Source organism: Bradyrhizobium sp. UFLA05-108 (genome assembly GCF_059803455.1).
Window position 1 is genome coordinate 114,791 of record NZ_JBANAZ010000004.1, and the last position, 57,671, is coordinate 172,461.

At 63.9% G+C, this 57,671-nt stretch carries 51 protein-coding genes (2 of these 51 running past the window's edge); 13 read left to right on the top strand and 38 right to left on the bottom strand.

Annotation, left to right across the window (positions count from 1 at the left end):
• The 11 genes from SO140_RS04410 to SO140_RS04460 form a co-directional block, all read right to left on the bottom strand.
• Window positions 1-337 carry the start of a DMT family transporter gene (locus tag SO140_RS04410; RefSeq protein ID WP_449379542.1) on the bottom strand. It extends 605 nt beyond the left edge of the window, so 337 of the gene's 942 nt are visible here — the first part of the coding sequence; the start codon lies at window positions 335-337; its stop codon lies beyond the left edge, outside the window.
• Window positions 338-524: 187 nt separating this feature from the next.
• Window positions 525-1,364, bottom strand: a complete 840-nt coding sequence (locus SO140_RS04415; RefSeq protein ID WP_449379491.1) for an aldo/keto reductase — start codon at window positions 1,362-1,364, stop codon at window positions 525-527.
• Between the two features lie 109 nt (window positions 1,365-1,473).
• Window positions 1,474-3,306, bottom strand: coding sequence for a heavy metal translocating P-type ATPase (locus tag SO140_RS04420; protein WP_449379492.1), 1,833 nt, complete (start codon window positions 3,304-3,306; stop codon window positions 1,474-1,476).
• A 263-nt stretch (window positions 3,307-3,569) separates the two neighbouring features.
• Entirely contained in the window at window positions 3,570-6,275 is a 2,706-nt protein-coding gene (locus SO140_RS04425; protein WP_449379493.1) for a molybdopterin-dependent oxidoreductase, read from the bottom strand.
• A gap of 14 nt (window positions 6,276-6,289) precedes the next feature.
• Entirely contained in the window at window positions 6,290-7,507 is a 1,218-nt protein-coding gene (locus tag SO140_RS04430; RefSeq protein WP_449379494.1) for an NAD(P)/FAD-dependent oxidoreductase, read from the bottom strand.
• Window positions 7,508-7,516: 9 nt separating this feature from the next.
• Window positions 7,517-7,945 (bottom strand): globin family protein, encoded by a 429-nt coding sequence (locus SO140_RS04435; protein ID WP_449379495.1) that lies wholly within the window; start codon window positions 7,943-7,945, stop codon window positions 7,517-7,519.
• A gap of 204 nt (window positions 7,946-8,149) precedes the next feature.
• The gene (locus SO140_RS04440) at window positions 8,150-9,553 is read right to left on the bottom strand and encodes an MFS transporter (RefSeq protein ID WP_449379496.1); all 1,404 of its coding nucleotides are present in this window, start codon (window positions 9,551-9,553) and stop codon (window positions 8,150-8,152) included.
• Between the two features lie 339 nt (window positions 9,554-9,892).
• On the bottom strand, window positions 9,893-10,687 hold the full coding sequence (locus SO140_RS04445) for an ABC transporter ATP-binding protein (RefSeq protein ID WP_449379497.1): 795 nt from the start codon (window positions 10,685-10,687) through the stop codon (window positions 9,893-9,895).
• A 13-nt stretch (window positions 10,688-10,700) separates the two neighbouring features.
• The gene (ntrB, locus tag SO140_RS04450; protein WP_449379498.1) at window positions 10,701-11,600 is read right to left on the bottom strand and encodes a nitrate ABC transporter permease; all 900 of its coding nucleotides are present in this window, start codon (window positions 11,598-11,600) and stop codon (window positions 10,701-10,703) included.
• Window positions 11,601-11,659: 59 nt separating this feature from the next.
• Window positions 11,660-12,976, bottom strand: coding sequence for a CmpA/NrtA family ABC transporter substrate-binding protein (locus tag SO140_RS04455; RefSeq protein WP_449379499.1), 1,317 nt, complete (start codon window positions 12,974-12,976; stop codon window positions 11,660-11,662).
• A gap of 345 nt (window positions 12,977-13,321) precedes the next feature.
• Entirely contained in the window at window positions 13,322-14,239 is a 918-nt protein-coding gene (locus SO140_RS04460) for an intradiol ring-cleavage dioxygenase (RefSeq protein WP_449379500.1), read from the bottom strand.
• Window positions 14,240-14,401: 162 nt separating this feature from the next.
• On the opposite strand from SO140_RS04460, the gene SO140_RS04465 reads away from it, so the two are divergent.
• Complete coding sequence (locus SO140_RS04465) at window positions 14,402-15,676, top strand: serine hydrolase domain-containing protein (RefSeq protein WP_449379501.1); 1,275 nt, start codon at window positions 14,402-14,404, stop codon at window positions 15,674-15,676.
• A gap of 27 nt (window positions 15,677-15,703) precedes the next feature.
• On the opposite strand, the gene SO140_RS04470 is transcribed toward SO140_RS04465, so the two are convergent.
• Together SO140_RS04470 and SO140_RS04475 are read right to left on the bottom strand one after the other, a co-directional pair.
• The gene (locus tag SO140_RS04470; protein ID WP_474798154.1) at window positions 15,704-17,446 is read right to left on the bottom strand and encodes a SulP family inorganic anion transporter; all 1,743 of its coding nucleotides are present in this window, start codon (window positions 17,444-17,446) and stop codon (window positions 15,704-15,706) included.
• Window positions 17,447-17,802: 356 nt separating this feature from the next.
• On the bottom strand, window positions 17,803-18,036 hold the full coding sequence (locus SO140_RS04475; RefSeq protein ID WP_449379503.1) for a hypothetical protein: 234 nt from the start codon (window positions 18,034-18,036) through the stop codon (window positions 17,803-17,805).
• A gap of 327 nt (window positions 18,037-18,363) precedes the next feature.
• Between SO140_RS04475 and SO140_RS04480 the strand changes: the two genes are divergently transcribed.
• Complete coding sequence (locus SO140_RS04480; RefSeq protein WP_449379543.1) at window positions 18,364-19,821, top strand: sensor histidine kinase; 1,458 nt, start codon at window positions 18,364-18,366, stop codon at window positions 19,819-19,821.
• Window positions 19,822-19,880: 59 nt separating this feature from the next.
• On the opposite strand, the gene SO140_RS04485 is transcribed toward SO140_RS04480, so the two are convergent.
• Together SO140_RS04485 and SO140_RS04490 are read right to left on the bottom strand one after the other, a co-directional pair.
• A complete protein-coding gene (locus tag SO140_RS04485; RefSeq protein ID WP_449379504.1) occupies window positions 19,881-20,612 on the bottom strand; it encodes a cytochrome c biogenesis CcdA family protein in 732 nt (243 codons plus the stop codon).
• A 206-nt stretch (window positions 20,613-20,818) separates the two neighbouring features.
• Window positions 20,819-21,055 carry a hypothetical protein gene (locus SO140_RS04490; RefSeq protein ID WP_449379544.1) on the bottom strand — a complete coding sequence of 79 codons (237 nt, stop codon included), beginning with the start codon at window positions 21,053-21,055 and terminating at the stop codon, window positions 20,819-20,821.
• 522 nt (window positions 21,056-21,577) lie between these two features.
• Here SO140_RS04490 and SO140_RS04495 point away from each other — a divergent pair.
• The 5 genes from SO140_RS04495 to SO140_RS04515 all read left to right on the top strand — a co-directional run bounded on the left by SO140_RS04495 (window position 21,578) and on the right by SO140_RS04515 (window position 26,542).
• Window positions 21,578-22,621, top strand: coding sequence for a LysR family transcriptional regulator (locus SO140_RS04495; RefSeq protein WP_449379505.1), 1,044 nt, complete (start codon window positions 21,578-21,580; stop codon window positions 22,619-22,621).
• 29 nt (window positions 22,622-22,650) lie between these two features.
• Window positions 22,651-23,022, top strand: coding sequence for a helix-turn-helix domain-containing protein (locus tag SO140_RS04500; RefSeq protein WP_020608151.1), 372 nt, complete (start codon window positions 22,651-22,653; stop codon window positions 23,020-23,022).
• A gap of 374 nt (window positions 23,023-23,396) precedes the next feature.
• Window positions 23,397-24,752: a L,D-transpeptidase family protein gene (locus tag SO140_RS04505; protein WP_449379506.1), complete on the top strand. Its 1,356-nt coding sequence runs from the start codon at window positions 23,397-23,399 to the stop codon at window positions 24,750-24,752.
• 241 nt (window positions 24,753-24,993) lie between these two features.
• Entirely contained in the window at window positions 24,994-25,812 is an 819-nt protein-coding gene (locus SO140_RS04510) for an enoyl-CoA hydratase (protein ID WP_449379507.1), read from the top strand.
• Between the two features lie 454 nt (window positions 25,813-26,266).
• Complete coding sequence (locus tag SO140_RS04515) at window positions 26,267-26,542, top strand: hypothetical protein (protein ID WP_449379508.1); 276 nt, start codon at window positions 26,267-26,269, stop codon at window positions 26,540-26,542.
• A gap of 126 nt (window positions 26,543-26,668) precedes the next feature.
• On the opposite strand, the gene SO140_RS04520 is transcribed toward SO140_RS04515, so the two are convergent.
• Complete coding sequence (locus SO140_RS04520) at window positions 26,669-26,803, bottom strand: hypothetical protein (RefSeq protein ID WP_449379509.1); 135 nt, start codon at window positions 26,801-26,803, stop codon at window positions 26,669-26,671.
• Between the two features lie 325 nt (window positions 26,804-27,128).
• On the opposite strand from SO140_RS04520, the gene SO140_RS04525 reads away from it, so the two are divergent.
• Window positions 27,129-28,322: an aspartate kinase gene (locus SO140_RS04525; RefSeq protein WP_449379510.1), complete on the top strand. Its 1,194-nt coding sequence runs from the start codon at window positions 27,129-27,131 to the stop codon at window positions 28,320-28,322.
• Window positions 28,323-28,855: 533 nt separating this feature from the next.
• Here SO140_RS04525 and SO140_RS04530 read toward each other — a convergent pair.
• From SO140_RS04530 to SO140_RS04565, 8 genes are all read right to left on the bottom strand, one after another.
• Window positions 28,856-29,935 carry an isocitrate/isopropylmalate dehydrogenase family protein gene (locus tag SO140_RS04530; RefSeq protein WP_449379511.1) on the bottom strand — a complete coding sequence of 360 codons (1,080 nt, stop codon included), beginning with the start codon at window positions 29,933-29,935 and terminating at the stop codon, window positions 28,856-28,858.
• A 128-nt stretch (window positions 29,936-30,063) separates the two neighbouring features.
• Window positions 30,064-31,131 carry an alcohol dehydrogenase gene (locus tag SO140_RS04535; protein ID WP_449379512.1) on the bottom strand — a complete coding sequence of 356 codons (1,068 nt, stop codon included), beginning with the start codon at window positions 31,129-31,131 and terminating at the stop codon, window positions 30,064-30,066.
• 81 nt (window positions 31,132-31,212) lie between these two features.
• Window positions 31,213-32,193 (bottom strand): ABC transporter ATP-binding protein, encoded by a 981-nt coding sequence (locus SO140_RS04540; protein WP_449379513.1) that lies wholly within the window; start codon window positions 32,191-32,193, stop codon window positions 31,213-31,215.
• Window positions 32,190-33,182, bottom strand: a complete 993-nt coding sequence (locus SO140_RS04545) for an ABC transporter ATP-binding protein (RefSeq protein WP_449379514.1) — start codon at window positions 33,180-33,182, stop codon at window positions 32,190-32,192. Before SO140_RS04545 ends, SO140_RS04540 begins: the two co-directional genes overlap by 4 nt.
• Window positions 33,179-34,051 carry an ABC transporter permease gene (locus SO140_RS04550; RefSeq protein ID WP_449379515.1) on the bottom strand — a complete coding sequence of 291 codons (873 nt, stop codon included), beginning with the start codon at window positions 34,049-34,051 and terminating at the stop codon, window positions 33,179-33,181. Before SO140_RS04550 ends, SO140_RS04545 begins: the two co-directional genes overlap by 4 nt.
• Window positions 34,038-34,988 (bottom strand): ABC transporter permease, encoded by a 951-nt coding sequence (locus SO140_RS04555; RefSeq protein WP_449379516.1) that lies wholly within the window; start codon window positions 34,986-34,988, stop codon window positions 34,038-34,040. The genes SO140_RS04550 and SO140_RS04555 overlap by 14 nt, the downstream gene beginning before the upstream one ends.
• 6 nt (window positions 34,989-34,994) lie before the next feature.
• Complete coding sequence (locus SO140_RS04560; RefSeq protein WP_449379517.1) at window positions 34,995-36,539, bottom strand: ABC transporter substrate-binding protein; 1,545 nt, start codon at window positions 36,537-36,539, stop codon at window positions 34,995-34,997.
• 169 nt (window positions 36,540-36,708) lie between these two features.
• A complete protein-coding gene (locus SO140_RS04565; RefSeq protein WP_449379518.1) occupies window positions 36,709-37,854 on the bottom strand; it encodes a CaiB/BaiF CoA transferase family protein in 1,146 nt (381 codons plus the stop codon).
• 185 nt (window positions 37,855-38,039) lie between these two features.
• Between SO140_RS04565 and glgA the strand changes: the two genes are divergently transcribed.
• Complete coding sequence (gene glgA / locus SO140_RS04570; RefSeq protein ID WP_474798162.1) at window positions 38,040-39,455, top strand: glycogen synthase GlgA; 1,416 nt, start codon at window positions 38,040-38,042, stop codon at window positions 39,453-39,455.
• 7 nt (window positions 39,456-39,462) lie between these two features.
• On the opposite strand, the gene SO140_RS04575 is transcribed toward glgA, so the two are convergent.
• The 11 genes from SO140_RS04575 to SO140_RS04625 all read right to left on the bottom strand — a co-directional run bounded on the left by SO140_RS04575 (window position 39,463) and on the right by SO140_RS04625 (window position 50,013).
• Window positions 39,463-40,401, bottom strand: a complete 939-nt coding sequence (locus tag SO140_RS04575; RefSeq protein WP_449379520.1) for an oxygenase MpaB family protein — start codon at window positions 40,399-40,401, stop codon at window positions 39,463-39,465.
• Window positions 40,402-40,571: 170 nt separating this feature from the next.
• Window positions 40,572-40,754: a cbb3-type cytochrome oxidase assembly protein CcoS gene (gene ccoS, locus SO140_RS04580; protein ID WP_449379521.1), complete on the bottom strand. Its 183-nt coding sequence runs from the start codon at window positions 40,752-40,754 to the stop codon at window positions 40,572-40,574.
• Window positions 40,742-42,946: a cation-translocating P-type ATPase gene (locus SO140_RS04585; RefSeq protein ID WP_449379522.1), complete on the bottom strand. Its 2,205-nt coding sequence runs from the start codon at window positions 42,944-42,946 to the stop codon at window positions 40,742-40,744. The genes ccoS and SO140_RS04585 overlap by 13 nt, the downstream gene beginning before the upstream one ends.
• A gap of 11 nt (window positions 42,947-42,957) precedes the next feature.
• Entirely contained in the window at window positions 42,958-43,452 is a 495-nt protein-coding gene (locus SO140_RS04590; protein WP_449379523.1) for a FixH family protein, read from the bottom strand.
• 21 nt (window positions 43,453-43,473) lie between these two features.
• Complete coding sequence (ccoG, locus tag SO140_RS04595) at window positions 43,474-44,940, bottom strand: cytochrome c oxidase accessory protein CcoG (protein WP_449379524.1); 1,467 nt, start codon at window positions 44,938-44,940, stop codon at window positions 43,474-43,476.
• 112 nt (window positions 44,941-45,052) lie between these two features.
• The gene (gene ccoP, locus SO140_RS04600) at window positions 45,053-45,925 is read right to left on the bottom strand and encodes a cytochrome-c oxidase, cbb3-type subunit III (protein ID WP_449379525.1); all 873 of its coding nucleotides are present in this window, start codon (window positions 45,923-45,925) and stop codon (window positions 45,053-45,055) included.
• A 6-nt stretch (window positions 45,926-45,931) separates the two neighbouring features.
• A complete protein-coding gene (locus SO140_RS04605; RefSeq protein ID WP_449379526.1) occupies window positions 45,932-46,096 on the bottom strand; it encodes a cbb3-type cytochrome oxidase subunit 3 in 165 nt (54 codons plus the stop codon).
• Between the two features lie 13 nt (window positions 46,097-46,109).
• Window positions 46,110-46,844 carry a cytochrome-c oxidase, cbb3-type subunit II gene (gene ccoO, locus SO140_RS04610; RefSeq protein ID WP_449379527.1) on the bottom strand — a complete coding sequence of 245 codons (735 nt, stop codon included), beginning with the start codon at window positions 46,842-46,844 and terminating at the stop codon, window positions 46,110-46,112.
• A gap of 11 nt (window positions 46,845-46,855) precedes the next feature.
• Window positions 46,856-48,505 (bottom strand): cytochrome-c oxidase, cbb3-type subunit I, encoded by a 1,650-nt coding sequence (ccoN, locus tag SO140_RS04615; RefSeq protein WP_449379528.1) that lies wholly within the window; start codon window positions 48,503-48,505, stop codon window positions 46,856-46,858.
• Window positions 48,506-48,720: 215 nt separating this feature from the next.
• Window positions 48,721-49,146 (bottom strand): CBS domain-containing protein, encoded by a 426-nt coding sequence (locus SO140_RS04620; RefSeq protein WP_449379529.1) that lies wholly within the window; start codon window positions 49,144-49,146, stop codon window positions 48,721-48,723.
• 33 nt (window positions 49,147-49,179) lie between these two features.
• On the bottom strand, window positions 49,180-50,013 hold the full coding sequence (locus tag SO140_RS04625) for a universal stress protein (protein WP_449379530.1): 834 nt from the start codon (window positions 50,011-50,013) through the stop codon (window positions 49,180-49,182).
• Between the two features lie 215 nt (window positions 50,014-50,228).
• Between SO140_RS04625 and fixL the strand changes: the two genes are divergently transcribed.
• The 4 genes from fixL to SO140_RS04645 all read left to right on the top strand — a co-directional run bounded on the left by fixL (window position 50,229) and on the right by SO140_RS04645 (window position 53,653).
• Entirely contained in the window at window positions 50,229-51,743 is a 1,515-nt protein-coding gene (gene fixL / locus SO140_RS04630) for a sensor protein FixL (protein WP_498542373.1), read from the top strand.
• A 3-nt stretch (window positions 51,744-51,746) separates the two neighbouring features.
• Window positions 51,747-52,364: a response regulator FixJ gene (gene fixJ / locus SO140_RS04635; RefSeq protein ID WP_449379532.1), complete on the top strand. Its 618-nt coding sequence runs from the start codon at window positions 51,747-51,749 to the stop codon at window positions 52,362-52,364.
• Between the two features lie 59 nt (window positions 52,365-52,423).
• Window positions 52,424-52,846: a response regulator gene (locus tag SO140_RS04640; RefSeq protein WP_449379533.1), complete on the top strand. Its 423-nt coding sequence runs from the start codon at window positions 52,424-52,426 to the stop codon at window positions 52,844-52,846.
• 117 nt (window positions 52,847-52,963) lie between these two features.
• Window positions 52,964-53,653, top strand: coding sequence for a helix-turn-helix domain-containing protein (locus SO140_RS04645; RefSeq protein ID WP_449379545.1), 690 nt, complete (start codon window positions 52,964-52,966; stop codon window positions 53,651-53,653).
• A gap of 67 nt (window positions 53,654-53,720) precedes the next feature.
• On the opposite strand, the gene SO140_RS04650 is transcribed toward SO140_RS04645, so the two are convergent.
• From SO140_RS04650 to SO140_RS04660, 3 genes are all read right to left on the bottom strand, one after another.
• Entirely contained in the window at window positions 53,721-55,010 is a 1,290-nt protein-coding gene (locus SO140_RS04650; protein WP_449379534.1) for an MFS transporter, read from the bottom strand.
• A 23-nt stretch (window positions 55,011-55,033) separates the two neighbouring features.
• Window positions 55,034-55,546, bottom strand: coding sequence for a PRC-barrel domain-containing protein (locus SO140_RS04655; protein WP_449379535.1), 513 nt, complete (start codon window positions 55,544-55,546; stop codon window positions 55,034-55,036).
• Between the two features lie 125 nt (window positions 55,547-55,671).
• A protein-coding gene (locus SO140_RS04660; RefSeq protein ID WP_498539489.1) for an amylo-alpha-1,6-glucosidase crosses the window boundary here: on the bottom strand, window positions 55,672-57,671 show its 3' portion. It continues 205 nt past the right edge of the window; only the last 2,000 of its 2,205 coding nucleotides appear in the window; its start codon lies off the right edge, out of view; the stop codon is at window positions 55,672-55,674.

Sequence of the window (57,671 nt, forward strand, 5' to 3'; positions counted from 1 at the left end):
AGGCCTCCGCGATCGGGAGGAAACGCAGGCCGGTAATGAAGAACAGTGACGAGCCGAGCAGCGCCGCACCGCGCATCAACTGAAGGCCGAGCCGCTCGGTACGCATCGCATAGAGCGGCGAGGCCGGCAGCATCACCGGCGTGAACATCAGTGCGAAGGTCAGGAAGCGGATCCAGGTGATCTCGATCGACGGCAGGCTCGTCGAAAGATATTTCGCGGTGACGTCTGAGCAGCCGAGAAATACGGTCGACAACAGGACCAGCGCAATGCCCTTGAAGGGATGGTCGACGCGCGCGGGTGCGCGGCGTGCGGCCTGCTTCCTTTCTGGCACAGGCACGGAAATACTGTCGAGCCTTGCGGCTGCGGCTGGCGGCGGGGTCACGGCTGGAACTCGGGAAATGCGAATCGTATGAACCTATAAAAACGCCAATTGCGCGTGGTTCACAACGCCCGAAAACAGGATGCCGATATGCACTGGTGGGCACGTGCGTAAACGCTCCATTAACAAGGGGCGCTTTCTTGCATTACAGCATCGGCAGGCTGCGTGGCTTGCTGCCGCGCGGAAACGCCGCATCCAGCGCGGTAACATCGTCCATGGTCAACACGAGATCGCCGCTCGCCGCATTTTCGCCAGCATGCTCGGCGGATGACGCCTTCGGGATCGCGAACACCGTAGTTGCACGGGTGAGAAAGCTGAGCGCCACCTGACGCGGCGTCGCGCTGTGCGCCTCTGCGATGCGCGCGAGCACCGCACCTCCCTTGCTCGTCGCTGCGGGAAAATCGTCATGGCCGAATGGCGAATAGGCCACCACCGCAACACCGTGCCGCTCGCACCACGGGATCACCGCGTGCTCGATTGCACGCTCCTTGAGATGGTACAGCACCTGATTGCAGGCGATCTTGCCTTCGCCGGCAACGTCGAGGATGTCGTCGAGATCGTCGGCGTCGAAGTTGGACACGCCCCAGGATTTGATCTTGCCAGCCTTCACCAGCTCCTCGAAGGCAGCAACAGTGTCCTCCAGCGCATAGGAGCCACGCCAGTGCAGCAAATAGCAGTCGAGCCGATCCGTCTTCAGCCGCTTGAGCGAGCGCTCGCAAGCGGTGATGGTGCCGCGGCGCGAGGCGTTGCTCGGCAACACCTTCGAGACCAGGAAAACCTCGTCCCTGCGGCCAGCGATCGCATCGGCAATCACGAGTTCCGCCTCGCCGTACATCTCGGCGGTGTCGATATGCGTCATCCCTAGATCAAGCCCGCGCTGAAGCGCGGCAATCGCGCGCTTGCGGTCGCCATGATCGAGATACCAGGTGCCCTGTCCGATGACGGAGACGCTGGCGCCGGTGTGGCCGAAGGGTTTTGTGTTCATGTATTTCTCCACGGGCGAGATCTGAGTGCTTTCTCTCGCCGCGTGACAGCATAGGCGACAATGTTCGAAGCGTCGATTGGCCCGCGCCTCCGTCGGAGACGAGCATAGCTCACCGGTCGCGCAGCACGCGCAGCGCATTCAGGATCACGGCGACGTCGATCACCTCCTGCAGGATCGCGCCCTCGACTGGCGTCAGGTAGCCGAAGGCAGCCGCGATCATGCCGAGCGTCGACAGGCCGATGCCGGCAATAACGCTCTGAAGCGCGATGAAACGTGCGCGGCGCGCGATCTCGATCGCGGGCACGATGCGGTCGAGCGTGTCGACCAGCAGCACGGCGTCGGCTGCTTCCGCCGACGCGGCGGCACCCGTCGCACCCATGGCGACGCCGACATCGGCGGCCGCGAGTGCCGGGGCGTCGTTGACGCCATCGCCCACCATCATCACCGGACCGGCTTTGCGCTCTGACAGCACCACCATGACTTTTTGGTCCGGCGTCAGCTCGGCGCGAACCGCATCGAGGCCGAGACCGGCCGTGATGGCCTCGGCTACGTCGCGGCGGTCGCCGGTCGCGAGCACGATGCGTTCAACGCCGAGGCGCCGCACCTTGGCAAGGAGCTCGTCGATGCCGGCGCGCAGCTCGTCGGCGAGCACGATCCGTCCGGCAAGCCGGCCGTCAAGCGCCAGCCACACGGCGACCGCTCCCGGCGCTGTCAACGCGGGCTCAGTCGTGCCCTGGATCGGATCCGGCAGTTGCGATCGCACATAGCGACGACCGCCGACGGCGACGAAGCTGCCCTGCACGCGTCCCTTGACGCCTTCGCCGGGCGTCTCCGCGACATCGGCCGGAATCGACAGTGGAAGCCCGCGGCGCTGCGCCTCGGCCACCAGCGCCTGCGCGATGACATGCTTGGAGGCCTGATCGAGCGATGCGGCGATCCGCAGCACGTCATCCTCACGAAATGCTTCCGCGGCATGGACTGCAACCACCCTCGCCTTGCCATCGGTGAGCGTGCCGGTCTTGTCGACCACGAGGACGCGGATGCGAGCCATCGTCTCGAGCGCCTTGCCGCCCTTGATCAAGATGCCGTAATGGGCCGCGCGCGACAGGCCAGCGACGATGGCAACCGGCACCGCGAGGATCAGCGGGCAGGGCGTCGCCACCACCAGCACCGCCACCATGCGGATCGGATCCTGCGTCCAGGCCCAGGCCGCACCCGCGATCGTGAGCGTTGCGACCAAAAACACGATCGCATAGCGATCGGCGAGCCTCGCCATCGGCGCCCTGGCGCGCTGCGCCGCCTCGACCAGGCGGACGATACCCGGATAGGTGCTTTGCGCCGCCGGACGGGTGGCGATGATGTCGAAGGCTTCGCCGGCATTGGTGGCTCCGCTCATCACCGCTTCGCCGTCCCTGCACTGGACCGGCAGCGATTCCCCCGTCAGCGCAGACTGGTCGAGCACGGCGAGCGGGCTTGCGAGCGTGCCGTCGACCGGCACGATCTCGCCCTGGCGGATCAGCAGACGGTCGCCTGTCGCGACGAGCTCGACGTCGATCTCCTCGAGCCGATGGTCGCGATGACGCATCGCCTTGCGCGGGGCGCGCGCGAGCAGCGCCGTCATCTCGCGCCGCGCTTGGCCCTCGGCAAAGTCCTCGAGGTGTTGCCCGCCGGCATACATCAGCGCGACCACGGCGGCCGCAAGCTCCTCACCGACCACCAGCGCCGACGTCATCGAAAGTGCAGCCACGATATCGAGCCCGACATCGCCGCGCCACAGGCTCCGCACGATCTCGACCAGGAGCGCAAGCAATACCGGCAGCGTCGCAATCGCCCAGACCAGATCAACCCACGCCGAAGCGCCGGATGCGCGCAGCACAAAGCCGAGCACGAGTCCCGCGGCGGGAAAGCCGATCAGGAAGGGCCGAATGGGAACGTCGGACACGGAAAAAACGCCGGGCGAGTTGCGCGGCAGTGATGATGACAGCGAGTGCGCGAAGAGGCGATGATTTAGATCAACCCCACACTGTCATGCCCCGCGCAGGCGGGGCATCAACTATGCCGCGGCCTATCGATTTGTCTCGGACGTCTCGGAGTGCTGGATCGCCCGATCCCGTCTCCGCCAAGGCTTCGACGAGGCTCGCGGACTCGGCTCGCCGAAGCTTCAGCGAAGGCGGCAAGCCGGGCGATGATGCAGGAAGTGTGGCGCTAGCCCGCCGCGCCGGCGAACTTTGCCTCCTTCGCAGCCCCGCCCGTCTCCGCAATCAGCCGCTTGAGCTCGGGAATGCAGGAGCCGCAATTGGTGCCGGCCTTGAGTTTTGCGCCGATCTCGGCCGCGCTGCGCGCGCCGGCGGCGATGGTGTCACAGATGGTGGCGCGGCCGACGCCGAAGCAGGCGCAGACCACGGGACCGGTCGAGGCGACACCTTCGGTCGATTTGCCCGAGAGCAACATGCGGCGCTGTTCGTCACTGACACTGCCTGCCGCGAACAGGCTCTTCACCACCTCCCAATCGCCGGCATCATGGGCAGGGCCAATGAACAGGCAGGCCTCGATGCGATCGCCGACGAAAGACGCCGCGCGGTAGACGCCGCCGCCGAAATCGCGGTACTCGGCAATATCCTCGCCTCCAATATCGTGCAGCCAGATCGGCCAGCGGGACAGATCCGCATTGTCGGCGAAGAGATAGCCGTAGCCACCGCCGATCGCGACACGCGCCCACCACAGATGCGGCGGCAGCGCGAGTGCTTTTCGCGACAGAACAAAGCCGCGGAAGACGTATTCGTACGGCGCTATCGCGGCCGGGGTTGCCTTGGCTTCCGGCTGCCCCGAGAACGGATCGTTGAACGACTGCACCAGCGCGCCGATGCGGCCATGCGAGGCGTTCATCGCGCTCCAGTGGATCGGCGCGAACAGCGTGCCGCGCTGCTGGCGCTCGCTGACCACGACTTTGAGGATGCACTGCCCGTAATCGGTGGTGACGCGGGCAAAGCTGTCGTCGGTGACGCCGTATTTGCCGGCATCATCAGGATGAATCTCGACGAACGGCTCTGGCAGATGCGCCCCGAGCCGCTGGCTGAGGCCGGTACGGGTCATGGTGTGCCACTGGTCGCGGATGCGACCCGTGTTCAGCCGCAGTGGTCGCGCCGCATTGGTCTCGCTGCGCAGCGCCGGTACCTCCGGCGCAACGAAACGGCCCTTGCCGTCATTGGTGAAGAAGCCGCCGCCCGCAAAGAAGCGCGCGCCAGGTCCCTCCTGCCCCTCGCGCGCCGGCCATTGCAGCGGCACCAGCGCATCATAGGCCTCGTCGGATACCGATTGCAGCGCGCCGATGTCGAAATCCCGGCTGCCATTGTTCTCGAACGCCGAGAGCGCGGCATGCTCGCGGAAGATCTCGGCGGCCGATTTGTAGTTGAAGCCCGCACTGAAGCCGAGGCGCTTTGCGACCTCGCTCAGAATCCACCAGTCCGGCCGCGCCTCGCCCGGCGCCGGCAGGAACGAACGCTGCCGCGAGATACGGCGCTCGGAATTTGTCACCGTGCCCGACTTCTCGCCCCATGCGAGCGCGGGCAACAGCACATGCGGCCCCGCCTCCACCGTGTCGTTGGAAAGCACGTTCTCCGAGACCACGAACAGCTCGAGCTTCTTCAGCGCATCGCGCACGAGATCGGCATCCGGCAGCGACACCGCCGGATTGGTGCCCATCACCCACAGCGCCTTGACCTCGCCGCGGTTGATCGCCTCGAACAACTGCACCGCCTTGAGCCCCTCGTGGGTGGCGATGCGCGGCGCCTTCCAGAACCGCCGCACGCGGTCGATCTCGGGCGGAGTGAACATCATGTGCGCGGCGAGCTGGTTGGCGAGCCCACCGACCTCGCGGCCACCCATCGCATTGGGTTGTCCCGTGAGCGAGAACGGCGAAGCCCCTGGCTTGCCGATGCGGCCCGTGGCGAGATGGCAATTGAGGATGGCGTTGACCTTGTCGGTGCCCTGCGCCGACTGGTTGACGCCCTGCGAGTACAGCGTGACGACACGCTCGGTCTCGCGGAACATCGCATAGAACGCCGCGACGTCCTGCTCCGACAGTCCGGTCGCGAGCGCCGTCGCGGTCACGCTGCCGGCGATGCTGCGCGCACGGGCGAGCGCATCGTCGAAGCCCGACGTGTTGTTCGCGATGTAGTCCTTGTCGAGAGCGCCGTTGTCTGCGAGATGGACGAACAGGCCGGAGAACAGCGCGGTGTCGGTGCCTGGCTTCACGCCCAGGAACAGGTCTATGTCGCTTGCAGTATCGGTGCGGCGCGGATCGATCACGATGATGCGAGCGCCGCGCTCCTCCTTGTTCCTGCGCATGCGCTGGAACAGGATCGGATGGCACCAGGCCGCGTTGGAGCCGACCAGCACGAGCAAGTCAGCCTGGTCGAGATCCTCGTAGCAGCCGGGCACGGTGTCGGCGCCGAAGGCACGGCGATGGCCGGCGACCGAGGACGACATGCAGAGCCGCGAATTGGTGTCGACATTCGCCGTGCCGACGAACCCCTTCATCAGCTTGTTGGCGACGTAGTAGTCCTCCGTCAGCAACTGGCCCGAGAGATAGAAAGCGACAGCATCCGCGCCGTCACGCGCCACGATATGCTGCATGCGATGGGCGACATGGTCGAGCGCGTCGCTCCAGGCGACACGCTCCATCACGCCTTTGCAGCGGATCATCGGATAGAGCAGACGTCCCTCGAGTCCGACGGTCTCGCCGAGCGCCGAGCCCTTGGAGCAGAGCCGGCCGAAATTGGCGGGATGCTCGGGGTCGCCGGCGATCGCAGCGCCACCATTGCCGTCGGGCGTCGCCAGCACGCCGCAGCCGACGCCGCAATAGGGACAGGTCGTTCTGGTGGCGCGGAGCGTCGGATCGATCGCAGTCATTCAGGCGACATCCATCAAGCGGCTTTGGGCGGAAGCGCGAGTGCGCGGCCGAACATCATGTCGGTACGGATCGCGGCGACCTTCTCGCGATTGCGGATCAGTTCGAGATACCAGAGCGCGTCCACGGTATCGCCGATCAGCACGGCGCCGGTGAGTCTGCCGTCGGCGATGACCAGCTTCTTGTAGGTGCCGCGCCTGCGATCGGAGAGCACGAGGCTCTCGCTGCCCTCGCCGCCGACGAAATCGCCGGCCGAGAACACGCTGACGCCTGATACTTTCAGATTGGTCGAGACCACGCTGCCCTGATAGGTGGCACTCTTGCCGGCAAGATGCCGCGCCAGCACGCGTGCCTGCTCATAGGCCGGCTCGACCAGCCCGTAAGCCGTGCCGCGATGCTCGGCGCATTCACCGAGCGCGAAGATGTCGGACTCGCTGGTCTGGAGGCAATCGTTCACGACGATGCCGCGGTTGACGGCAAGCCCTGCCTCCTTCGCGATCGCGACGTTCGGCCGGATGCCCGCCGCAACGATCGCGGCATCGGCTTCGATGCGGCTGCCGTCGGCAAGCTCGACGGCCTCGACGTGGCCGTCGCCATGAATGCATTTGGTGCTCGCATTCAGAACGACATTGATGCCCTTGCGCTCGACCAGCGTCTTGAGCAACTCGGCCGCAGGCAGATCGAGCTGGCGCTCCATCAGGCGATCCATGAGATGCAGCAGCGTCACCGGTGCGCCGGCTTTCGCAAGACCATAGGCAGCTTCCAGTCCGAGCAAGCCGCCACCGACCACGACGACGCGCTTCTTGGCTGCTGCGAGCGTCAAGAGCAGATCGACGTCGCGGCTGTCGCGAAAAGTGTGGACGCCCGTGAGGTCGGCGCCCGGCACGTTCAACCGCAGCGGCGTCGAGCCGGTGGCGAGGACGAGCTTGGAATATTCCATGCTCTCCTCGCCCGCGATCTTCAGCTCGCGACGACCGACATCGATCTCGGTGACGCGATAGCCGTAGCGGACGGTCACGCCGCGCTGGCGCCACCAGTCGGCGGGCCTGAGCTCGATCTCGTGGGAGCCGGTCTCGCCCGCAAGCACGGACGAGAGCAGCACGCGGTTGTAGGCGAGCCGCGGCTCTTCGCCGATCACAGCGACTGCGTAACGGCCGAGCGCGGTCTTGGCGAGTTCATCGACCAGACGCGCGGCGGCCATACCGTTACCGACGATGACGAGTGGCTCACTCACTTTGCTCTCCTATTCTGCGGCCTGCGGCCGCGCGCCATAGGCCTCGGAAATCATGAAGTTCGACAGCACGCCGTAGGCCGCGGTCCAGGCGGCGGCGACATCTGGCGTCCAGGCGTCGCCCAGCCCCTTCGCCAGCGTCCACAACAGGGTCGAGCCCACGACCGGGTAATGTTCGGGCTTCGCGCCGTAAGCGACGTGACGTTGCGCCAGCGCGGATGCGGCCGGCAGGATCGAGTCGAGATTGGTCAGACCGTTCACGACGACGGCAAGCGTCGCCATCAGCTTCTTGCGCTGTTCGGTCATGTCAGCAGGAAACATCGCCTTCACCGATGGCGCGACCTCGAACAGGCGGTCGTAGAACAACATCGCAGCCGCGTCCGAAATCGGAGCGACCTTGGCGAAGCTCTGCTGGACGAGGTTGATCTGTTCGGGCGTCATCGTTGGTCTCCTTGCTGGTTTGAAGTCTGCCTTTGTCCGCGCCCTTGCGGATAAGGTTCATGGGTCAAACTCTCCGGCAAAGCTTCTCCCCGCGTACGGGGAGAAGCGAGATTCGTACCAAGTCTCTATCTCTTGAGCATGATCTTCGCGGAAAAACCGCTGCACACTTTGCGCTAACGCGGCCCTCCGGGTCCGGATCATGCTCTACACGCGCGCTTCGGCGAGGCTCGCCGCGCCTTCGGCCTGCGGGCCGCGACGCAGGTAGAACCACCAGGTCAGCCCGAGGCAGGAGGCGTAGAAGACAAGGTAGATCGCCAGCGCGAGCTGCGGCCCGCCAGTCAGCGCGATCGACTTGCCAAAACCGGTCGGGATCAGATAGCCGCCGACAGCGCCGATCGCGCCGATGAAGCCAACCGCCGCGCCGCTCTCGATGCTTGCCGTCTTCAGCGCCAGCGCGCGCGCTGCATCGCCCTTGCCGCGCACCTTGAACAGATTTTCCTCACGGAAGATCGAGGGGATCATCCGGTAGGTCGAGCCGTTGCCGATGCCCGTCGTGACGAACAGGATCAGGAACATCGCCAGGAAACCGATGAAGTCCTTCTGGCCAACGAAATAGAGGACGCCGATCGTGGCGGCCGCCATCGCGATGAAGTTCCAGAAGGTGATGATGGAGCCGCCGACCTTGTCGGCAAGCCACCCGCCGAGAGGCCGCGACAGCGAGCCGACCAACGGACCCAGGAAGGCGATCGCGATCGTGATTTGCGGGAACTGGGTCTTGATCAGCAGCGGAAACGCTGCCGAGTAGCCGATGAAGGAGCCGAAGGTCCCGATATAGAGGTAGGCCATGATCCAGGTGTGCTTGCGCTTGACGATCGCGAGCTGGTTCTTCACCGACGACTTGGCCGAGGCCAGGTTGTTCATGAAGAACACAGCGCCGAATACGGCGATCGCGATCGGCAGCACCCACATCAACCCGGCGTTCTGCAGGAAGATGCCGTCGACGGGCGTCGCCTGGAACAGGTTGATGACACCGAGCGTCATCAGGATGGGCGTCAGGAGCTGCACGCTGGAGACGCCGATATTGCCGCCGGCAGCGTTGAGACCGAGCGCGGATCCCTTCATCCGGTCTGGGAAGAAGAAAGAGATGTTGGTCATGCTGGAGGCGAAATTGCCGCCGCCGAGGCCTGCGGTCGACGCGACGAGCAGCATCAGCCAGAACGGCGTGTCGGGCTGGCTCACGAAATAAGCGAGCGACAGCGTCGGGATGAATAGGATCGCCGCGCTGAAGATGGTCCAGTTGCGGCCGCCAAAGGTCGTGACCGCAAAGGTGTAGGGGAAGCGCATCAAGGCGCCGATCAGGCCCGGCACGGCGACAAGCTGGAAGAGCTGGTCGGTCGTGAAGTGGAAGCCTGCCTGCGGCAGCTTGGTGGTGACGATGCTCCAGATCAGCCAGACCGAGAAGCCGATATGCTCGGCCACGATCGACCAGATCAGGTTGCGTCGCGCGATAGTCTTGCCAGTCGCATTCCAGAACGCCTCGTCCTCGGGGCGCCAGTCTGAAATCCAGGTCGGACTTGAAGCCGGATTTCCATTCGGATTCGTCGTCATTGATAATCCCTTCTAGGCTCACCGCTGCGTCGTTGCAGGCTTAGCCTCCAGGCATGGAGGCACGCTCCGAGGCTTCTCCCCGGTGGCGAGTTCACGATGCTGATTGATGATGTTGAGGGACGTCGTCGTTGGCGTCGCAAAATGACATTTCAAATTCCATGCCAACTGCGCGCGACCGGGAAATACAGGGATTTCAGTGACTTATTTGAACGGTCCGAAATTTTCGTAGGACTTTTTCGCACGCATATTTTGCGATTCGCTCAATCCTTGTGCGGCGCACAAGGATTGAGCGGGGTGTCGATTATTTAGGCGCGGCACATCCTCGCGTTAACCACCCGTCTACGCGGCTTCGACGAAGCGATGACGCTCGTAGAGGAATTCGAGCACGCGCTGGCGGCACTTCAAGTAAGCGGCATTCGACGCAAGCTCGAGCCGCTTGCGGGGACGGGAGAGCGGCACATCCAGCACTTCGCCGATGCGCGCACTCGGCCCGTTGGTCATCATCACGATGCGGTCGGACAACAGCACGGCCTCGTCGACGTCGTGGGTGATCATCAGAATGGTGTTGCCGAGCTTCTGGTGCAGCGCCATCACCGAGTCCTGCAAATGGGCCCGGGTCAGCGCGTCGAGCGCGCCGAAGGGTTCGTCGAGCAGAAGTACCTTCGGCTCCATCGCGAGCGCGCGGGCAATGCCGACGCGCTGCTTCATGCCACCTGAGATTTCCGACGGACGCTTGTCCTTGGCATGGGCCATCTGCACGAGGTTGAGATTGTGCATCACCCAGGCCTCGCGCTCGGCCCGCGTCTTGGTTCTGGCAAATACCTTGTCGACGCCAAGCTTGACGTTCTCGAACACGGTCAGCCAGGGCAGCAGACTGTGGTTCTGGAACACTACGGCGCGATCGGGGCCGGGCGAGTTGACCTCGCGGTTCTCAAGCAGCACGCCGCCCGTCGAGGCGCCCGTCAGACCTGCTACGATATTGAGCAGGGTCGACTTGCCGCAGCCGGAGTGGCCGATGATCGAGACGTATTCGCCCTTCTCGATGGTGAGGTTGATGTCCTTCAGCACCTCGGTCGTGGCCGCACCGCGGGTAAAGATCTTGTCGATGTGATCGAGCTTCAGATAGGCGGTCATGTGCCCCTCTCCTTCAGTTCTGCGCGGTGCCGTGGGTGACGAACCTGCCGAGGCCCGCGATCAGGCGATCGAGCACGAAGCCGATGATGCCGACATAGAACAGCGCCAGGATGATCTCGCTGATATGCGAGGAGTTCCAGGCGTCCCAGATGAAGAAGCCGACGCCGACGCCGCCGATCAGCATCTCGGCCGCGACGATGGCGAGCCAGGAGAGACCGATGCCGATGCGCAGGCCGGTGAAGATGTAGGGCGCGGCCGCCGGGATCATGATCTTGCCGAAGAACTCCAGCGGATTGAGCTGCACGACGGCCGCGACGTTGCGGTAGTCCTGCGGAATGTTGCGGATGCCGACAGCGGTGTTGATGATGATCGGCCATACCGAGGTGATGAAGATGACGAAGATCGCCGAAGGCTGGCCGTCGCGGAAGGCAGCGAGCGAAAGCGGCAGCCAAGCCAGCGGCGGGATGGTGCGAAGGACCTGGAACAGTGGGTCGAGCCCGCGCATCGCCCAGACCGATTGCCCGACGAGCGTGCCGAGCGCGATTCCGACGATGGCCGCGATCGAATAGCCATAGGCGACGCGCTGGAGACTGGCGGAGAGATGCCAGAACAGGCCCTTGTCGATGCCGCCATGATCGAAGAACGGATCGAGGATCAGCTCCTTCGTATCCTTGAACACTCTTGACGGTGGTGGCAGCGTCGAGCCGGCGCGGCGGCAGATGAGCTCCCAGACAAGCATCAACAGCGCCAGCACGACGAGCGGCGGGATAACGCGGACCGCAGTCTCCTTTGCCATCCGCGCATACGTCTCGGCCAGCGGCGGTCGCTTCGGTGTCATCGCGACGACCGGCGCGGTGGCGCCAGCGGAAGGCGCAACACCTTCAGCGCCGATCTTCTTCACAGGCATGTTCATCGAAATTCTTCTCCGGCTGCAATGACAATGCGGCCGCCCATGGGCGGCCGCGGGACCTATCAGACTTCGACGCGCTTGATCGCGAGCGACTTCAGATAGGCAGCCGGGTTTTCGGGATCGAACACCTTGCCGTCGAAGAAGGTCTCCTTACCGCGCGAGGCGGAAGCCGGGATGTCGGAACTGGCCACGCCGAGCGTCTTGGCCGCGTCTTTCCAGAGGTCCTCGCGGTTGACCTTGGCGATCAGCGCCTTGGTGTCGAAGCCAGGCTCGTACTTGCCCCAGCGGATATCCTCGGTAAGGAACCACAGATCGTGGCTCTGGAACGGATAGGAGGCATTGTCCTTCCAGAAGCGCATCTGCTGCGGCGAGTTCTCGACGATGCGGCCGGTGCCGTAGTCGAACTTGCCCTTCATGCGGTCGGTGACGTCCTCGACCGGGCAATTGATCCATTGGCGCTTGGCGCAGATCGTCGCTGCTTCCTCGCGGTTCTCGGCCTTTTCCGCCCATTGCTGGGCTTCCATCACCGCCATCAGCAGCGCTTTCGTCGCTCTCGGATATTTGTCGACGAAGGCCGCGCGCATGCCGAACGACTTTTCGGGATGCTTGTCCCAGAGTTCGCCGGTGGTGATCGCGGTGTAGCCGATCTCCTGATGGATGAGCTGGAGATTCCAGGGCTCGCAAACGCAGAAGCTATCCATGGTACCGACTTTCATGTTGGCGACCATCTGCGGGGGCGGCACGACGATGGTTTCGATGTCCTTGTCGGGATCGATGCCGCCGGCGGCGAGCCAATAGCGGATCCAGAGGTCATGCGTGCCGCCGGGGAAGGTCATCGCGGCCTTCACGGCCTTGCCCGAGGCCTTCTTCTTATCCAGCGCGACCTTGAACGGCGCAGTGTCGATTCCAACCTTGATGTCGGCATATTCCTTGGCGACCGAGATGCACTGACCATTCAGATTGAGCCGTGCCAGGATGTACATCGGCGTCGGCTGATTGTTCTGCGTCACCTTGCCGGCGGAGATCAGATACGGCATCGGAGTGAGAATGTGCGCGCCGTCGATGCCGTTGCCTTCGGAGCCGAGCACCAGGTTGTCACGCGTCGTGCCCCAGGAGGCCTGCTTCTGCACCTCGACGTCGGGCATGCCGTATTTGGCGAAGATGCCTTTCTCCTTGGCAACGAACAGCGGGGTCGCATCAGTCAGCGCGATGAAGCCGAGCTTGGCGCCTTTGACCTCGGGACCTGCATCTTGCGCGAACGCACCGGCAGGGAAATTCAGCTTGGCGGCGGCGAGAAGTGCGGCGGTGCTGCCGGTCGCCTTCAACAATTGACGGCGGCTGAGGCCGCTGTCGGAGGGGCGGCGGATGCGCTTGGTCATAGGTCGTGTCGTCCTTTGCGTCGTTGCAGAAGTGGTGCGTCAGTGCACACGAGCCCGTCGTCCGGTGGCGCCGCCATTGACGCATGCGAACGCATGGCGGGAGGGACCCCCGTCTGGTGGCGTCGGCAAATTCGGATGAATAGTCTCGCGGGACGGCATCAATGGCGTCGGCACTAACTATTCAAGCTTTATGCCAAGCCAGATGCGGCGAATCTTATTTATAAATCAGCATGTTAAAGGGCCGGAACAGATTGTCGCAGCCCGCTGTTCCGCACGCGGAATTTGCGACCTGCCCGGTTTTTGCGCGCCGCATATAAACTAGGCAGGCTCTGGATGAGGCCGTTCTCAAGCGTGCTCCGCGGCCTTCACCCCGAGCGGCTTGGGAGCCAGACCGTCGCCCGGCTTGAGGTGGAATTCATAAGTCATCAGGTGCCAGGGCCCGGCCGCCTTACCGCCATCGGGCATGGCCGGATCGGTGCGCTTCTCGACCTTGGCGATCAACTCGTCCTTGACCCCAAACACCACGTCGGAGTCGAGATATTTGTCGCCACCAATGAAGACGTGAGTGATCAGGGGCTCATAGCCCTTCGCATTAACGAGGAAGTGGACGTGCGCGGGACGCATCGGGTGGCGGTTGGTCTGAACGATCATCTCGCCCACAGGGCCGTCGGTCGGGATCGGATAGCTGCAGGGCAGAATGGTGCGGAAGAAGAAGCGGCCCTCGGAATCGGTGATGAAGCGCGCCCGCGCCGAGGCGCCGATCTCATCGTAGTTCGGCTTCTGGGAATCGTAGAAGCCGTCGTCGTCGGCGTGCCAGACGTCGACCGGAACGTTTGCAAGCGGCTTGCCGCTGAGATCCGTGACACGGCTCCGCACGAACATCTTCTCGCCGGTCAGGTTATGCGGCGAGATGTCGGTGCCGTGCGCGGCCACCTTGTGTTCGCCGACATAGAAGGGACCGAGCACGGTCGTCTCTGTGGCGCCGTCGCGGTCGCGGTGGTTCACCGCATCGACCAGCATGGAGACACCGAGCACGTCGGAAAGCAGGATGAACTCCTGGCGGGTATCTGTGCACTTCTGGCCGGTGCGGGTCAGGAAGTCGATCGCATAGTCCCATTCCTCGAAGGTGAGGCCGGTCTTGCTCACGTAATCGTGCAGCGACTTCACCAATTCCTGGAGCAGGAACCTTGCACGCGGATTGGGCGTGTTGTCGAAGCTCTTGATGACGGCCTCGGTAAGCTCGGTCTCGTTGAACTGGGTCATTTCTCTTTCCCGCTGTCCGATTTTCTCGTTGTTTGGCCTGACGGCGTTCCGCTGCGAAGCCTACACCAGCCGGGCATGCGGCGTTAAGCGCGACCGGCTTGGAATGGGGTCCTCATTTCGGCTATCACCTCCTCACAAGAACACTCCGGAGGAACATTCCCGATGCTCGCCCCTACCCCTGCCTCGCCCGAATCCGTCGGCATGTCCCAGGCCGCGCTCGACCGCGTCGATGCGCATCTGAAGAACCGGTATATCGATGCCGGCCGCTTCCCGGGAACGCAGCTCCTGGTCTATCGCCGCGGCAAGATCGCCCACCGCTCGGTGCTGGGCCTCGCCGACATCGAGCGCGAAGTGCCGGTCAAGGACGACACCATCTACCGCATCTATTCCATGACCAAGCCGCTCACCAGCGTCGCCTTCATGATGCTGGTCGAGGAAGGCCTCGTCGCGATCGACGAACCCGTCGCCAAATTCATTCCGGAGTGGAAGGACCTCGGCGTGTTCGTCGCCGGCACGAACCCTGCGTTCCTGACCCGGCCGCCGTCACGACCAATGCAGATCGTCGACCTCCTGCGGCACACCTCGGGCCTGACCTACGGCTTCCAGCAGCGCTCCAATGTCGATGCGGCCTATCGCGAGCAGAAGATCGGCGAGGTCGAGAAGGCCGGCACGCTGCAGACCATGATCGAGGGGCTGACCAAGATCCCGCTGGAGTTCTCGCCTGGAGACGCCTGGAACTACTCCGTCTCCACCGACGTGATCGGCTATCTCATTGGCAAGATCTCTGGTGTTCCCTTCGAGCAATTCCTGAAACAGCGCATCCTCGACCCGCTCGGCATGACCGACACCGATTTCCACGTGCCCGCCTCCAAAGCGCATCGCTTCGCAGCCTGCTATTCCGCCGATCCGCAGGGCGGCATGACCTTCCATGCCGGCCAGCGCCGCCAGGGCCTGACCCTCCAGGACGACCCGATGACGAGCTCGTTCCTGGCGCCGCCAGATTTCATCTCCGGCGGCGGCGGTCTGTGCTCAACCGTTGCCGACTATCTCACGTTCTGCCGCGCGCTGCTCAATGGCGGCGAACTCGGCGGTGTCAGATTGATCGGGCCGAAGACGCTGGCGCTCATGACGACCAACCACATTCCGGGCGGCCGCACTCTACCCGACGTTTCCCGCTCGCTGTTCTCTGAGGCGACCTACAATGGCATCGGCTTCGGCCTCGGCTTCGCCGTGACCATGCGGCCGGCAGAGACGCTGATCGCCGGCAGTTCCGGCGAGTACAATTGGGGCGGCGCTGCGACGACCTCGTTCTGGATCGATCCGGCCGAGGAGCTGATCACGATCTTCATGACGCAGGTGCTGCCGTCGAGCGCCTACCCGATCCGGCGTGAGCTGCGTAGCATGGTCTATGCCGCGATCACCGAGAGCAATCTATAAGCCCACCACGGGACGGGCCTCGACGCTTCAACGCGGAGGCCCGTTCGTGCCAACCTCGGCCTGGTCCTCCCAGTCGTCCCACGCCACATCATTGATCTCGAGATAACGAGAAACGGCAACTCCGATCGTTGGAAAGAAGTATTTCTCGCCTAGCTGCGCGAACAAGCCAAATCGCTTCAGCTTGTCCTTCACGGGGTCCTTGAGCTCGGCAAAGCACAGCTCAATCCCCTGCGCGTGCAGCGCTTCATCGAGTTCAGCGACCACATCGCAGGCCGTGACGTCGACGCTCGTGACCGGCTCTGCCGCAACCACCAGCCAGCGCACGGGCGTCGGCGATGTTGCTACGGCATCCCGAATGCGTTCCTTGAAGAATTCGGCGTTGGCAAAGAACAGAGGCGCGTCCCACCGAAACAGGACCAGCCCTGGGATTCGGCGTGCATCCGGATATCTTGTGATGTCGTGATAGCCTTTGACGCCGTGGGCGCGACCCAATACGGCGGAATGCGGGCGCCAACCGTCCCAGAGGAACTCGGCGATGGCGATGGCGATTGCCAGCCCTATTCCTGGAATCACTCCGAGCACTGCAACACCGACAAAGCAGACGATCGCCAACCAGAACTCCCACCGCTGAATGCGATAGATTCGTTTCAGGTCGGCGACCTCGATCAAGCCGATCGCCGAGGTGATGACCACGGCAGCCAATGCAGCGCTCGGCAAATGCTGAAGAAGGTTTGGCGCCGCTAGCAAGAGCGCAGCGATGGCAAGCGCGCCAACGACGCTGGTGAGTTGGGTGCGCGCGCCGGCCGCTTCCGCAACGGGTGTACGCGAACTGCTGCTGCTGATCGAGAATCCCTGAAAAAAGCCGGTCGCCAGATTGGCGACGCCGAGGCCGACCAACTCCTGGTTGGGATCGACCCGCGTCCCCAATCGTGCGGCATAGGCCCGTGAAAGCACGCTGGTATCCGCGAATGATATCAGCGCTATCGCACACCCGCCGACCAGCACGGGGACCATGTCGCCGTAGCTGATCCAGGGAACGACAAATCCAGGCAGCCCCTGAGGAAGGGGACCCAGGACCTTCACGTCATAAGGCGCCGCGAGGCCCAGCGCGCCGACGACAACCGTCGCGCCAAGGACCGCTATCAGAATGCCTGGGAGCCGCTTGTTGTTCTTGAGAAGCAGGATCACGATCAAGGTGCCGAGCCCGATCCCGAACGCGACCCAGTTTGTCCGCCCATCGCGGATTGCGCCGACGATCGCGAGCAAACTTCTAAGGGGTCCTTCGCTCTCAATCGAGAAGCCCATGAGCTTCGGCAGCTGGCTGATCAATACGGTCAACGCGATTCCATTCATGTAACCGTAGCGTATTGGCTTGGAGAGAAGCTCGGTCACAAAGCCCAGGCGCGCGACACCCGCCAGAATGCACACCACCCCCGAAACGATCGCCATCATGCCGGCGAGCGTCGCGGCCCGCAGCGGATCACCACCGGACAACGGAGCGACAACGCCGAGGATGACCCCTGCCAGAGCAGAGTCCGGACCGAGGACGAGAATACGGCTTGGGCCGAACAACGCATAGACCAACAGCGGCACGATCGTTGCGTACAGACCATAGATCCCAGGCAACCCCGATGCCGCCGCGTAGGCAATTCCGACCGGGACCAGCATTGTCGCCAGGACGATCCCGGCGAAGATATCGTGCGGAAGCCACGCAGCCTCATATCGACGAAGAGTGTCGAGCCCCGGCAACCAGTGGATCCAATGCTTCATCGACGATCACCCCCAAGCCCGGGCGGGCTCGTTGACCGCGCTTGATGCGCTGGCCGAGATCGGCGCGGCTGGAATCCAGCGTAGGCTAATACGCCGTTGGCAGGCTGAACAGTGGCGCGGTGTCACGCGAGCGACGCAGAATGCAGTGCAAAACCGACGCGCCGTCCACCGCGCCGCCAATGCCGAGAGCAACATGCAGAATTGTACGGTCACACGAAACGGGCCTCGGCGAATTCTCGCCGCGGCCCTGACGTGGCGGCCTCAGTGCATGTGACCAATCAGATAAATGCCGCCACCGATCACGAGAACAGCGGGCACGGCCCAGAGAATGAAGACTGGTGGCATGATGACCTCCCTCAGTTCGACGTGCAGACCTTGACGGTCTTCATGCCAGCCTCGGCCTCGGTGCGCGACTTGTAGATGGTGCCGGCCGGGCCGACGACGGTCATCGACGATTCCGTCGGCTTCCTGTCGACGACGGTGCATTTCTTCGTCTTGACGTCCTGGACGACGTAGAACTCGTCGACAGCGAACGCTGGCGTGGCGAAGGCGGCGATCATCACCGCCGCGGTTGCGATTCTCAGTTTCATTGTTCCTCTCCTCCAATTGTCGAACCTGCTGGTTTCGGCAATTCGACAACGGGAAAAAATGGCAGATCGTTCCTTCGCCGATGTTCCCGAGGGATCATTGCTCGCAGCGAGCGACAGCAGCGGCGCGAAACTCACCCCGATACGGACACGGAATGCAGCGCAAAATCGCTCGACCGGGATTTTCCGGCAAACCGGAAAACCCGTGGCGCAACGCGGAGGCTGCCCGTATGCTCTTGCTTGATCCGGCGGCGTCGCGCCGGAACCAGGGCGCCCGCGTTGTCAAAGTTCACTCTGCCCGTACGGCTCGCGCTCCTCGTCATGGGGACGATGCTGCCCTTGATCGTCTTCGCCGTCGGCATCGTTTTCTATAACTACGCTCAGGACCGTAGCGACGCGAACCGCCGCGTGCTGGAAACGGTACGCAGCATCCGCCTGGTGCTCGATGCCGAGGTGCAGCGGATGACCGGGGGTTTGCAGGTGCTGGCGCTGACCAACGCGCTGCGCGGCGGTGACTTCCTGAGCTTTCGCCGCATCGTCTCGGGTTTTCTCGAGCAGTACGGCAAGGACGGCGTCGTGCTGGTCTCCGACCGCAAGGGGCATCTGTTGTTCTCGTCGGTGACGGAGGACACGGCCGGCCTGCCGCCCCGCAACAACACCGAGATCGTGGAGAAGGTCTTCGCAACCAAGCTGCCGCAATATTCCGACCTGTTCCTCAGCGCGATCAAGCAGCGCCAGGTCGTGACCGTCGAGGTCCCCGTGTTGCGCGATGGCGAAGTGATCTACGCCCTCACCTTCAGCCCACCGCTCGATATCTTCCAGACGCTGGTCGAAAAGCAACGGCCCGATGAGCACTGGACGGTATCGCTGCTGGACAGCAAGGGCATCGTATTCGCACGCGCGCCCAACCCGGGCGACACGTTCGGCAAGCGCGCCACGTCCTCGCTCTATGACGAGATGTTCCGCAAGGGCGAGGCGTCCTTGTCCGCGGTCTCGCTCGACAATATTCCGCTCAGTGCTGCCTATACGCGGTCGCGGATGACAGGCTGGACGGTTGCTGCCGGCGTCGCCGAGAGCTCGCTGGTCGCGCCGCTCTGGCGCAACATCGCGATCACGAGCCTGATCGGCGGCGTGCTCCTCCTGACCGGGCTTGCCTTCGCCTTGCGGATGGCCGCCACCATCGCGCGCGGCGAGATGCTGCACGATCTGCTGATCGAAGAGCTCAACCATCGCGTCAAGAATACCCTCGCCTTGATGCAGGCGATCGCTGTGCAGTCGTTCCGCAGCGCAAGCCGCGACGAGCGCACCAAGTTCGAGGGGCGCCTCGGCGCGCTCGCGGAAGCGCACAATCTGCTCAGCCAGGAGAAGTGGCAGGGCTCGGACCTGAAGGACGTCGTTGCCCGCGCACTGGACCCGTTCCTGCTGAGCAATCCAGACCGGATCCGGATGAACGGACCAGCGGTGCCGCTGTCGCCGCGCCTCGCCGTCGTGCTGTCGATGATCGTGCATGAGATGGCAACCAACGCCGCCAAATACGGCGCGCTATCCAACGAGACCGGGATGGTGACACTGGACTGGGAGGTCACCGCGGCTGCGCCCAAGCCGCGGCTGCGGCTGATCTGGACCGAGAGCGGCGGACCGCCGGTGACCGCGCCTGTGCAACGTGGCTTCGGCTCCCGCCTGATCGAGCGCAGCGCGCGCGATCAGCTCGGCGGCGAAGCGACCGTGGATTTCCTGCCACCCGGCGTCGTCTACACAATCACCTGCGCGCTGGACGAGCCGCGGTAGCGAATGGGCCTGCTTTGCATCCGATATTCTTGTTGTCCGGCCTCAGGCCTTGACCGGTCCTAACCGATCGACTGGAGCACCGGAAAGGTCTCGAGCAGCCAGATGCTGATGTTGCTGATCGCGCCTGTGAGAAAGAAAACGCCGGTGATCACCATGAGCACGCCCATGGCCCGCTCGACATTGACGAGGTGGCCCTTCATGCGCGCGAACAGCGCCGAGAACTGCTCGATCAGGAGCGCTGCGATCAGGAAGGGAATGCCGAGCCCGGCGGAATAGACCGCGAGCAGGCCAGCCCCCTTGGTCACCGTCGCCTCCGCCGCGGCGATCGAGAGGATGGCCGCGAGGATCGGCCCGATGCACGGCGTCCAGCCGAAGGCGAAGGCGAGCCCCATGACGTAGGCGCCCCACAGACCGACCGGCTTGGGGATCGGTAGCCGCCCTTCCCGCATCAACAGGTTGATGCGCGTCAAACCGAGGAAGTGCAGGCCCATCACGATGATGACGACGCCGGCGAGGATCGAGAGCTCGGCCGACCAGGCGCGGATCACGCTGCCGATCAGCGAGGCGCTGGCACCCAGCGCAATGAAGATGGTCGAGAAGCCAAGCACGAACAGCAGCGCCGACATCATGACCGCGCGCCTGGAGGCGGACGGCCGCTCGTCGCTCTCGACGTGCTCGATCGTGGCACCGGTCAGATAGATCAGATAGGGCGGAACCAGGGGCAGGACGCAGGGCGAGAGGAAGCTGACGAGGCCGGCAAGCAGCGCCGCCGTGATAGAAACATTTTGCATGATGCAGTCGGGGCCATCTCAAGGCCCGCACCGTGCGCACGGGGAGCGCGCCGGAATTTGGGCCTAACTGGCCCTTGGTGTAGCCGATGCAGGGCAATGCGCAACAGAGGCGCTGGAAACCAGGGCTCCTCCCGATGCCGCCTGTGATCACAGATGCGGCATCGGGACGCTCACAAATCTCGCGGATGCGAGAGAGGGCGGCGCGGTTATTTCACCACGCGGAGCAGCGGACGCCGGGGCTGGTCCTGCGTCTGCTTGGAACGGGAGGCGGATTCGCTGGCAGCGCCCCGCAGCATTTCGTCGCACAACGCCCGAAGCTCGGCATTGTCGACGCCTTTGAGTTTCATGCGCAGATCGAGGATGGCGATCGAGAGCAACTCGACCGTCTCGCGGACCTGGTTCTCACCGAGAACCCGACGGCACTCCTCGAGCGTTTCGAGCACCGACTGCAATTGTTCATCTGAATGCGACACCGGAGTTCTTTCGTTAGGTCAACCTGTGAGAATGAATGGCAACGATCCCCGCGGCCCGTAGTTGCGCGCGAAGATAGCACGACGAATCCAAGCCTTCGAACACGATTTCAGCGCGTCCAGGCTCGAAAATCGCAGTTCCATTGCAAGAAAAGCGTTGCGTGATCGCCCGAGCACGGCGCGTCAGCATGATTGATTTTGTCGGCAATGATGATTCCGCAGTAGCCAGCCGGAAGATGGGCGCGAAGCCGGACCTGCGACCCGCGCCCTCCGATTTCGGAGAGCCCGATATCCGCGCAGTGCTCTCAAGGCTCGCAACTGAACGCACGCGATACCCCTCATCCGGACGATCGACCGTCCGATTCCCAGTCCCTGGCGCACTCTAATACCACCCACGACGCGGTAAGTATGGCCTCAAAACTAGCCACCCCCGCAACCCGCCGTGGTTGTGGTTTGCCCAAGATTCTGCCAGTTTAGCCAGCTGAAAGGACTTGTATGCACCTCACGGCGGAAAGGGGCGTTCCTCTGGAAGAACGCCAAAAAGCACTCCTCGGCGGCCTCTCGGATTGGGACGCGGCCAGGATATTCCTTGAGGTCGTGCGCTGTGGCAGCTTCCGCTCCGCTGCTGAGCGCCTTTCGCTCTCCATTAATGCCGTCCGTCGGAAGATCGACGATTTCGAGCGCCAGATCGGCGCCACCCTGTTCACCCGGGACGTGCATGGCACCCGGTTGACGGATGAAGGAGCGATGGTGGTCTCGGCCGTGGAGCGGATGGAGGCCGCGACCTTCGACGTGCTGCGCGCCAGCGATACGCTCGCCGGCACGTCCGGCGAGGTGCGGGTCGCCGTCACCGAGGGACTCGGCACTTTCTGGCTGGCGCCGCGGCTGGTCGAATTCCAGCAGAGCTATCCGAAAATCCTTGTCGACCTGCACTGCGCGATGCGCTCTGCCGATGTCTCCCGGCACGAGGCCGACGTCGCCATCCATCTGTCGCGTCCCTCAGCGCTCGACATCAAGCTGGTGCGGCTCGGCCGCATGCATCTGATGTTCTGGGCGGCCGAAAGATACATTGAGAAACATGGCGCGCCGCTTACAGCTCACGAATTGGTCAAGCACCGCCTGGTGCTGCAATTCGCCGACCAGATCGCCGCCAAGGAAACGTTCGAGAGCTTCTTCCCGGGCGTTGCGGAGCGTGACCTTCTGGTCATGAAGACCAACGTCTCAAGCGCCAACTACTGGGCTGTCGCGAACGGCGCCGGAATCGGCGTATTCCCGAGCTATGCCATCGCGCTTGGCGGGAAGTTGATGCCACTGGAGGTCGCGTTGAACCGACCGCTGGATATCTGGTTGTCCTACCATCCCGGTAGCGGCCGGATTCCAAGGGTGCGGCACATGATTGACTGGCTGATCGAAGCCTTCAATCCGGCTCGCTTCCCGTGGTTCAAGGATGAATTCGTGCATCCGCGCGAATTCAAGGAAGTGTACATGGGCGAACCCCTGACCCAACTCTTCGGGGGATTTTCAACCGAAGAACGGTGAGAAAAAGTATGAAAACAGCGGCGAAGAGAATGAAGCAGCGCAGTGCCGGCAAGCCGGACATTGAGCTTGGCAAACGGATCAGATTGCGGCGGGTCGAGATGAAAATCTCGCAGGCTGAGCTTGGCGAGAAGCTGGGCGTCAGCTTCCAGCAGGTCCAGAAGTACGAAAAGGGCGTCAATCGTGTCGGCGCGGCCCGTCTGCAGCAGATCGCTTCGGCGCTCGACGTGCCCGTGACCTTCTTCTACGACGGCGACAACAAGGCTCGCGAAGTCGAGAGCCTGCTTTTCCTGGACAGCGCCTTCAGCCTCCGGCTGCTGCGCGCCTACAGCAAGATCAAGGACCAGACGGTACAGCGTCAGCTCGTTTCGCTGATGGAATCGATCGCGGCCAACGAAAGCTGAGCGATCGACGGCCGGGCAGTCGGCCGTCCATCGGATTCGATGTTCGATCCGCCGCGTCGCGGGGGCGCGGCTGGATTGGACGGGACTTCGCCGCGCGCCTGACGCGCGGCTTTTGCTTTTTTGGGCCTCCCTCGGACGGGCCCTACGGATCTTCGTCACTTTCCGTCACTTTTCACGAACCGATCCGGGCCGTCGAACGACCAAATCGAGGGCGGATGGGCCGGGAAGCCTGCGTTTAATCCGACAGCAAGGCCCATGCCCTAGCCTGCCGCCGCCTCGCGAATCGCCGAAAGCCGCGCCCGCGGCACTGCTGCAAGAAGACCATCATGCGAGCGCCCGCCCGGGCCTCGTTTTTCCAAGGGAAGATCAGAAACATGTTGAAGCGCCAAGCCATCGTCGTTGCGGTTGGCCTGCTCGCGAGCGCCTCGGCCCTTGCGCAAACCGAAACCACCGGCCAGCCCGGCCCCGCCAAGCCTGCCACCGCAGCGCCGGCCGGCACGACGCCCGCGACGGCCAATCCGGCCCACACGGCAGCGTCGAAGCCAGCTACAACACCTGCCTCGACGGCGGAGTCACGCTCGGCCGCCGCGCTTGCGCTGTCGCATGAGCCGACCTTCGACGAAGGCTCGGCCCAGCGGATCAAGGACGCCGCACTGAGCTACTCCGACCTCGCCGTGCGCGGCGGCTGGCCCACACTCCCTGCGGACGCGAAATTCGCGGCTGGCACGCAGGGACCCAATGACGAGTTGCTGCGCAAGCGCCTGATCGCCTCCGGCGATCTCGCCGGCGACAAGGCAAGCGGCGCCTTCGACGAGACGCTGGCCGAAGCCGTCAAGCGCTTCCAGGCACGCCATGGTCTCGCCCCGACTGGAACGGTGACGCCGCGCACGATCGCTGCAATGAACGTCCCGGTGCAAAAGCGCATCCGGCAGCTCGAGGCCTCGCTGGAGCGGCTCCAGAACACCAACTTCGGCTTCGGGCAACGCTACGTCGTGGTCAACATCCCCGCGGCCTTTGCCGAGGCCGTCGAGAACGACGTCGTGGTGCGGCGCTATCGCGTGATCGTCGGAAAGACAGAGAAGCCGTCGCCGACACTGACGGCCGAGATCACCGGCGTCGTGCTCAACCCGACCTGGACCGTGCCATCCTCGATCGCCAAGACCGAAATCTCCGCGCATATGCGCAAGGATCCGACCTATTTGTCGCGCATGCACATGGAAGTGCTCGACGGCCACGACAATCCGATCGATCCGCATTCGGTCGACTGGTCGGGCACGCACACGCCGAACTTCACCGTGCGCCAGCAGAACGGCACGTTCAATGCGCTAGGCGCGGTCAAGATCGACATGCCGAACTCCTATTCGGTCTACATGCACGACACCAACCAGCGCAATCTGTTCAGTGACGACTACCGCTTCGATTCCCACGGCTGCTCGCGCGTCGACAATGTCCGCGATCTCGCGGCCTGGCTGCTGAAGGACCAGCCGAAGTGGAATCGCGCCGCGATCGACGCGGAAATTGCCACTGGACAGCATCTCGAGGTCGCCATGGCGAAGAAGGTCCCGGTGGCCTGGATCTATCTGACGGCGTGGATGACCAAGGACCAGACCATCCAGTTCCGCAACGACGTCTACAACCAGGACGAACAGCTCCTGGAGGCCACGGCCGAGGAGACCGCGTTCTTCAGCAATGCCGCCAATCATCCGCTGACCGCGCATATGGCGCAGTAGGCGCCGCACGGCCGCTCAACCAAAATCCGCAAAACAACCCCATGCAAAGTAGCGAGACGGTCGACGATTGATTACTGATTTAGCGAAATTCCCTTGACGCGTCGGGCAAATCAGGGGTAATAGTCGATCATCGCGCAACCTCAAAAAGACAACCGTGGTCCGCTCAGGAATGGGCGCGCCACGGTTGACCTCGCCGCAGCGCCTGCCGCACATTGCCATCCCCAACGCGAGCAGGTGCGCGATGCCAGACGTCTTCCAGACGGACACTTCCTTCGCCGACGGCAAGATCCTCAAATCGTCCGCCGACGGCGTCGGCGTGGTCACCTTCAACAATCCCGACAAGCGCAATGCGATGTCGCTGGAGATGTGGGAGGGATTTGGCCAGGCGCTGACGAGCTTGCGCGACGACGAGGCGGTGCGCATGGTGATCCTGCGCGGCGCCGGCGGCAAGGCTTTCGTATCGGGAGCCGATATCAGCCAGTTCGAGGAGCAGCGCCACAACGCGGCCGCCTCCGAGGACTACGCCAAGCGCAGCGCCGCGCAACGGGCGTTGCTCGCCGGCTACCCCAAGCCGACGATCGCCTGCATCCAGGGATTCTGCCTCGGCGGCGGCATGCAGGTCGCAATGCTCGCCGATATCCGCATCGCCGCGGCAAGCAGCCAGTTCGGAATCCCCGCGGCAAGGCTCGGCATCGCCTATGGCTATGACGGCTTGCGCCACCTCGTCTCGCTGGTCGGTCCGTCCTGGGCGCGACTGCTGATGTACACGGGCATGCGGATCGACGCGGCGGAAGCGCTGCGGATCGGGCTCGTGGAGCGCGTGATCCCCGACGATGAGCTCTGGGGCGAGACCATGGCGATCGCCAAGACGATTTCCGAGAATGCGCCGCTCGCAATCAAGGCCGCCAAGGTCACTATCGCAGAGGTGCTGAAGGACGAAAGTCAGCGCGACATGGACGCGATCAAGCAGGTCGGTACCGCCTGCATGGACAGCGAAGATTTTCGCGAGGGCCGCCGGGCCTTCATGGAAAAGCGCAAGCCGCAGTTCCGGGGGCGGTGACGACTGCCTCTTTGATCGGATTGAGCCGCCGCTAGCGCAGGGCGAATTGGACTCGCGCTCGCTCTACATCCTCCGTCGTTGCGAGCACAGCGAAGCATCCAGTCTGATTTCGCGGGAAGATTCTGGATTGCTTCGCTGCGCTCGCAACAGCAATGACGTCGTGGATACCAGTGAGCGTCACAATCACGGCGTCATCGCCCGACTCGATCGGGCGATCCAGTACGCCGCAGCAGTGTGATGATTCTCGACGTCTCTGGAATACTCGATTCCCCGCATTCGCGGGGAATGACCGCGCGCGTATGAGACGTAGGGCTAAGTCTAGCCGCAATTTGGAACCGCTCGCACATCAGAGTGAACCGATATTCAGGAAGATTAAATTCCTGTCGAGCCCGCTCGCATATTGCAACCAACTGATGGCACGACGGTTCTCTCGGCACCAACGAGGGAGATTGTGATGAAACTCAGGTTTGCTGTACTTGGCCTGGCGGCCATGGGCGGTGTCGCGCTCGCGTCAGGGCAGGCTCTGGCGGCAATGCCAAACGGCATTCCGCAGGCCGATCGTATCGCCAGCGGCCCGGCCGCCAATGTCGATCAGGTGCGCATGGTGTGTAACGCCTGGGGTCGCTGTTGGTGGCGCCCGAACTATTATCACGCCTACGGCTTTTATGGTCCGCGCCGCTTCGGACCTCGCCCATGGGGCTGGGGTCACCGTCACTGGCGCCGCTGGTGAATGATGAAGGGGCCAATGGCCCCTTTTTCTTGTCAAAGCGCCCTGATTAGGACGATTAGAGCGGAGCCTGGCCTAATCGAAGCGAGTTGGACGGAGGCCAGGTCGACAATCTCCTGAAAGCTCACATCAGTTCATCTTCTTGCGGAGCCTTTCCGCGATCTGACGTTGCGATTCAGCGTATTCTTCCACGATCTTTCGCGCTACTTCCGTGAGCTCTGTATTCTCTTGCTCGCTCGGCGGCTTCTTGTCGTCATCATCCATTGGCACTCCTCCTCGCCGCCGTAACGGCACAGGAAGAAAGTCGTTCCTATTGGGCACGAGAGGGATCAGATGCCGCCGTCATGAACGTTCTCCATGTTGCCCCGGGGGCCGACGCAGGAAGACGGTTGCGTTTGATCCAACTCTTGAAATTAATCGCAGGCGATGCGGCGCCTGTGCGCCCGCAGCAGTCCAGCGGCCTATCCGAACCGCGCATTTGACTACGTCGCCCCGGAGCAGTGCTCTCCTGCCAATCGGGATGTGCTATGATCCGGTGAGGGCCTAGGGGACCCGTCGGCATCCTGCTTCGTCATTGTGTGCAACCGGCATGCTCAACAATCCCATCATCGTGCAAAAATTCGGCGGCGTTTGTCTTGAAACACCGGCAAAGATCCGTGCGGTTGCAGGTAGTTTGGCCGATTTGCGCAGCCGTGGTTATCGCGTCGTGGCGATCGTTTCAGCGATGGGTAAGGCCACCGACGACTTGATCAGGATGGCTTATCAGGTAAGCCCGCATCCCAACCGCCGTGAACTGGATATGTTGCTAACGACCGGCGAGCGCATCAGCATGTCCTTAATGAGCATGGCACTGTCCGACCTCGGCGTGCCGGCCATTAGCTTCACCGGCAGTCAGGCCGGAGTGATGACCGACGAATCCCATTCCTCCGCGCGCATTTTAGATGTGCGGCCCAATCGCGTGCTCGAGGAACTCGGTCGCGGACGTATCGTGGTTCTGGCGGGCTTTCAGGGCGTGAATCCGGTGACAAAAGAGATCACCACGCTAGGTCGCGGCGGCAGTGACACCACTGCGGTCGCCATGGCCGCGGCGCTAAAGGCCGAGTGTTGCGAAATTATCAAGGAGGTCGATGGAGTTTGCTCAGCCGATCCACGCATCGTGCCGAATGCAGCGCCATTGCGTCAGCTGGATTTCGGGTGTCTATCCGAAATGTGCTTTTGGGGCGCCAAAGTTCTGCATTTTCGTAGCGTAGAGCTGGCACAAAGCCAAAACGTGGTATTGAGTCTGAAAAAATGGGGCGGCGCCGAATACAGCACGCAAGTGATCAAAGAGGTTGTCGGAATGGAAACGGGAAAAGCCCTGGCAGTCAACTCGATGGCACGCATCGAACATGTAGAGATCGACTCGATGGATCTCAATCAGGGCTTTGAGAAATTCGCCCAACATCTCAAAGAACACGACTTGTCTTGGCCACAACTCCTCGCCTCGGCTTTCGCCGCCGGAAAAACGCGCATTATGCTGTCTAGCGATTCGGAATCGCTCGACACTTTGCTGCGCACGCTCGAGCAGAGCAACGAATTACGTAAACATCGTGAGACCTTAAGCTCGGTGAGCCTCACTTGCTTCGGCGCCGTTTCTTCAGCTTTGCCATTCAAGGCGATTCAGATTCTGCAACAGCACGGAATCATCGTCGACAAGTATGTTCTTTCCCCCCATTCGGTAAATTTGTTCGTTCCTGTGGAGAGCCGGGAGGCCGCAGTCAAGGCTTTGCATTCGCTGATCTAAACAAGCGTCCGCGATGCCACCACTGAGACAGCCCTACGCACATCGCCGAAGGAGGCTTCCCTACGAAGGTGCCCACATCACCGGGCCCCACGGCTGAGCGTCCGCCCAGGCCTTCGCGTCGTCAAGAGTGAGACCTTCTCCGCCGCCCGGTCGGCAACTATAGTCGCAGCCATCCGAAGTTTTCGGGATGGGGGCATTCTCGTCCAATCGATCGTCTTCATCGTATCGCGAAGATGCAAAGCGGGCTGGCTTGGCAACAATTTCTATTCGTCGCGGGACTGCCCCATCATAGAGCCAAGTCCCTGTCGCGACTACTTTGTACGCCTCATCGACCATGTTACGCTCGGAGGAGAACTAGGACATGGACACAATAGAACTTGATGCTCAATTAGGACACATGAAACTTGCGGCCCATCCTTCGAGACGCCCGCTTCGCGGGCTCCTCAGGATGAGGTCTTGTTTCGCGGCGAGTTTAGACCCTCATGGTGAGGAGCCCGCCAAAGCGGGCGTCTCGAACCATGAAGGCCGAGCACTCACAACGCCGCAAGCACCGCTTTCGCGATGGCGGCGGTACCGTTATTGCCGCCGAACTCGATCGGCTTGATGCCGCTCGCATAGACCTTGTCGACCGCGCGCTCGATCTGTTCGCCGGCCTCCGTGGCGCTTTCCAAACCGTGCTTGTCGGCGAGCCAGTCGAGCATCATCGCCGCCGACAGGATCATGCCCGTGGGATTGGCCTTGCCCTGCCCCATGATGTCCGGCGCTGTGCCGTGGCAGGGCTGGAATACGGCATACTTGTCGCCGATGTCGGCCGACGGCGCCATTCCCATGCCGCCGATCAGGCCGGCGGTGAGGTCGGAGAGGATGTCGCCGAACATGTTCTCCATCACCATGACGTCGAAATCCCAGGGTCGCTTCACCAGCATCGCCGAGCAGGCATCGACATAGAGGCGGTCCGCCTTCACTGCGGGGTGGCGCTTGGCCGCCTCGTCGAACATGTCGCGGAAGAAGGCAAACGCCTTGAACACGTTCGCCTTGTCGACGCACGTCAGCCCGCCCGGCTTGCCCCGCGCCTTGCGTCGTTCGGCGAGCCGGAAGGAGAATTCGAACAGACGCTCTGACGTCTTGCGCGTGATGACCAGCGTCTCGCGTGCGTCCTCATGCGTGACGATGCCCTTTCCCATCGACGCAAACAGACCCTCGGTGGACTCACGGATGACGACGAGATCGATGCCGCGCGCATCTGCGCCGACAATCGGGCTCGGCACGCCCGGGATGAGGCGCGCCGGCCGCACGCCGGCATAGAGATCGAAGTGAAAGCGCAACTCGACCTGCGGCATGATCTCGGTGTTATCGGGATAGCGCACCGACGGCAGGCCGCAGGCCCCGAGCAGGATGGCGTCCGCCTCCTCGCACAGCCGGACCGTCGAATCCGGCATCGACTTGCCGGTGGCGAGATAATTGTTGGCGCCGGCCGGCGCCTCGGTCAAGCGGAAGCCGAGCCCTGCCTTCTCGCCGACCTTGCGCAGCACCTCCAGGGCCGGCGCCATGACTTCGGGACCGATGCCGTCACCGGCGAGCACGGCAATGTGGAAGGCGTTGTTTGCGGACATGGGACGTTCCTACTCTCTCATCGTCATGCCCGGGCTTGTCCCGGGCATCCACGTTTCTATGCCGTTTCCTTGGCCGGACGTGGATGGCCAGGTCAAGCCCGGCCATGACGAGCAACAAACAGCGGGCGTCAAGGCGTCAGCACCGTGCGTCCAACCACCGCACCCTGCTGCAATTGCACGAGCGCGTCGTTGGCCTTGTCGAGCGGCAATGGCGTCACCGGGATCGGCGGCACTTTCCTTGACCGAACAAGGTCGAGCAATTCCTGCGTCTCGCGCAAATTGCCGACATAGCTGCCCTGGATCGTCACCGCCTTGATCGGGATCAGCGGCAGCGCCCAGGTGGCGCCGCCGCCGAACAGGCCGACGATGACGAGCTTGCCGCCCTTGGTCAGGCAGTCGAAGCCGAGCTGCGTAGTGGCGGCGTTGCCGACGAGATCGATCACCGCCCGGATCGGGCCGCCAGCCTTCCTGGCGAGCTGCTCCAACGCGTCCGGCGCCTTGGGATCGACGGTGGCGAGCGCGCCGACCTTCTCGGCCGCCTCGCGCTTCTTCGCATCGATATCGACCATGATCGCGCCCTTGCCGCCCATCGCCTTGAGCAGCGACAGCGCCATCAGGCCGAGGCCGCCGGCGCCGAACATCACGATCGGCGTGTCGAAATACTGCTCGACCTTCTTCAGCGCGCTGTAGGTGGTAACGCCCGAGCAGGCGTAGGGCGCGGTGGTCGCTGGATCGAGTCCCCTGAGATCGAGAAGGTAACGCGGATGCGGAACCAGCATGTGATCGGCATAGCCGCCGTCGCAATAGACGCCGATCGAGCGCGGCGTCAGGCACATGTTCTCGTCACCGGAAAGACACGCCGCGCATTTGCCGCAGCCGATCCAGGGATAGACGAGACCAACATCGCCCTTGTTCAGGTCCCCCTGATCTGACGGCTTCACGTCGGGACCAAAGGCCAGGATCTCTCCGACGGTCTCATGGCCCATCGTCAAGGGCAGCGCGATGCCGCGGTCCTTCAACGACAACGGCTTGCGGCCATGACCGAGATCATAGCCGCCTTCCCAGATGTGCAGGTCGCTATGGCAGACGCCGGCCGCCTTTACCTTGATCAGCACCTGCGTGCCCGAGGGCTGCGGCGTCGGCTCATCGAATTCCTTCAACGGCGCTTTGAAATCGGCGACCTTGAAGCTCTTCATGGCGTATCTCCCGCCCACTTCTTGTTTCGAGCGTCACCATGCCATGTCCGGCGTTGCAAAACAAACGGCGCCGTCGCGAGGTTACGTCAACGGATGATGGCAAGCCGCGAGCTGGCCCGGCGCGACCTCGCGCAGCTCCGGCATCTCCGCTGCGCATCGCTGATCCGCGCGCGGACAGCGGGTGCGGAAGCGGCAACCGGACGGCGGCGCGATCGGCGATGGCGGCTCACCCGCGGCGACGCTTTCCGCTGGCCGCATGTCGGGATCGGGAACCGGAATGGCCGCAAGCAGCAGTGCTGTGTAGGGATGCGCGGGCTTTGCGAACAATTGCTCTGATGGTCCGACCTCGCAGAGGCGTCCGAGATACATCACGGCGACCCGGTCGCTGACGGCTTTGACCACCGCCAGATCGTGCGCGATGAACAGCAGCGTGAGGCCGAACCGCGCCTTCATCTCCTCCAGCAGATTGAGGATCTGCGCGCGGATCGAGACGTCGAGCGCCGAGACAGGTTCGTCGCAAACGATGAATTCGGGATTGAGCACCAGCGACCGCGCAATCGAGATGCGCTGGCACTGCCCGCCGGAGAATTCATGCGGCAGGCGGCCGACCACGAGATCGGGATCGAGGCCGACCGCGGCCAGGACCTCGTGGACGAGCTGCCTGCGCTTCTCCGCATCCTTGATGCCGGCTATGATCAGCGGCTCTGCGACGATGTCGCCGATGCGCCGGCGCGGATTGAGCGAGGCGATCGGATCCTGGAAGATGAGCTGGACGCGACGCCGCATCTTGCGCAGCGGCTCGCCCTGCATGGCCGTCAGGTCCTCGCCGTCGAACAGCACGCGGCCGGACGTTGCGCGGCGCAGTTGCAGCACCGCGCGCCCAAGCGTCGACTTGCCGCAGCCGGATTCGCCGACCAGCCCCACCGTCTCGCCGCGCGCGACCTCGAGGCTGACGCCGGAGACCGCATGCACGGTCTTGTTGCCGAGGCCATATTCGACGACCAGATTGTCCACTTTCAGCAGCGGCTCGTCGGACTGCGCGTCGTTGGCGACCTGCATCATGCGTCAAGACCTTCGGCCATCTGGATCGGATGGAAGCAGGCGTAGAGGTGTCCAGGCATTTCGGCGCCTGTCAGTTCCGGCTTCGCCTGGTGGCAGCGGCCGGCGGCATAGCGGCAGCGCGGCGCGAAGGAGCAGCCCGGCAACGGCCGGGTCGGATCGGGCGGGCGGCCGGAGATCGCCGGCAGCGGCGTATGCGGCGCGGTTTCGAGCTTCGGGATCGCGGCCAGCAGCGCCTCGGTATAGGGCATGTGCATCCGCTTGAAGAGCGCAGGCGTCGGCGCGCGCTCGACAACCCTGCCCGCATACATCACTGCAACCTCGTCGGCACGGCCTGCGACGACACCGAGATCATGGGTGATCAGAATCATCGCCATGTGGCGGCGGCGCTGCTCGCGCGCCAGGAGATCGAGGATCTGCGCCTGGATGGTCACGTCCAGCGCCGTCGTCGGCTCGTCAGCGATCAGGAGTTTTGGCTCGCAGGACAGCGCGATGGCAATCGCGATGCGCTGGCGCATGCCACCGGAGCATTGATGCGGATATTGCGCGAGCCGCTGCTCCGGCGCCGGGATGCCGACGGCCGCGAGCAGCTCGATGCTGCGCTTTCGCGCAGCCGGCGAATCGAACTCGAGGTGCTCCTGGATCGTCTCCATCAGTTGCGTGCCGATGGTCAGTACAGGGTTGAGCGAGGTCATCGGATCCTGGAACACGACCGCGACATCGCGCCCGCGCAGCCGCCGCAAGCTCTCCGCATCGAGCCGCACCAGATCCTGGCCGTCGAACATGACGCGCCCGGTGAGCTTCGCCTTCTTCGGCAGGAGCTGGAGGATGGCGCGCGACAGCATGGTCTTGCCGCAGCCGGACTCGCCGACAATACCAAGAGTGCGGCCCGCCTCCAGCGCAAGATCGACATGATCCACCGCACGCAGATTGCCGCGTGGTGTCGGCAGCTCGACCGCAACGTCCTCGATCGACAATAGCGGCACGCTCACAGCGCCCCCTGACGCGGGTCCGTGAGTGCCCGCAGGGTGTCGCCGACCAGGTTGAAGGCCAGGACGGTGAGGAACAGCGCGGTTGCCGGCAGGAAGGCGAGCCGCGGCGCGATATCGAGACTTTCGCGCCCCTCCCCGATCATGCTGCCCCAGCTCGCCATTGGCGGCGGCACGCCTAATCCCAGGAACGACAGCGCGCCCTCGACCACGATGGTCACGGCGACGGCGAGCAGGAAGAACGCGAGCAGTGGCAAGATGACGTTGGGCAACAGCTCCCGCAGCAGGATGCGCGCATGCGTGGCGCCGAGCGCCTCGGCCGCGATCACGAATTCGCGGCGCGCCAGCGTCAGCGTGGAGGCACGCGCCACCCGCATGAAGGCGGGAATGCCGAGCACACCCAGAATGAAGGTGAGATTGGGGATCGACTGGCCGAGATAGGCGGTCACCGCGAGCGCAAAGACCAGCGGCGGAAAGGCGAGCAGCACGTCCATGCTGCCGACCACCAGCGTCTCGAAGCGGCCGCGGAAGTAACCGGCGAGCAGGCCGAGCGCGCCGCCGACGGTGAGGCCGATCATCGGCGCAAACAGCCCGACCGTCAGCGAGACGCGTGCGCCGAAGACCAGACGCGCGAGCTCGTCGCGGCCGAGGCCGTCGGTTCCGAGCCAGTGCTCGGCCGAGAACGCGGCTCTGCGTTCCAGCATGTCCATGTCCACGGGGCTTTGCAGCGGCAACAGCGGCGCCAGGATCGCGAGCGCAAAGACCAGGGCAAGCCAGGCGACCGCCAGCCAGAACAACAGGCCGAGTCGTCGCTTGCGGCGCACCGGCTCGGACGCTGCCTCATCCCGGAGCGAGAGCTCAAGCGTAGCCATGGCGGATCCTGGGATCGAGGACGGCGTAGAGCATGTCGACGATGAAGTTCACGATGACGAAGCCGGATGCGACCAGCAGCACCACGCCCTGGAGGATTATGAGGTCCCGGGTGTAGATCGCGCCGACCAGGAGCCGACCCAAGCCCGGCAGTGCAAAGATCGATTCCACGATCAGCGTGCCGCCGATCAGGCGGCCGATATTGATGCCGGTCACGGTCACCAGCGTCAGCGACGAGGGCTTTAGCGCATGCACGAACAGGATACGCGACGGCTTCAGGCCTTTGGCCTTGGCGAGCGCGATGTAGTCCTCCTGCAATGTGGCGATCATGTCTGAGCGCAGCACGCGCATGATGCCCGGCCATTCGGCGAGCGCCAGCGTCAGCGCCGGCAGAACGAAGAAACGCAGATTGGCGAGCGGGTCCTCGGTGAACGGCACGTAGCCGGTCGCCGGCAGCCAGTGCAGCTCCACCGCGAACAGGTAGATCAGGAGGATCGCCGACAGGAACGACGGCAACGACAGCATGGCGAACGCGCCGCCGGTCATGAAGCGGTCGAACGGGCCGCCGGCGCGCGCGGCGCAGACGATCGCAAGCGGCACACCGATCAACAGTCCCAGAAATTCGGCGAGCAGCATCAGCTCGATCGAGACCGGCACCCGCTCGGCGACCGCCTGGAGCACCGTCTGCCCGGTGCGGAAGGAGCGGCCAAGATCGCCCTGAAGCACGTGGCCGAGCCAGCTCAGATATCGCCACCACAGCGGCTGATCGAGCCCCATGTCATGGCGAAGCGCTGCGACCTTCTCCGGCGTCGCCTGGTCACCAAGGATGACGTAAGCGAGATCGCCAGGCAGAAGCGAGGCGATCAGGAAAGTGAGCAGCGAGACGGCAGCCAGGACCGGCAGGAGATGAACGAGGCGCCGAATGACGAAGGCGAGCATTTGCGCTCAGTCCAGCCAGGTGTCCGAAACGTCGATCACGCCGTTATAGATTTTCGGAAAGCCTTTCAGCTTTGCGCTCGAGAGCGCGTAATAGGTGTTCTGGAAGGTCCAGAACCAGATCGCCTCCTTGTTGATCAGACGGCTGATCGCGCAATAGTCCTCGATGCGCTTATCGGTATCTGCGGTGACGCGCGCATGGTCGAGCAGCCGGTCCAGCTCCGGATCGGAAAAATTGGCGAGCGCGAGCGGGCTGCCGCTGTGGAAGTTTGCGTACATCTGCGGATCGGGATCGGCGAGGTCGACGATGCGCCACGGCGTCAACTGGAATTGACGCATGAAGGCGCGCGGTGGGATGGTCGCCTGGTCGACCTGTTCGATCTCCATATTGGCGCCGACCCGTTTCCAGAATTGCTGGAGCACCTGGCCGATCATGCGGCCGCGCGGCGTCGCAGTGGCCAACATCTTGAAGTCGACCGGCTTGCCGTAGTCCTTGAGCAGCGCCTTGGCCTTCTCGACGTCGAAAGGCAGCGCGCCGTCATCCTTGCATTTCACCCAGGAGCCGTCGCCGTAAGGGTTACTCGCCGGCCGGCTCAGGCCGTTGCTGATCGCCTGCGACATCTTCGGCCGGTCGATCGCCATCACCAGCGCCTGCCGCACGCGGACGTCGTCGAAGGGAGCGGCCTTGGTATTGAAGGCGGAGACCTGCGCGCCCGACCCCTTGTAGGTGTGCACGGTCAGCTTGGGGTCCTTCTGCGCCTTCATGATGTTGTCGGCGTCGTACTCGTCGTCCCAGATGATGTCGGCTTCGCCCGATTGCAGCGAGGCGAACCGCGACTGCGCATCCGGCAGCGGCTTCAGGATAATGCGATCGAGATAGGGATGGCCCTTGTTCCAGTAGTCCGGGTTCTTCTCCAGCACCATGCGATCGCCCGCAGTCCATGATTTCAGGATGTAGGGACCGGTGCCGACGGGATTGCGGTTATAGTCGTCGCCCTTGGTTTTCCACGCGGTCGGCGAATGCACGACGTTGTTCTGACTCTGGATGCTGATCACCGCCGGCAGATTCACGGAAGGATCGGTGAGGTTATAGACGATGGTGTATTCGTCAGGCGCCAGCACCTCCTTGACGTTGGTGATGTAGAAGGCGCAGCGGCACTTGTTGGCGGGATTCTTCTGCCGGTCGAAGTTTTCCTTGAAGGCCTGCGCGTTGAACGGCGTGCCGTCGTGGAACTTCACGCCCTGGCGCAGCTTGAAGGTCCAGCTCTTGTAGTCTTCGGAATGGGTCCAGGACACAGCGAGCTTTGGCGCGGCCTCGCCCTTGTCGTCGAGCGTTGTCAGCGTGTCGAAGATCGCCGCCGCTGCGGTGAAGGTCGAGGTGTCGTAGACGCCGACCTTGAGCGGATCGAAGCCTGGAATATCCAGCTCCTGGCCCATCGTGATGCTACCGCCGGATTTTTGCGCGAGCGCGGGCTGCACCAGCGGAACAATGGCGAATGCCGTGACAAGGAAAATCGGCGCGAGGCTGCGCGCCGCGGCAACTGCGTACGTCATTGTTCCCTCCCGAGATCTTCGTCCGATGTTTCGGATCGCTCGTGACGTCAGGCGAGATTGGCGAGAATCGCTGCCCTCGGCAAGAGGAACGCGTGCAAGCTGCTACGACGCAGACTTCACTTGACGATGCGAAAGTGCGCGGCCTTCGCTCACGTTTTGCCTGACGGAATTAACTCTTCGCGCGAGCGATTGCCTCCAGCAGAGCGTCCGTGTGCTCGCCCAGCGCTGCGATGCGCTTGCCGGGCGTCGTGTCCGCGCCCGACATCCGGAACGGCAGATTGAGCACCTGGAAGGAGCCACCCTCGTCTTCCACGTCCGACAGCGCCTGGCGATGCATGAGCTGCGGATCGCACAACGCCTCGGCGACGGTGCGATAGGCCGAGGCCGGCACGCCCTCGGCGCCGAGCTCTGTGAGACATTGCTCCGTCGTGATCTGCCGCGACCAGGCTTCGACGCCGTCCATCAGGTCAGCCCAGTTGTCGCGCCGCACGCCATAGGTGCAGAAGCGGGAATCGGAAATCCAGTCCCGCCGGCCGATCACCTTCATCAAAGACTGAAAGGTCTTCTCGCTCGCGATGGTGATCATGACGTAGCCATCGGCCGTCTCGGTCGGACCGAACATCGGACGCGGCGGCGGCTTCACCTCGAATTGCGAGCTCTGCAGCTCTATCACCGTGAGCGTCAGCATCGACTCCAGCATCGAGACGTCGATGTGCTGGCCAACGCCCGTGAGGATGCGCTGGTATAGCGCCGACGCAATCGCGCCGAAGCCATAGGTTCCGGTGACGACGTCGGCATGATAGATTCCGCAATAATCGGGGCGGTTGCGGCCGGGCTGGTAGGCGAGATGCGCCATGTCGTAGCCGGATGCTGCGTGGATCACCGGCGCATAGGCTGGCAACTCCGCCGACGGGCCGGTCTGCCCGTAGCCCGAGATGGAGCAGTAGATCAGCCTCGGATTGAACGGGCGGAGCGTATCGTAATCGAGCCTCAGGCGGCGCATCACGCCGGGTCGGAAATTCTCGACCAGGATGTCGGCGGTGGCGACGAGGCGCCGCTCCTCCGACTTCAGGTCGAGCACCACACTTTTCTTGCCGACATTGAGCTGGCCGAACACGGTGCTACAGCCGTTGCGCACCGGCGGGCGCGTCCGCATCGTCTCGCCGCCGTCGGGCTCGATCTTGATGACTTCGGCGCCCATGTCGGCGAGCATCCGCGCGCAATGGGGACCGGCGATGGTGGTCGAAAAATCCAGCACCCGCAGGCCGGCAAAGGCCTTTGTCGTCGTCCCCTCATGCTTGTCTGCTAGCTGCATCCCCGGAGTCCCCCTTTAGGAACCACGCGCGTTCTTGCCTGTTGATGCGCCGACCCTAGATGGCAGCGGCCCGGTAGGAAAGTCTTTACCCGAACGGCAGCTTCCAGGGGCGGGCTTGGAATTCCGAGGGCAACTGGACCCGATCTTGCATAGCAGCAAACGGGCTCGGAAGAGGGCAGCTGTTCTTGAGGGTCTTATTCGTCACGACAGAGATGGACGATTTTGTCCGCGTCGGCGGACTCGGCGCCGTTTCTGCTGCACTCCCGAGAGCGCTGCGCCCCTTCGCCGATATCCGGATCATGCTGCCCGGCTATCGCGACATCATCGAACAACTCACGCATATTCAGATCGTTGGCCGCTGTCCGGCGTTGGCGGAGATGCCGGCCTGCACGCTGGGCCGGGCCGCGACGCGCGACGGCCTACCGGTCTATGTGCTGCTCTGCTCGCAGCTCTACGACCGTCCCGGCAATCCCTATGGCGACGAAACCGGGCGCGACTGGCCCGACAACGACATCCGTTTTGCGCGCTTGGCGTCGGCAGCCGCTGAACTTGCGACGGGCAACCTGGACAAGAATTGGGCAGCAGACCTGATCCATGCCAATGACTGGCAGGCTTCGCTCGTGCCGGCCTATCTGGCCTGGCGCGGCTCGAAGCTGCCGTCGATCCTGACCATCCACAATCTCGCTTATCAGGGACTCTTTCCGAAAGACGCGCTGCGGCGGATCGGCGCACCCGAGAGCTCCTTCCACATTGACGGCATCGAGTTCTACGATCAATTGTCCTTCCTGAAGGCGGGCCTCGTCTACGCCTCGCACCTGACGACCGTGAGCGCGACCTATGCGCGCGAGATCACCACGTCGGAATTCGGCTGTGGCCTGGAAGGCCTGTTGCGCATCCGCGCCGAGGCAGCCGAGCTCACCGGCATCCTGAACGGAATAGATGAGAGCTGGGACCCCCGTTACTGCGCGCAGCTCGCCCAGCAATTCGGTGCCGGCGACTGGGCCGGCAAACGGGCCAACGCGGACTATGTGCGCAAGCAATTCGGCCTCGCGGTGTCGCGCGGGCCGATGTTCGGCATCGTGGCGCGGCTCGTCCATCAGAAGGGCATCGATCTCGTGCTATCCGCGGCCGACGAGATCATCGATGCCGGCGGGCAGATCGTCGTCACCGGTTCCGGCGAGCCGGCGCTCGAGCAAGCCCTGATCAACGCCCATCGCAGGCGGCCAGATGCGATCGGCGTCGCGATCGGCTTCAACGACGCGCAGGCGCGGCGCATCTTTGCCGGCAGCGATTTCACGCTGATGCCATCGCGGTTCGAGCCCTGCGGGCTCAGCCAGATGTACGCCCAGCGCTTCGGCTCGCTGCCGATCGGCCATCAGACCGGAGGGCTTGCCGAAACCATCACCGACGGCGAGACCGGCTTCCTGTTCGCGCAGCCCTCTTACGAATCCTTCCTCGGCGGCGTTCGTCGGGCTTTCTCGACCTTCATGGCCCAGGAGCGTCTCGACTCCATGCGCCGCACCGCCATGTCGCGGTCGTTTAGCTGGAACATCTCGGCTGCATGTTACAGCGCGCTGTATCGCAAGATCGCGTCGGCCTGAGGCGGCTTCATCCGATCGAAGACCGTCCGATCCAGGCCCTGTTGAGGCATCGCGTCATCCAACCGGGTTTTGGCCTCCCGCGCAGCCGCGCTTGGGCTTCCTGATACGGACCGACATAGCGCAGGCGGGCCGGCAGCCGGGGGTAGATGTGTCGTATCCACTTGAGCGCGCGGTCCGCCGCCCTGTCGTCGGCTTCGTCACAAGCCAACCCAAAACCCGCGACCAGTTGTTCGGGCAACATCCGGACTGTCAGTGCCCGGTACCATTTGGGTGGCCGTAGCCAGGATCGTCCGACGCCCCCGAGAATTTGACCGGCCACCTCGCGCGCCGCGGTGCCGACGGTCAAAACCTCCGAGCGGGTCATGGCTTCAATGTAGGCGCGAAAGGATTGCCAATCCGCCGGCAGGTCGCTCGGGGTCAGCCCGAACATCGCTGCGAACAGCCGGCATTCGGCCCAGTATCGCTCGCGCTCGTCGGCCGAGAACGGCGGGAAGACAAGGTCGTGCGCCATGACCGCGCTCTCGACGAGCGTGGCGTGAACCCAGCGCAGCGCCGCGACTTCATTGGCACAGTAGTGCGAATTCGCTTCAAACGACCCGATGGCATCCGGCAAGCGGCCGACGATCATGGCGTGACGGCGATGCAGCTTGCGGGAAGCCGTCAGCGCCTGATCGAGCGAGCCGAATACCATCGTAAACATGACATCGAAGGTTCGATGGAAGCGACCGATCGGATCGGCGAGCGTCCTGGAGTGCTCGGCAATGGCGGCAGCGACCCATGGATGGGCCAGTTGAAGCAGCAGCGCACGGCCGGCTCCGAGAAAGATCACGGCCTCTCGGTCAATTCGCCAGGTCAGTGAGGCCGGTCCAAAAATACCCGCCGTCGATCCAGCTGCCTTGCTCCTGATATGATCGAGCGCAGACTCCAGGTCGTTCTCGGAAATCACTTTGCAACATCCGCTTGGGGCCAATTGCGAAGGTCACGCGGATGAGCTGAATGGACTGCCCCGCGCTACTCCGCTGCGACCGGCAGGATATCAGGATTATCGTGCAACACCACTGCGCACGATGCCGCCGCGCGATCTGCGATCCTGACGTTTGCGCTCCGAAGCGATGCCTAGCGCTTCACTTCTGCCAAATCAGGCTGCGTCTCCTGCGGCGGTTCGTCATCTGCGATGGCGCGCCAGGCTGCGCCGTCGAGATCATCATACTGGCCGCTCTTGAGCGACCAGAGAAAGGCGACGAGGCCGGCAAGTCCGAGCCCCAGCGCCAGAGGGACGAGGATGATCAGGACTTCCATGATGCAATCCCCCGTGAGGCGCTGCGCGCGCGCAGCGCGTTCAGCATGACCAGGATGGACGATCCGCTCATCGCGGCCGCCGCGATCAACGGCGTCACGACGCCGCTGATGGCAATCGGCACCGCCAGGATGTTGTAGCCGATCGCGAGCCAGAGATTCTGCCGCATCAGATGCAGCGCCTTTCGCGCGTGGTCGACGGCGGTCACGACCGGCGCGAGCGGCTTGCCGAGGAAGACGAGGTCCGCGGTCGCCTGGCTGAGATGCGCGGCCGAGATCGGCGACATCGAGACATGGGCTGCCGCCAGCGAGGGCGCATCGTTCATGCCGTCGCCGACCATCAGCACGCGGGTGCCACGTCGCTTGAGCTCCTCGATCCGCGCGATCTTGTCGGCCGGCGTGACACCGGCGCGCCACTCGGGAATCCCGAGCGCATCTGCCGCCGCCTTCACCGCCCGCTCACGGTCGCCAGAGAGGATCTCGACACCGAGATTGCGGGCCTTCAGCGCCCCAATCACCGTGACCGCATCCGGACGCAGGGCCTGCCGCACCATGAAAATGAACTTTTCCGCCCCCCTGCTGAAGGCGACGATGGACGCTTCCGGGTCGAGATCGGCGCCGCTCTTCACGAGTTCCTCGGCACCGCAAAAAGACGGCCGGCCAAGGCGGATCTCGATGCCGTTGATGCTTGCGCGCACCCCCTGCCCGGCTTCCTCGACCGCGCCGACGATCGGCGATTTGGCGCGGGCAGCCTGCACCACCGCGGCCGCGACGGGATGATGGCTCGACAGCGCGAGCTGCCCGGCGAGCGCCAGGATATCGGCAGGGATCGCCGCCGCATTGACCACGTCGAGATCCGGCAATGTCAGGGTGCCGGTCTTGTCGAAGATGATGTGATCGGCCTCCGCCAGCCGCTCGATCGCGTCACCTGCGTTGAGCAGCACACCGGATTTGAACATCGCGCCCGAGGCCACCGTCTGCACCGTCGGGATCGCAAGTCCGAGCGCGCAAGGGCAGGTGATGATCAGCACGGCGACGCCGGTGACGATCGCGTCGTGCCAGCCTGCACCGGCCAGCACCCAGCCGAGGATGGTGAGGAGCGCGGTCGCATGCACCACGGGCGCATAGAGGCGCGAGGCACGGTCGGCGAGCCGCCGATAGCGCGAGCGCGCCTGGAGCGCGTTGTCGAGCAGGCGCGTGATCTCCGCGAGCAACGTCGCTTCCGACGCGGCCGAAACCCGCACCCGCAAGGCGCCGGAGACATTCATCGAGCCGGCATAGACCGGCGTGCCTCTGTCAGCCGTGACGTAAAGCGTCTCGCCGGTGATCAGACTCTGGTCGATCTCCGAACGACCCTCGATTACGGTGCCGTCGACAGCGCAGCGTTCGCCGGGTCGCAGCAGCACGATGTCGCCTGGATTGATCGCGGCGACCGGCACCTGCGAGATCTCGTCAGGGCCGACGAACTTTGCCGCAGTCTCGGCCTTCAGCGCCGCCAGATTGCCGGCGACCGCACGCGTCCGCCGGCGCATGTTCTGGTCGAGAAAGCGGCCGACCAGGAGAAAAGTCAGCAGCATGATCGCAGCGTCGAAATAGGCGTGCTCGGCATGATGGATGGTCTCGACCACGGACATGCCGAGTGCGAGGATCACCCCGATCGAGATCGGGACGTCCATGTTGGTGGTCTTCGCCGACACCGCGCGCCAGGCCGAGCGGAAGAACGGCTGGCCGGCATAGGCCGCGGCCGGCAGCGCGATCAGTGCCGACAGCCAGTGGAAGAAATCGCGCTGCTCGGGCAGCATATCGCTGACATTGCCGGACCACACCGGGATCGACAGCATCATCACGTTCATGGTCGCGAACGCTGCAACGCCGAGGCAACGAAGCAGGAAGCGCGACTCCGCGACCTCGGTCGCCTCCGCGCTTGCCGTCTCGTAAGGATAGGCCCTGTAGCCGAGTTCTTCGAGCCGATCGATGAAGCGCGCAGGATCGAGCGTGCCCTCCTTCCATTCCAGCGCGACGCGGCGGTCGGTGAGGTTCACCCGCGCCAGCGTCACGTCGGGAATGGCGGAGAGACCGCGCTCGATCTTCGCCATGCAGCCGGCGCAGTGCACGCCCTCGACCGCGAGATCGATGTGCTGGAGCCCGTCACCCGCAGCACGAACATAATGGGAGAAATCGCGCGAGAGCTGCATGAGAACTTCCTTCAGTTCAGGATCACGCGATTGCGCGACGTGAACATTCGCTCGCCGCGCGCATCGCCCTCGAGCACGAGATCCCACTGGCCGGGTGCGACGGCGGTCGCGTTGCCGCCATAGACTCCGATGCCGATCTCGGCGAGCTCCACGGACAGGTCGGCGCGCTTGTCGGTCGGCCGCTCCAGTCGCCCTGAGAATTTCAGACCGGTGACCGGGCGGCCGGTGGCATCCCGGGCCTCGATCCGCACCGTCGCGCCGCCATCGGCGCTGCGCTGGATCTTCGCGTCGACCTGCCATTTCCGCTCCGCCTGGCCCCGCGCCGCCGCGATCTCCCTCTCGTAGGTGAGACCGGCAGCATAGGGACTGTCGACGTCGGTGCCGGGGAGCGTCGCGATCGCAAGCTTCATCATGGTGGCGTTGACGCCGATTACGACGCCGAAAAACGCAACCAGAATGATGAGGACCGTGGTCCCGGTCAGTGGCTTCGGTGCGGCGGATGCCATGGCGAACTCCAAACGATGTTCTCAGGGCGCGACGAAATTGTCGGTGGCGGAGGCGACCTCGCCGAGCCCGATATCGGTGACGTGGAAATGGACCGGGATCGATTTCTCCGGATTGCTCTCGGCCGGCGCCGTCACCAGCAGCCGCAATTCCGCGGTCTGGTCGCGACCGATCACGACCATCGGCCGGTCCGGCGTGACGGAATCGACGCCGACGACATGGACCTTCGCATTCACCGGCCCGTCGACGTCAATCGCGATGACGCGGTCGAAGCCGCGCTTGTTGAGCAGCCGGACCGTGTAGGCGTTGCGAATCGAGCCGTCGCTCAGCTTGACGGCGATCGGGTTGCGGTCGTGCAGTACGTTGACGTCGAGCAGGCTGCGGGTCAGCAGCGCATAGAGCATGATGCCGCCGATGACCGCGATGATCGCGCTGTAGACGGTGGTGCGGGGCCGCACGATGCGATAGATCGGTGGCTTGCCTTCCTGGCGGCGCTGGATGTTGATGTCGTTGTCATAGGCGATCAGTCGGGTTGGCCGGCCGATCTTGGTCATCACGGCATCGCAGGCATCGATGCACAGGCCGCACTGGATGCATTCCATCTGCGGCCCGTTGCGGATGTCGATGCCGGTCGGGCAAACCGCGACGCACTGGTAGCAATCGACGCAGTCGCCGACTTGCTCGCCGAGCGCACGCAGCTCGGCGGCCTTCTTGACCGACGTGCGCTTCTCGCCGCGGTCGTAGCGGTAGGTGACGTTGAGCGCCCATTCATCGGTGAGCGCGGCCTGGATGCGCGGCCAGGGGCACATATAGGTGCAGACCTGCTCGCGCATGTAGCCGGCGAGCAGATAAGTCGTCGCGGTGAGGATGCAGATCCAGATATAGGCGATCATCGGCGCCTGAAACGTGACGAGCTGCTTCACCAGCGTTGGCGCATCGTTGAAATAGAGCACCCAGGCGCCGCCGGTCCACCAGGCGATCAGCAGCCAGATCGAATGCTTGAGCACGATCTCTGAAATGCGCTCGAGCTTCATCGGATCGGACGAGGCGTCCTTCTTCATGCGCTCGCGCCGATCGCCCTCGATCAGCCGCTCGACGGCGTAAAACAGGTCGGTCCAGACGGTCTGCGGACATAGGTAGCCGCACCAGATGCGGCCGCCGATGGAGTTCATCAGGAACAGCGCCACCGCGGCGACGATCAGCAGGCCGGTAAAGTAGTAGACTTCCTGCGGCCACAGCTCGATGAAGAAGAAGTAGAAGCGGCTGTTGGGCAGATCGATCAGCACGGCCTGGCTCGGGGCGCCCAGGCCGCGGTTCCAGCGCACGAACGGCAGGAAATAGTAGACGCCGAGGCAGAATGCCATCAGCCCCCATTTGGTCCGGCGGAACGTGCCCGAGACGCTTTGGGGGTAGACTTTCTTGCGGGAGGCGTAGAGCGGCCCGTAATCATCTTCCTGTGCGAGCTCGTTCGGGTTCACGGCCATGCTCATCGCTGAATCCGTTTGCAGGTACGATTGAACCTAGATCGAACTCCGACCGTGCAGTTGATCCAGCTCAAACGGGGGCGGGTTTCCCCGCCCCGTCTTTGCCTTCGCCGCGACGTTACTTGCCGCCGCCGAGCGAGTGGACGTAGACCGCCATCGCCTTGAGGGTAGCGGGATCGAGCCGTCCGTCCCACGCCGGCATGACACCGGAGCGGCCCTGGCTGATGGTCTCGATCAGGGTCGCCTCGTCCGAGCCGTAGAGCCAGATCTTGTCGGTCAGGTTGGGCGCGCCCATCTCCTGATTGCCCTTGCCTCCGTCGCCATGACAGGCGACGCAATTCTCAGTGAAGATCTTTTCGCCCTTGGCGGCGTCATAGCCCGGCCGGGTCGACAGGCCCGACAGCGAGCGGACGTAGTTGGCGACCGTGACGATCTCGTCGGGCTTCAGCACGCCATCCTTGCCGAAGGCGAGCATCTGCCCCTCATGGGTCTTGGCGTGACCGGACCGCGCGCCGAACTGGATGGTCTGCATGATCTGGTCGAGCGTGCCGCCCCACAGCCAGTCGTCGTCGTTGAGATTCGGGAAGCCCTTTGCGCCGGCTGCGCCGCTGCCGTGGCATGGCGCGCAATTGTCGCCGAATACGACCCTGCCCTTGGCACGCGCCAGTGCCAGCAGCGCCGGATCCTTCTCGATGTCAGCGAGGGGAGCGGCCGCCAGCGCCGCCATCTTCTCGCCGCGGGCGGCCTCGAGATTGGCGAGCTCCACCGCGAGGCTGGCGCGCGTCGAATAGCCGAGCAGGCCGGTGGTATTGCTCGAAATCAATGGCCAGGCCGGATAGACGATCCAGTAGCCGATCGCCCAGACGATGGTGAGGTAGAACGTCACCAGCCACCAGCGCGGCAGCGGCGTGTTCAGCTCCTTGATGCCATCCCATTGGTGTCCGGTCGTGGTCTTGCCGGAGACGCTGTCGAATTCACCGTGGTCGGTCATGATCCCTCACTCCTCGCGCAACGGCAGTCGCGCCGCCTCGTCGAAGGCGGCCTTGTTGCGCGGCCAGAATGCGTAGGCGACGATCGCGAGGAAGATCGCGACGAAGGCCGGCGTCCAGATCGTCGTCACGAGATCGGATGCAAAGTTATGGACTGTCAGAATTGCTTTCATCGTTCATGCCTTCTCAGCGGAGATTGGCTTTCTCGTTGTAGAGCTTGAAGTCGACGAGCGTGCCGAGCATCTGCAGGTAGGCGATCAGCGCGTCCATCTCGGTCGGGGTGCCCGGCTTGCCGTCGAAGTTGCGCACCACCGCCTTGGCGTAGCGCTTGGTGAAGGCATCGCTGCCGGCATTATCCGGATCGGCCTGCGCCTTCAGGTCGTTGGCCGCATTGGCGATCTGGTCGTCGCTGTAGGGCACGCCGACGGCCTTGAGCGTTCGCATGTGATCGGCAATCGTGGCGAGATCGACTTCGTTCTCGGCCAGGAACGGATAACCCGGCATCACCGACTGCGGCACGATGGCGCGCGGGTTGGTCAGATGGGTCACGTGCCAGTCGTCGGAATATTTGGCGCCGACGCGGGCAAGATCCGGTCCTGTGCGCTTGGAGCCCCACTGGAACGGGTGGTCGTACATGCTCTCGGCGGCGAGCGAGAAGTGACCGTAGCGCTCGACCTCGTCGCGCAAGGGACGGATCATCTGCGAGTGGCAGAGATAGCAGCCCTCGCGGACGTAGATGTTGCGGCCGGCGAGCTCGAGCGGCGTATAGGGCCGCACGCCGTCGACCACCTCGATCGTGCTCTTGAGGTAGAACAGCGGCGCGATCTCGACGAGACCGCCGATCGAGATCACCAGCAGGATGCCGACGACCAGGACGATCGAGTTCTTTTCGAAGATTTGGTGGCGTGTCCAGAATGACATTGCTGAGCTCCTCATTCCGCCGGCTGAAGAGCGACGGGCATCTGCACTTCCGCCTCGCCGACGCGCACGGTCATCCAGAGATTGTAGGCCATGATCAGCGCGCCGATCAGGAACAACCCTCCGCCGGCCGCGCGGATGATGTAGAAGGGATGCATCGCTTCCACGGTTTCGATGAAGGAATATTCGAGAAAGCCGAGCGAGGTGTAGGCGCGCCACATCAGGCCCTGGAGGATGCCGGACACCCACATCGCCGAGATGTAGAGGACGATGCCAAGCGTCGCGATCCAGAAGTGCCAGTTGACGAGCTTGAGGCTGTAGAGACCCTTACGATTCCAGGCCCACGGCACCAGGCAATACAGCGCGCCGAAGGAGACGAAACCGACCCAGCCGAGCGCACCGGAATGCACGTGGCCGATGGTCCAGTCGGTGTAGTGGCTGAGCGAGTTGACGACCTTGATTGACATCATCGGGCCTTCGAAGGTCGACATGCCGTAGAAGGCGACGGAGACCACGAGCATGCGCAGCACGGGGTCGGTGCGCAGCTTGTCCCAGGCGCCAGACAGCGTCATCAGGCCGTTGATCATGCCGCCCCAGGACGGCATCCACAGCATCACCGAGAAGGTCATGCCGAGCGTCTGTGTCCAGTCCGGCAGCGCGGTGTAGTGCAGATGGTGCGGGCCGGCCCAGATGTAGAGGAAGATCAGCGACCAGAAGTGGATGATCGACAGCCGGTAGGAATAGATCGGCCGCTCCGCGCGCTTCGGGATGAAGTAGTACATGATGGCGAGGAAGCCGGCGGTCAGGAAGAAGCCGACCGCGTTGTGGCCGTACCACCACTGGAACATCGCGTCCTGAACGCCGGCCCAGGCGACGTAGGATTTGGAGCCGAACACCGACACCGGCAGCGCGGGATTATTGCCGAGATGCAGGACGGCGATCGTCACGATGAAGGCGAGATAGAACCAGTTCGCGACGAAGATGTGCGGTTCCTTGCGCTTGATCACCGTGACGAGGAAGACCAGCAGATAGGTCACCCAAACGATGGTCAGCCAGAGGTCCGCATACCATTCCGGCTCCGCATATTCCTTGGACTGCGTAACGCCGAGCAGATAGCCGGTGCCGGCGACGAGGATGAAGAAGTTGTAGCCGACGACGACGAACCAGGGCGCAAGATCGCCGGCAAGCCGGACACGGCAAGACTTCTGCACGACGTAGAACGAGGATGCGATCAGCACGTTGCCGCCGAACGCGAATATCACGGCCGAGGTGTGCAGCGGACGCAGGCGGCCAAAGCTCGTCCAGGGCAGGTCGAAGTTGAGCGCGGGCCAGGCGAGCTGCGAGGCGATGATCAGGCCGACCAGGAAGCCGGCGATGCCCCAGAACATCGACATGAAGGCGGAGAACTTGATCGGCCCCATATTGTAGTTGGGCCGGCCGTTGATCTCCGCGGGCGGCAGCGCCGCCGCGCGCTCGAAGTAGCGGTTGAGAATGACGAAGACCGCCGCGATGCTCGCCGCAGCGCTCAGCGAGGCATGGAAGGCGAAGGGCGCATCGAGCGCCTTGGCTGCCGCGACCACACAGAGGAAGGCGGTGACTGCGAACACTGCCGCCAGGCCGCTTTCACCGATGGTCATGGATTTGGAAATGGAGGGCTGGCTCATGCGGATTCTCTCTGAAAGAACACGCAGCCAGAAACCATATCCATGCTCGCGGGGAATTGATTGAAATCAAGATAGTCGGATTTCCGGCAGCCCCGACCCAGGGGACATCGGGAAGCAATATCAGCCGCTTACGTACGGTTCCGCGCGAATGACTGGACCCGGCCTCCGGCAAATTCACGGAGCCCGGATGTCGCAGAAATGAGCCAGCCGACAGGCTAGTCGCGCGCGGTCGCCTTGAGCGCGGTGATGACGTCCTCCCGCGCGATGATGCCGACGAGCTTCTGCGTTCCGTCGAGCACGATGATGCTCCGAATCCGGTGCTCGACCATGAGCTGGAGCACGCGGGTCAACCGCGTATCTGGATGAACGTAGATGAATTCCGGCGTCATGACGTCGCCGACCTTGCGATTCATCAGGTCGAGATAGCGCGGCACCATCTGGCTTGGCGTGAACGCAAAGCATTTCAGGATATCGAACTTGGTGACGATACCGACGACCTGCCCATCCTCCTCGACCGGATAGCCGTTGAAGTCGTCGCGCTCGAACATCTCGCTGAGCTCGAGCACGTTGAGATCGCGCACCACGGTCTTGACGTTGCGCGTCATGTAGCCGTCGGTGGTCTGTTCAAGGAATCTGTACACGGCGCGTCCTCTGATTGTCTTTCGGTCAAGGAGTCAGTGCGACAGCAGCACGCAGCAAGCTGACTGGGTGAGCAGATATTGCGTGACGCCGCCGAGGACCAATTCGCGGAACCGCGAATGGCCGTAGGCGCCGGCAACGATCAGGCCGGCTCCGACGTCGGCAGCCAACTTACCCAAATGGTCAGCCACGCTTTCGTTCCGGCCCGCTTCCGACACCCTGGCAGTGGCCGTGACGCCATGGCGGGCGAGCCAGGAAACGACGTCGGTGACAGAGGCCAGCACCGCCGGACGATCGTCATCCGGCTCCGGAATCGCGACGATCGTGATCTCCCTCGCCTTGCGCAGCAGCGGCAGTGAATCGACGAGCGCACGCCGCGCCTCCGGCGTATCCTTCCAGGCCGCCAGCACGCTGCGCAGATCGAGCCAGTTGAAGCTGTCAGGCACGACCAGCAGCGGACGGCCGGCCTGCATCACCAGGTCCTTGGGGCTCGCAAGCGAGAAGGCATCCGCGAAAGCCGGGCTTTGCCCCCCGCTGACGATGATGTCGGCGCAACGCGCCTGCTGCAGCGCGTAACGCGCCGGGAAATCGACCGCGCCGCGCCACTCGACGCGCCCGCCGCGATTCCTGGTTGCAGTACGGAATTGTCCCTCCAGATCGGCAAGGCGCTGCCGGACCGAGGCCTCGCCCTGGTCGATCAGACGCTGCGCCTCGGCGCTGTCAGTGAAATAGAGTGGCGGCGCGAATTGCGCCGCGGCAACTCCGACGATCGCCGCCTCGAATCGCTCCGCGAGCTCGCCCGCGGCCTGAAGCCTCGCCTCATTGGGCTGACCAAGCGCCAGGCTGACCATGACGGTCGCGTATGTCATTCCAAGTCTCCCGAGCTTGCAGATCGCAGCCATGCTAGGCGCACCGCGGCGGGCGCGGGATGAGATAGATCAAGCCGGCAAACGGTTCGGGCCGCCGCTGGACTGGTCAACCGGTCGCGAGGTAACCGATCGCCGAACTTGCCTCCGGGGCGGCCATGCGCGAAATTGCGGTCGCGGAACCGCGCCCCGGACCACAACGCAAGGATGGAAGCAAATTGAGCCCGACCCGCGTAACTCATCCGGCAGATGACGGTCGGGGCGAACATTTCCGGGTGCGGATCGAGGGATTCGGCGTCGGCACCTGGGACCTCGACCTCAAGACGCAGGAATTCGAGTGGTCGGATGCGGCCGGGGCGATGTTCGGCGTCGCCCGCAGCCAGCCGATTACCTATGAGCTTTTTCTGTCACGCCTCGAGCCGAGAGACCGCGAGCGCGTCGAAGCCGCGATCGGGCGCGTCGCCGAGCGCGGCGGCGGATTCGACGTGTCTTTCCGGATCGCCGATTCCGGCAGAGGACAATGGATCAGGGCCCGCGCCGGCCTGATCCGGGACGAGGCCGGTAGCGCGCGGCATCTGAGTGGGATCTTTCTCGACATCGACGAGGAGAAGCAGGTCGAGGAAGCGCTGCGCACCCGCGAGACCCATCTCCGCTCGATCCTGCACACGATCCCCGATGCCATGATCGTCATCGACGGCCATGGCATCATCCAGCTGTTCAGCACGGCCGCCGAGCGCCTGTTCGGCTATTTGGAGCATGAGGCGATCGGCCAGAACGTCAACATCCTGATGCCCGACCCCGACCGCTCCCGCCACGACAGCTATATCGCCCGCTACCGCACCACGCGCGATCCCCACATCATCGGCATCGGCCGCATCGTCACCGGCAAGCGGCGCGACGGCACGACGTTTCCGATGCACCTGTCGATCGGCGAGATGCAATCCGGCGGCGAGCCTTATTTCACCGGCTTCGTCCGCGACATGACCGAGCACCAGCACACCCAGGCGCGGCTCCAGGAGCTGCAGTCCGAGCTCGTCCATGTCTCGCGCCTGAGCGCCATGGGGGAGATGGCCTCGGCGCTCGCTCACGAGCTCAACCAGCCGCTGGCGGCCATCAGCAACTATATGAAGGGCTCGCGCCGGCTGCTGGCAGGCAGCAGGGATCCGAATATCGAAAAGATCGAGAGCGCGATGGACCGCGCCGCCGAGCAGGCGCTGCGCGCCGGCCAGATCATCCGCCGCCTGCGCGACTTCGTCTCGCGCGGCGAATCCGAGAAGCGGGTCGAGAGCCTCTCCAAGCTGATCGAGGAAGCCGGCGCCCTCGGCCTTGCCGGCGCGCGCGAGCAGAACGTTCAGCTCCGCTTCAATCTTGATCCAGAGGCCGACCTGGTGCTGGCCGACCGCGTCCAGATCCAGCAGGTGCTGGTCAACCTGTTCCGCAACGCGCTGGAGGCCATGGCGCAATCGCCACGGCGCGAGCTCGTCGTGACCAACACCGAGGTGGTCGACGACATGATCGAAGTGGAAGTCGCCGACACCGGATCCGGCTTCCACGACGACGTGATACCGAACCTGTTCCAGACCTTCTTCACGACGAAGGAGACCGGCATGGGCGTGGGACTTTCCATCAGCCGCTCGATCATCGAGGCTCACGGCGGCCGCATGTGGGCCGAGAGCAACGCATCGGGCGGCGCGACGTTTCGCTTCACCTTGCCGGCAGCCGACGAGAACTGATCAATGACCACCAAAGGACATGTCTACGTCATCGACGACGACGAGGCGATGCGGGATTCGCTGAAGTTCCTGCTGGATTCGTCCAGCTTCAGTGTCCGATTGTTCGAGGCGGCGCAAGGCTTTCTCGATGCGCTGCCGGGTCTCCCCTTCGGCTGCGTGGTGTCCGACGTGCGCATGCCCGGGCTTGACGGGATCGAGCTCCTGAAGCGCATGAAGGCCACGCAAAGCCCATTCCCGATCCTGATCATGACCGGTCATGGCGACGTTCCACTGGCGGTCGAAGCCATGAAGCTTGGCGCCGTCGACTTCCTCGAAAAGCCGTTCGATGACGATCGCCTGATCGCGATGATCGAAACCGCGATCCACCGGGCCGAGCCTGCTGCCAAGAGCGAGGCAATCACGCAGAACGTCGCCGCGCGTCTGGCCTCGCTCAGCCCGCGTGAGCGCCAGGTCATGGAGGGGTTGATCGCGGGCCTCTCCAACAAGCTGATTGCCCGCGAATACGACATCAGCCCGCGCACCATCGAAGTCTACCGGGCGAACGTCATGACCAAGATGCAGGCTGGCAGCCTGTCGGAGCTGGTGCGGCTGGCGATGCGCGCCGGCATGCTCAAGGATTGAGCCGGCTTCGACTTGAGGCATGTCAAGTCCGTCTCCCCGTCGCGTGTTAGCAAAGTCGCATGACTGAGATCAGCTTACACCATAGGCGGGATCCAATGTCGTCCCCCCTCAAGCCCACCGTCTACGTGGTCGACGACGACGATGCCGTCCTGGGATCACTGCGATTCCTGCTCGAAACGGACGGCTTCGCCGTGCGGACCTTCAGGAATGCCACGGCATTGCTGAATACCCCGCACTCCCCTGGCGCGGACTGCTACGTGATCGATTACAAGATGCCCGATATCAACGGCGTCGAGCTCGCCAGGCGCCTGCGCAAGTCGGAGGGCGACACGCCCGTGATCCTGATCACGGGCTATCCGGACGAGAATATTTCGACCCGCGCCGCCGCGGTCGGGATCAAGGACGTGATCTTGAAGCCGCTTCTCGACGAGAATCTCATCAAGCGCATCCGCGGCGCCATCCAGCGCAAGCCCAACGGCTGACCTCGAGGACCGACCTACGGGAATCTACGTAGGTACACCCCCTTAAGATATCGCTCGAAATTTTCACGCCCCGAAACCCGCGGTAACCATCTGCCATCTGAAATGGAGATGGCCAAGATGCTCACCCAGTTGCTCAATACCCAGATTCACGGCAGCAAGATCGCCCCCGCCGCTCATCCAGTCTCCGATCAGTTCGGCGCCATCACCGGCCATGTCGGTCTTGTCGCCACCGAGTTCTCCTACCGCAAGGACGAGGAGATCTACGGCGAGGACGAGCCTGCTGAATACGTCTACCAGGTCGTCTCCGGCGCGGTGCGCAGCTACAAGCTCCTTTCCGACGGCCGCCGCCAGATCGGCGCCTTCCACCTTCCCGGCGACGTGTTCGGTCTCGAATCCGGCGCCACCCATCGCCTCGCCGCCGAGGCCATCATCGACACCACCGTGCGCCTCGTGAAGCGCTCCAGCCTCGAGAAAGCCGCCGGCACCGACGTGCAGGTTGCCCGCAAGCTCTGGGCGATGACCGCGGGCGAACTGCGCCACGCCGAGGACCACATGCTGCTGCTCGGCCGCAAGACCGCCATGGAGCGCGTTGCGACCTTCCTGCTCGAAATGGACCGCCGGCTCGCCGTCGCCGGCATGATGGCGCTGCCGATGTGCCGTCGCGACATCGGCGACTATCTCGGCCTGACGCTGGAAACGGTGTCGCGCGCGCTGTCGCAGCTTCATTCCCAGGGCATCCTGGGCTTTTCCGGCGCCCGTCAGATCGTGCTGCGCAACCGCCAGCGCCTGCACAATCTCGACGCCTGATTTCTTCCTCCCTGCCATCTTCCCAACTGGCCGGCCGAATCCGTTTCGGCCGGCCATTTTCTCATTCTCAACCTGCGCTGCGCCGCGTCTCCGGCATGACCAGGAGAATCAGGACGAGCCCAGCCGCGGCGACACAGGCTAGGCCGACGAAGGCGGTGCTGCTGCCGAACCTGTCGCTGATGAAGCCGCCGAGCACGGTGCTCAGCGACGCGCCGATGCCGGTCGCGGTTCCCACGACTCCCTGCGCAAGATTGAAATGGCCGCTGCCAAAGGCGACGTCGGCGACGATTAGTGGAATCATCACCGCGAACACCGCAGCCGTGATGCCGTCGAACACCTGCACCAGCACCAAGAGATAGGGGTCGCGGACGGTTGCGAACAAAAGCCCGCGAATCGCAAGCGCGCCGAACCCTAGCAGCAGCAGCGGCCGCCGGCCCCAGGCCTGCGCCTTGCGCCCGACCGACGGCGACATCAGCGCAACGATCGCCTGCGGCACGATGATACAGCCCGCGATCAGGACAGTCGCCCACTGGCTGGACCGCGTCGTCACCACGCTCGCCATCAAGGGCAGCATCGCCGCGTTCGCAAGCTGCAACAGCATCACACTGCAGGCGAAGATCAACAGCGGCCGCTGCCTCAGCAGATGCCACACATTCGTGTCCGCGCCTTCGGCGGCTTCGCGCGGCATTTCGCCATGCGCGCGCGCCACGTCGACCTCCTCCTCGCGGATCCGCGACAGGGCGATCAGGGTCGGGATAGCGAGCAGGAAGGTGACCAGGAACACCGAGCGGCTCGACAGCAGATAGCCGGCGGTGCCCATCACCGCGGCGGCGACGCCGTTGCCAAGCGATGCGAAGCGCGCGTTGCGGCCGAGCCGTTCGCCGATCGCGAACGGCCCGACAAGGCCGAGGCTGATCGCGGCGATCGCCGGCCCCAGCACGCAGCTCGCGGCCGCATGCAGGGTCGCCGCCGTCACCACGACCGGAAAGATCGGCATCGCCGCATACGCAAGCGCGCAGCAGCCGATGGTCGCGATGGCCAGCCCCGCGACCAGCCGCTCGGATTTCGCGGCGTCGATGATCGCGCCACCCGGCATCTGACCGATCAGGGCGACGATGCCGCCGATCGACAGCACGAGGCCGATCTCGACCTGCGTCCATTTCTGCGTCGTCAGATACACCGCGATGAACGGGCCAAAGCCGGTCTGCACGTCGGCCAGAAAGAAGATGAACCAGTCCAGCGCCCGCAGGCTTTGCTTTGACGGCACAGGTTGCGGAAGCGCAGGGACAGCGTTGCGGCTCTCAGGTGGGCCACGTTGATCGTTGCTCGGATGGCTCGGCTTCCTGGACAAGCGCACCGACAGTCTGCCCTCCCCTTTCCTTACGGAATGAACTGCAGCGGTTGCAGGGTGCCGGACGCACCCAACACGACGATCGGTGTGTCCTCCTTGTACTCCGGCGCAGCCGCGACCTGGGCCTTGGTCAGCTCCAGGCTGATGCTGTCCTTCTTGTTGGCGATCTTGCCGAAGTGCAGCGCGTTCCAGTCGACCACGATCTTGCGGCTGCCGACGCCGAGGAAGCCGCCGAAATCGATCACCGCCGCGCGCACCTTGCCGGTGCGATCGACGACGACGTCGACGATGCGCCCCATGTCCTCATCGGCGGCGCTGCGCACGTCGCGCCCGAGCACGCCGTGCGCGTCGCTGGCACCGATGATGGTAACCGACGGCGGCGGCGGCGCATCCTTCGGCACCACAGGCGCGGCCGGGGCCGGCGATGGCGGAGCGTTCGGCTCGGTTTGCACCGCAGGCGGCTCCTCCGCCGCGTACGACATCGCAGGCGCGATGCTTCCCAGGATCACTGCGACCAGCATCAACCGCGTCATGGCGGGCATGCGACCTCCTCCGGCTGGCGATGCTAAAGCGCGATGAGATTGTGACGAATCGTCATCGCGCTTTAGGTTGTTGTTTGAGCATGATCTTTTCGGAAAACCGCTCCACACTTTTCCGGATCATGCCACTAGTGCGCCAGCACGATCGATACCTGGATCTGTCCGCGCGTGCGCAGCACCTCGAGCGCGACATCGGTGCCGTGGCGGCGGATCCGCAAATCGACGCTGGACGGGCCCAGTTGCAGGTCGTGCAGCACCACCTCGTTCAAAAACGCCGGCAGATGCGGATTGCGCAGGCGGATCTCGCTGCGCGCGACGTCGAACTCGATGCCGAGCGCAGCTTCCAGCAGCGTGAACGGCGTCGCGCTGGCCCAGGCCTGCGGCGCGCAGGCGACCGGATAGAGCGTCGGGCCGCGGCGCTTCTCGCGCCGGAAGCCGCAGAACAATTCCGGCAGCCGCCGGAGGTCCATATAGGTCGCGGCCTCGAACAGGCCCTTGAAGACGTGCGCCACCGAATGCTTCAGGCCGTAGCGCGCGAGCCCGAGCGCGATCAGCGCATTGTCGTGTGGCCAGACCGAACCGTCATGATAGGACATCGGATTGTATCTGATTTCGCCGAGCGCCACGGTGCGAATGCCCCAGCCGGAGAAGAAATACGGCCGCATCAGGTCGGCAGCGACCTTGCGCGCGCGGTCCTCCCTGATCATGCCGCTGAACAGGAGCTGGCCGGCATTCGACGTCCGCACCTTGCAGGGCCGCTTGGCGCCGTCGAGCGCGAGCGCATAGGTGCCGAGCTCCTCGCACCAGAACGCGTCCTCAAAGCGTGCGGCGAGCGCCTTTGCCTCGGCCTCCAGCTTCCTCACCTTGTCCGGCTTGCCCAGCCGCAGGGCGCAGCGCGCGGCGAGCTGCTTGGCGGCAAACACATAGCCCTGCACTTCGGCGAGAGCGATGTAGCCTTCGGCGAGCGTGCCGTCGGCATGGAAGATCGCATCATAGGAGTCTTTCCAGCCCTGGTTGGCAAGGCCCTGCTCCGAGGCACGCTGATATTCGACGAAGCCGTCCTGGTCGGGATCGCCGGGTCCGTCGATCCAGGCCAGCGCGGCTTCGATCGCAGGCCACAATTCCAGCAGCGTCTCAACATCGCCGGTGCGCTCGAAATAGTGGCCGGCGAGCAGCACGAACAGCGCGGTCGAATCGACGCTGCCGTAATATTGCGCGAACGGCACCTCGCGCAGCGCCGCCATCTCGCCGCCGCGCATCTCGTGCAGGATCTTGCCGGGCTCGGCGTCGGCGAGCGGGTCAGTGGCCTTTGCCTGGAAGTGCGCGAGTCGCCGCAGCACGCCCCTGGCGACCCGCGGATCGATCCACAGCATCTGCAAGGCCGTGATCAGGCCGTCGCGACCGAAGGTCGTCGAGTACCAGGGAATGCCGGCATAGGGATAGCGGCCCTGCGGCGTATCCGTCATCAGCATGTTGAGGTCGGCCATCGCCTGGCACAACACCTCGTTGAAGATGTTGTTGGAGGTCTCGATGCTGGTTGCCCCCGCCGTACAGGAGCGCATTTCGCGGCGATGCGCCAGCATGGCCGGAAAGAACCGCACTGGCTTGAGTGTTTGCGGCCGGTTGCAGGACACCGCCACGAACAACGACTTCGTATGATGCGGCTCGAGCTCGAGCTGCCAGGTGGCGGCATTGACCGAGAGCCGGGTTGGCCTTGGATCGAAATGCAGCCCCGTCGTGCGCTGCGCGTCATCGAGGCCCCGATATTCGAACAGGACGTCGGTCGGGCCAACCAATTTGCTCGCGCCGGTCCCCCGACGCAGCCGCTTCTCGCCGCGCACCTCGAACAGATCCGCGAAATCGCTGTCGAACAGCAGCGTCAGCTCGAAGCTCGCCGGCCGGTCGCCATGGTTCTGCAGGCCGATGCGCTGATAGGCCGTGCCGCGCCACAGGAACACCGTGCGCACGATGTGCAGCAGGTCCTTCTGGAGGACGATGCGGCCATTGCGGTAGATATCGGGATTGGTGAGATCGACGGTCAGAGCCGAGTTGTCGTCACGCAGGTTCGAGCCGAGCAGCAACGGCTGAAGATCGTCGAGCACGAGCTCGAGCCGCGCGAGATAGCGCG

Bases quoted from the DNA above. Each gene is read 5' to 3' on its own strand.
- SO140_RS04415 (WP_449379491.1), bottom strand. From the start codon at position 1,364: ATGAACACAAAACCCTTCGGCCACACCGGCGCCAGCGTCTCCGTCATC.
- SO140_RS04425 (WP_449379493.1), bottom strand. From the start codon at position 6,275: ATGACTGCGATCGATCCGACGCTCCGCGCCACCAGAACGACCTGTCCC.
- SO140_RS04435 (WP_449379495.1), bottom strand. From the start codon at position 7,945: ATGACGCCCGAACAGATCAACCTCGTCCAGCAGAGCTTCGCCAAGGTC.
- SO140_RS04440 (WP_449379496.1), bottom strand. From the start codon at position 9,553: ATGACGACGAATCCGAATGGAAATCCGGCTTCAAGTCCGACCTGGATT.
- SO140_RS04445 (WP_449379497.1), bottom strand. From the start codon at position 10,687: ATGACCGCCTATCTGAAGCTCGATCACATCGACAAGATCTTTACCCGC.
- ntrB (WP_449379498.1), bottom strand. From the start codon at position 11,600: ATGAACATGCCTGTGAAGAAGATCGGCGCTGAAGGTGTTGCGCCTTCC.
- SO140_RS04455 (WP_449379499.1), bottom strand. From the start codon at position 12,976: ATGACCAAGCGCATCCGCCGCCCCTCCGACAGCGGCCTCAGCCGCCGT.
- SO140_RS04460 (WP_449379500.1), bottom strand. From the start codon at position 14,239: ATGACCCAGTTCAACGAGACCGAGCTTACCGAGGCCGTCATCAAGAGC.
- SO140_RS04465 (WP_449379501.1), top strand. From the start codon at position 14,402: ATGCTCGCCCCTACCCCTGCCTCGCCCGAATCCGTCGGCATGTCCCAG.
- SO140_RS04470 (WP_474798154.1), bottom strand. From the start codon at position 17,446: ATGAAGCATTGGATCCACTGGTTGCCGGGGCTCGACACTCTTCGTCGA.
- SO140_RS04475 (WP_449379503.1), bottom strand. From the start codon at position 18,036: ATGAAACTGAGAATCGCAACCGCGGCGGTGATGATCGCCGCCTTCGCC.
- SO140_RS04480 (WP_449379543.1), top strand. From the start codon at position 18,364: ATGCTGCCCTTGATCGTCTTCGCCGTCGGCATCGTTTTCTATAACTAC.
- SO140_RS04485 (WP_449379504.1), bottom strand. From the start codon at position 20,612: ATGCAAAATGTTTCTATCACGGCGGCGCTGCTTGCCGGCCTCGTCAGC.
- SO140_RS04495 (WP_449379505.1), top strand. From the start codon at position 21,578: ATGCACCTCACGGCGGAAAGGGGCGTTCCTCTGGAAGAACGCCAAAAA.
- SO140_RS04500 (WP_020608151.1), top strand. From the start codon at position 22,651: ATGAAGCAGCGCAGTGCCGGCAAGCCGGACATTGAGCTTGGCAAACGG.
- SO140_RS04505 (WP_449379506.1), top strand. From the start codon at position 23,397: ATGTTGAAGCGCCAAGCCATCGTCGTTGCGGTTGGCCTGCTCGCGAGC.
- SO140_RS04510 (WP_449379507.1), top strand. From the start codon at position 24,994: ATGCCAGACGTCTTCCAGACGGACACTTCCTTCGCCGACGGCAAGATC.
- SO140_RS04515 (WP_449379508.1), top strand. From the start codon at position 26,267: ATGAAACTCAGGTTTGCTGTACTTGGCCTGGCGGCCATGGGCGGTGTC.
- SO140_RS04520 (WP_449379509.1), bottom strand. From the start codon at position 26,803: ATGGATGATGACGACAAGAAGCCGCCGAGCGAGCAAGAGAATACAGAG.
- SO140_RS04525 (WP_449379510.1), top strand. From the start codon at position 27,129: ATGCTCAACAATCCCATCATCGTGCAAAAATTCGGCGGCGTTTGTCTT.
- SO140_RS04530 (WP_449379511.1), bottom strand. From the start codon at position 29,935: ATGTCCGCAAACAACGCCTTCCACATTGCCGTGCTCGCCGGTGACGGC.
- SO140_RS04535 (WP_449379512.1), bottom strand. From the start codon at position 31,131: ATGAAGAGCTTCAAGGTCGCCGATTTCAAAGCGCCGTTGAAGGAATTC.
- SO140_RS04540 (WP_449379513.1), bottom strand. From the start codon at position 32,193: ATGATGCAGGTCGCCAACGACGCGCAGTCCGACGAGCCGCTGCTGAAA.
- SO140_RS04550 (WP_449379515.1), bottom strand. From the start codon at position 34,051: ATGGCTACGCTTGAGCTCTCGCTCCGGGATGAGGCAGCGTCCGAGCCG.
- SO140_RS04555 (WP_449379516.1), bottom strand. From the start codon at position 34,988: ATGCTCGCCTTCGTCATTCGGCGCCTCGTTCATCTCCTGCCGGTCCTG.
- SO140_RS04560 (WP_449379517.1), bottom strand. From the start codon at position 36,539: ATGACGTACGCAGTTGCCGCGGCGCGCAGCCTCGCGCCGATTTTCCTT.
- SO140_RS04565 (WP_449379518.1), bottom strand. From the start codon at position 37,854: ATGCAGCTAGCAGACAAGCATGAGGGGACGACGACAAAGGCCTTTGCC.
- ccoS (WP_449379521.1), bottom strand. From the start codon at position 40,754: ATGGAAGTCCTGATCATCCTCGTCCCTCTGGCGCTGGGGCTCGGACTT.
- SO140_RS04585 (WP_449379522.1), bottom strand. From the start codon at position 42,946: ATGCAGCTCTCGCGCGATTTCTCCCATTATGTTCGTGCTGCGGGTGAC.
- SO140_RS04590 (WP_449379523.1), bottom strand. From the start codon at position 43,452: ATGGCATCCGCCGCACCGAAGCCACTGACCGGGACCACGGTCCTCATC.
- ccoG (WP_449379524.1), bottom strand. From the start codon at position 44,940: ATGAGCATGGCCGTGAACCCGAACGAGCTCGCACAGGAAGATGATTAC.
- ccoP (WP_449379525.1), bottom strand. From the start codon at position 45,925: ATGACCGACCACGGTGAATTCGACAGCGTCTCCGGCAAGACCACGACC.
- SO140_RS04605 (WP_449379526.1), bottom strand. From the start codon at position 46,096: ATGAAAGCAATTCTGACAGTCCATAACTTTGCATCCGATCTCGTGACG.
- ccoO (WP_449379527.1), bottom strand. From the start codon at position 46,844: ATGTCATTCTGGACACGCCACCAAATCTTCGAAAAGAACTCGATCGTC.
- ccoN (WP_449379528.1), bottom strand. From the start codon at position 48,505: ATGAGCCAGCCCTCCATTTCCAAATCCATGACCATCGGTGAAAGCGGC.
- SO140_RS04625 (WP_449379530.1), bottom strand. From the start codon at position 50,013: ATGACATACGCGACCGTCATGGTCAGCCTGGCGCTTGGTCAGCCCAAT.
- fixJ (WP_449379532.1), top strand. From the start codon at position 51,747: ATGACCACCAAAGGACATGTCTACGTCATCGACGACGACGAGGCGATG.
- SO140_RS04640 (WP_449379533.1), top strand. From the start codon at position 52,424: ATGACTGAGATCAGCTTACACCATAGGCGGGATCCAATGTCGTCCCCC.
- SO140_RS04645 (WP_449379545.1), top strand. From the start codon at position 52,964: ATGCTCACCCAGTTGCTCAATACCCAGATTCACGGCAGCAAGATCGCC.
- SO140_RS04655 (WP_449379535.1), bottom strand. From the start codon at position 55,546: ATGCCCGCCATGACGCGGTTGATGCTGGTCGCAGTGATCCTGGGAAGC.